Origin of the sequence: Halomonas sp. M4R1S46, from assembly GCF_025725685.1 — a bacterium.
GTDB lineage: Bacteria > Pseudomonadota > Gammaproteobacteria > Pseudomonadales > Halomonadaceae > Halomonas.
This window is the reverse complement of sequence record NZ_CP107008.1, coordinates 3,276,503-3,334,173: the sequence shown is the minus strand read 5'-3', so window position 1 is coordinate 3,334,173 and position 57,671 is coordinate 3,276,503. Positions and strand designations below refer to the sequence as shown.

Here is a 57,671-nt window from a genome sequence, read left to right as displayed (position 1 = left end):
CGTGCCGCTGCCGCTGGCCTACTCGGTGCAGGGGCACTTCATGAACCTCGATACCTGGAACAGCTTCAGCGAGGCCCAGCAACAGGCACTGACCGAGGCCTTCGCCCGCCTGGAGGACCAGATGTGGGAGCTGGCCTACGACGTCAACGACGACGCCATCGCCTGCAACACCGGCCAGGACAGCTGCTCCGGCCACGAGGCCTACGACATGGACCTGGTGGAGATCGACCCGGACTCCCGTCAACTGGTCGAGACGATCACCAGCGAGGCGGTGCTGCCGGTGTGGGCCGAGACCTGCAGCCGGCAGTATGACGCCTGTGTCGAGGACTGGAACGCCACCGTCGGCGAGGCCGCCGGCCTGACCATCCAGTAAGCGTCGTCAACCCGCGCCCCGGCCGCGGCCGGGGCGCCCGTGGAGGTGCCCGATGGTATCCCGGAGTCCCTACTGGCTCGCCCGCCGACTGGCCCACGGCGCCGCCGTCGCCGCCGGCTACGGTGCGCTGGGCCTGTCGCTGCTGATCACCTTCGAGGTGATCGCCCGCAAGCTCTTCAACTTCTCCCTGCAGGGCGTCGACGAGATCGGTGGCTACGTGCTGGCGATCGGTGTCTCGTTCAGCTTCGCCTACGCCCTGCTGCATCGCGCCCACACCCGGGTCGATGTGCTGATGTCACGCCTGCCTGGCCCCGTCCAGGCCCCCCTCAACGCTGCGGCCATGCTGCTGCTGGCCGGCTTCTCGCTGTTCATGCTGTGGCGGGCCGTCGAGACGCTGCACGAGACACTGGAGTTCGGCAGCCTCGCCAGCACCCCGCTGCAGACCCCGCTGTGGATCCCGCAGAGCCTGTGGGTCCTGGGGCTGGGGGTCTTCGCCGTGTTGACCAGCCTGCTTGCCCTGCATGCCACGGGACAGCTGGTCACCGGTCGTTTCCGTGCGCTCAACCGGGATTACGGCCCGCGCAGCGCCCGGGACGAGCTGGACGAGGCCCGGCATGACTACGCTCGGCAGGATCAGGCCGAGGACATGACCACCACGCCGCAGGGGAATCCGTCATGATCACCGCAATCGAGGTCCTGGTCGGCTTTGTCATCATGCTGGGCATGATGGCGGCCGGCATCCACGTGGCGGTGGCCATCTTCTCGGTGGCCGCCCTGGGCACCCTGATGTACCTGGGCACGCCGCTGCTGTTCTCCTTCGGCGATGCCCTCTGGGGTACCCTCAACGACTTCATCCTCACCGCCATCCCGCTGTTCATCCTGCTGGGGGAACTGCTGCTGCGCAGTGGCATCACCGAGCGGATGTACAGCGCCCTGTCGGTGTGGCTGAATCGCATGCCCGGCGGACTGCTGCACACCAACATCGGCGCCTCCTCGGTGTTCGCCGCCATGTCCGGCTCCTCGGTGGCCACCGCCGCGACCATCGGCACCGTGGCACTGCCGGCCTTCGCCGAGCGCGGCTACAGCGAGCGCCTGGCGCTGGGCACCCTGGCCGCCGGGGCGACGCTGGGCATCCTGATCCCCCCCAGCATCAACATGATCATCTACGGGGCCATCACCAACACCTCCATCGGCAAGCTGTTCATCGCCGGGATCCTCCCGGGCTTGGCCCTGGCCGGGGCCTTCATGCTGGCGATCATGGCCTTCAGCCTGCTGCGCCCGGGCGTGGCCGGCGAGGCCGAGCCGCGGGCCTCGCTGCGCGAGCGACTGGCATCGCTGGTGGACCTGCTGCCGCCGGCCTTCGTCTTCGCCATCGTCATCGGCAGCATCTACAGCGGCTGGGCGACGCCCACCGAGGCCGCCGCCCTGGGGGTGGTCGCGGCCCTGGTGCTGGCCGCGATGAATCGCAAGCTCACCCTGTCCATGCTCCACGAGTGCTTCCTGTCGATGGCCCGTACCACGGCGATGATCATGCTGATCATCGTGGCGGCCTTCTTCCTCAACTACATCGTGGGCATCCTCGGCATTCCCCACACCCTGACCCAGTGGGTCGCCGACCTGGGACTGTCGCCGCTGGGCCTGATCCTGGCCCTGGTGATCTTCTACCTGGTGCTGGGCTGCTTCCTCGAGACCCTGTCGATGATGATCGCCACCGTGCCCATCGTGGTGCCGATGGTGGTGCAGTTCGGCTTCGACCCGGTGTGGTTCGGCATCTTCCTGGTGGTCATGATGGAGATCTCGCTGATCACCCCGCCCATCGGCATGAACCTCTACGTGGTCCAGGGCGTACGCGGCCGCGGCTCCATCGGCGATGTCATGCTCGGCAGCCTGCCGTTCCTCGCCATCATGCTGCTCTTCGTGCTGCTCATCACGATCTGGCCCGGGCTGGTGCTGTGGCTCCCCAACGCCATGGGCTAGGCCATGCCTGACGCCCGTTTAGAACTCCTTTCCAACTCCCCTGACACTCCCGACGAGGCACACGACATGTCACGCTTCGATACCCTGATCACCAACGGCCTGATCATCACCGCCATCGACCGTTACACCGCCGATATCGGCCTCAAGGACGGGCGCATCGTCGCCCTGGGCCAGGACCTGGGCGAGGCCGAGGAGGTCATCGACGCCCAGGGCCTGTGGGTGATGCCCGGCGGCGTCGATGCCCACTGCCACCTGGACCAGCCGCTCGGCGACGGCGCGGTGATGGCCGACGACTTCGAGAGCGGCACCCGCTCGGCGGCCTGCGGCGGCACCACCACGGTGATTCCCTTCGCCGCCCAGCAGAAGGGCCAGGGCCTGCGCGCCGCGGTGGAGGACTACCACCGGCGCAGCGAGGGCAAGGCCTTCGTCGACTATGCCTTCCACATGATCGTCACCGATCCCACCGAGACGGTGCTCAAGGAGGAGCTGCCGGCGCTGATCGAGGAGGGCTACAGCTCCTTCAAGATCTACCTGACCTACGACGACCTCAAGCTCAATGATCGCGAGGTGCTGGAGGTGCTGGCCATGGCCCGCCGCGAGGGCGGCATGGTCATGGTGCACGCCGAGAACGCCGACTGCATCGCCTACCTCACCGAGCTGCTCGAGGAGCAGGGCAGGACCGCGCCCTACTACCACGGGGTGGCCCACTCGACGATCGCCGAGCGCGAGGCCACCCATCGGGCCATCTCGCTGGCCGAGCTGGTCGACGTGCCGCTGTTGATCGTGCACGTCTCGGGCCCCGAGGCCATCGAGCAGATCCGCTGGGCTCAGGGCCGCGGCCTGCGGGTCTACGGCGAGACCTGCCCCCAGTACCTGATGCTGACCGCCTCTGACCTGGACCGGGAGGGCTTCGAGGGCGCCAAGTGCGTGTGCAGCCCGCCGCCGCGAGACCCCGCCGCCCAGGAGGCGGTCTGGGAGGCCCTGGAGAACGGCGTCTTCCAGGTGTTCTCCTCGGATCATGCGCCCTTCCGCTACGAGGATCCCCAGGGCAAGAAGCTGCATGGCGAATCGGCGAGCTTCGCGCACATCCCCAACGGCATCCCGGGGCTGGAGACGCGCCTGCCGATCCTGTTCTCCGAGGGGGTGATCAAGGAGCGCATCGACGCCACCCGCTTCGTGTCGCTGACCGCCACCCAACCGGCCAAGATCTACGGCCTCTATCCGCGCAAGGGCACCATCGCCATCGGCAGCGACGCCGACCTCACCCTGTGGGATCCCGCCACCCGCACCACGGTGCGCAACGCCGAGCTACACCATGCCGTGGACTACACCCCCTACGAGGGGCTCGAGCTCACCGGCAAGCCGGTGCTGACCCTGTGTCGGGGCCGGGTGGTCTCCAGGGACGGCCGGCCCAGCGCCGAGCCGGGATATGGCCAGTTCCTGAAGTGCGACAAGCCCCGGCCGGCCCGGCCGCGGGGCGCGGCCAAGGGGTTCTGAGCATGACACGAGACGCGATCATCGCCGCCGGTGCCGAGCGCCTGATCCAGGCGCACCGCCAGGGTCGACCGATTCCGGTCCCCCTTGATATTCCACTGGCCGAGGAGGCCGATGCCTATGCCATCCAGGAACGGGTGTCCATGACGCTTGGCACTCCCGCCGGCTGGAAGCTCGGTGGCATCGTGCCCGGCGAGGCGCCGCGCTACTCGCGGCTGTTTGCCGAGCACAACCAGGCCTCGCCCGGCGTCTGCCGCCGCCGGGACCATCAGGTGGTGTTCCTCGAACCGGAGCTCGCCGTGGTGCTGGGTGCGGCGATCCCGGCCCGCGAGGCGCCCTACACCCGGGCCGAGATCGCCCCGCGGGTCAGCGGTCTGCATGCCGCCATCGAGGTGGTCGACAGCCGCTTTGCCGACTGGCCCGAGGTGCCCCCGCTGTGGCAGCTGGCCGATGGCCTCAGCCACGGCGGTTTCGTACTGGGCAGCGGCGTCGCGCCCGGGTCGCTGGATCGGCTGGTCGATGCCGAATACCGGCTGACCCTCGACGGCCAGGTGGCCCTGGCCGGGCGGGGCGGTCATCCCGGCGGCGACCCGGCCGCGCTGCTGGTGGAGATGGTCAACGCCCGCATCGCCCGGGACGGGGAGGGCTTCGCCGCGGGAGAGGTGATCACCACCGGCACCTTCGACGGGGTGGTGGAGATGCTCGCCGGGCAGCAGGCCCGGCTGGTCTTTGCAGGCATCGGCGAGGCGGTCCTGCACCTCGCCCCCTGAGCTTGCATGCGCTCGTTTCATGCCTGGGCCGCCGCCTACCCCATTCGGGGGATTGCATCGGCCCTTGATGATTGAATTCATGATAAATTTTTCCATTTACCCAAGCCACTGTTATGGCTTGGGTATTTTTTTGCATGCTATCGGTTGGAAATGTTTTCCAAAAAATCTTGACGGCATTCCCGGGGCGGGTCTAGTCTCTGTATACAGAAATATTTTCCAAAGAATAAAAGCCACCACTGGAGGAATCGCCATGGCTCGCATGACCGCTGCGGAAGCCGCCGTTCACGTGCTGCGCAAGGAGGGCATCGACGTCGCCTTCGGGCTGCCCGGTGCCGCCATCAACCCCTTCTACGCCGCCATGCGCAAGGTCGGCGGCGTGGATCACGTGCTGGCGCGCCACGTCGAGGGCGCCTCGCACATGGCCGAGGGCTACACCCGCACCCAGCCGGGCAACATCGGGGTGTGCATCGGCACCTCCGGCCCGGCCGGCACCGACATGATCACCGGGCTGTACTCGGCCTCCGCCGATTCCATCCCGATCCTGTGCATCACCGGCCAGGCGCCGGCCAACAAGCTGCACAAGGAGGACTTCCAGGCGGTGGACATCAAGGCCATCGCCGGGCCGGTCACCAAGTGGGCCATCACCGTGCTGGAGCCGGCCCAGGTGCCGCGCGCCTTCCAGCAGGCCTTCCAGATCATGCGCAGCTCGCGCCCGGGGCCGGTGCTGCTCGACCTGCCCATCGACGTGCAGATGACCGAGATCGAGTTCGATCCGGACACCTACGAGCCGCTGCCGGCCTACAAGCCGGCCGCCAGCCGAGCCCAGATCGAGAAGGCGCTGGGCATGCTCAACGAGGCCGACAAGCCGCTGCTGGTGGCCGGGGGCGGCATCATCAACGCCGACGCCAGCGACCTGCTCACCGAGTTCGCCGAGCTGACCGGCGTGCCGGTCATCCCGACCCTGATGGGCTGGGGCACCATCCCCGACGACCACCGTCTGATGGCGGGCATGGTCGGCCTGCAGACCTCGCATCGCTACGGCAACGCCACCCTGCTGGAGTCCGACTTCGTGATGGGGATCGGCAACCGCTGGGCCAACCGTCATACCGGGACGCTGGACACCTACACCGCAGGCCGCACGTTCGTCCACGTGGACATCGAGCCGACCCAGATCGGGCGCATCTTCGGTCCGGACTACGGCATCGTCTCCGACGCCAAGGCGGCGCTCGAGCTGTTCATCGAGGTGGCCAAGGAGTGGCAGGCCGAGGGCAAGCTCAAGGACCGCAGCGCCTGGGCCGAGGAATGCCAGGAACGCAAGCGCACCCTGCTGCGCAAGACCCACTTCGACAACGTGCCGGTCAAGCCGCAGCGCGTGTACGAGGAGATGAACAAGGCGTTCGGCAAGAACACCCGCTACATCAGCACCATCGGCCTGTCGCAGATCGCCGGCGCCCAGTTCCTGCACGTCTACAAGCCGCGCCACTGGATCAACTGCGGCCAGGCGGGCCCGCTGGGCTGGACCATCCCGGCCGCGCTGGGCGTGCGTCGCGCCGACCCGGACGCCGAGATCGTCGCCCTGTCCGGCGACTATGATTTCCAGTTCATGGTCGAGGAGCTGGCCGTGGGCGCGCAGTTCAACCTGCCCTACATCCACGTGCTGGTGAACAACTCCTACCTGGGGCTGATCCGCCAGGCCCAGCGCGGCTTCGACATGGACTACCAGGTGCAACTGTCGTTCGAGAACATCAACTGCCCGGAGATCAACGGCTACGGCGTGGATCACGTCTCCGTGGTCGAAGGGCTGGGCTGCAAGGCGATCCGCGTCACCGAGCCCGACCAGATCGCCCCGGCCTTCGAACAGGCCCGCGTGCTGATGAAGCAGCACCGCGTGCCGGTGGTGGTCGAGGTCATCCTCGAGCGGGTGACCAACATCTCCATGGGCACCGACCTGGGCGGCGTCAACGAGTTCGAGGCGCTGGCCGAGAACGTCACCGACGCCCCGACCTCCATCGCCGCCCTGCGCTGAGGACGGCGACCGCCCGACCGCCGGTGGGGACCGGCGGCCGGGCGGCCCGAGAGGTACGCTGACACACACGAGAAGACACAGGGAGATTCACATGGCCAAGTTTGCCGCCAATCTCAGCATGCTGTTCACCGAGGTCGACTTCCTCGACCGCTTCCAGGCCGCCGCCGAGGCCGGCTTCAAGGGCGTGGAGTACCTCTTCCCGTACGATTTCGAGGCAGCCGAGATCAAGCAGCGCCTCGACGACAACGGCCTGACCCAGGTGCTGTTCAACCTGCCGGCCGGCGACTGGGGTGCCGGCGAGCGCGGCATCGCCTGCCACCCGGATCGCGTCGAGGAGTTCCGCGCCGGGGTCGACCGCGCCATCGAGTACGCCGGGGTCCTGGGCAACACCCAGGTCAACTGCCTGGCCGGCATCAAGCCCTCCGGCGTGAGCGACGACCAGGCTCGCCAGACCCTGGTCGGGAACCTGCGCTTCGCCGCCGAGAAGCTCGAGGCCGCCGGCATCCTGCTGATCGCCGAGCCGATCAACACCCGCGACATCCCGGGCTTCTTCCTCAACCGCACCGAGCAGGCGCTGGCGATCTTCGACGAGGTGGGCAGCGGCAACCTGAAGCTGCAGTACGACATCTATCATATGCAGATCATGGAAGGGGATCTGGCGCCGACCATCGAGAAGCACATCGATCGCATCGCCCACGTCCAGCTGGCCGACAATCCGGGGCGCCACGAGCCGGGCACCGGCGAGATCAACTATCCCTTCCTGTTCGCCCATCTCGATCGCCTGGGTTACGACGGCTGGATCGGCTGCGAGTACAAGCCCCGGGCGGGGACCAAGGAAGGGCTGGGCTGGCTGGATGCCGTGCGTGGCTGAACATTGAAGATAGAATGGGGCACCGGGGCAGGCCCCTGGTCGGGATGAGCTTTTCCGGCGTCAAGACGCCGCGAGGGCGCTGTGAACCCCTCCCTGGGCGCTACCGACGCCATCCATGGCGTAGGACCCTCGCTTCGTCTTGCCCCCGGCGCTCATCCCTTGGAGCCCTGAGCGACGTTTTCCGCACGACGATCACGACCCAACGTCAGCAAGTAACGTGACAGGAGAATCATCATGAGCAAGATCGGTTTTATCGGACTGGGCATCATGGGCCGTCCCATGGCGGGCCACCTGCTGGACGCCGGCCACGAGCTGACCACCGTCAAGCGCGGCACCCTGGACGAGACCCTGGCCTCCAAGGGCATGCAGGAGCTCGACAATCCCAAGGCCGTCGCCGAGGCCTCCGAGGTGATCATCACCATCGTCCCGGACACCCCGGACGTCGAGGAGGTGCTGTTCGGCGAGGGCGGCGTCATCGAGGGGCTCAAGCCCGGGACCCTGGTGATCGACATGAGCTCCATCGCCCCGCTGGCGACCCAGGAGTTCGCCAAGCGCATCCAGGACGCCGGTGGCGAGTACGTCGACGCCCCGGTCTCCGGCGGCGAGGGCGGTGCCATCAATGCCGCCCTGACCATCATGGTCGGCGCCACCCCGGAAGGCTTCGATCGTGCCAAGCCGCTGCTCGAGATCATGGGCAAGACCATTACCCACATCGGCGACCAGGGTGCCGGCCAGACCTGCAAGGTGGCCAACCAGATCGTCGTCGCGCTGACCATCGAGGCCGTCTCCGAGGGCCTGCTGTTCGCCTCCAAGGCCGGCGCCGACGTGGCCAAGGTCCGCGAGTCCCTGCTCGGTGGCCTGGCCCAGTCGAAGATCCTCGACGTGCACGGCGAGCGCATGATCAACCGCACCTTCGATCCGGGCTTCAAGATTCGCCTGCACCAGAAGGACCTCAACCTGGCATTGGAGGGCGCGCGTAGCCTCAACCTCGCGCTGCCCGGCACCGCCAATGCCCAGCAGCTGTTCCAGGCCTGCGTCGCCCACGGCGGTGGTGACTGGGATCACTCCGGCATCGCCCGCGCCCTGGAGCAGCTCGCCGACCACGAGATCGGCAACCGCTGAGTCCGTTGCCGCCGGCCATCACGGATGGCCGGCGGAGGACAGGGGAGGTGACTGCTCCCTGATGGCAGGCGTCGGGTCGTCGCCTGCCTGGGTCGTCGCTTGACGGCCCCTTGCCCGGTGTCGAGTCTTCCCCTGTAGCTCCCTGGCTCGTCATCGGGCCCTTTTTCGAAGGAGACCCCCGAATGAATGCCCATTCCCCCCTGCTGTCCCGTGACCGGCCCGAGGCCGCCCGCGCCTGGCTGATGCGCCTGGGCGAGACCGCCGTCGAGGCGGTGCACCCCGACACGCTGCTGCCCGACCGGCTGCCGTCGCCGCCCGCCGGTCGCACCCTGGTGGTGGGGGCCGGCAAGGCGGCGGCCGCCATGGCGGCCGCCCTGGAGCGCGCCTGGCAGGCGCGCCATCCCGAGGCGCCGCTGTCCGGCCTGGTGGTGACCCGCTACGGCCATGGCGCCGAGTGTCGCCATATCGAGGTCCTCGAAGCCTCGCATCCCATGCCCGATGACCTGAGCGAGCAGGCCGCCCGCCGGATGCTCGAGGCCGTCGAGGGGCTCGGCGAGGATGACCTGGTGATCGCCCTGATCTCCGGCGGCGGCTCGGCGCTGATGACCCTGCCGGCGCCCGGCGTCTCGCTTTCCGAGAAGCAGGCCATCAACAAGGCACTGCTGCGCTGCGGCGCGCCGATTCGCGAGATCAACACCGTGCGCCGGCACCTGTCCGCCATCAAGGGCGGCCGGCTGGCGGCCGCCGCCCATCCGGCCCGGGTGCTGACCTGGCTGATCTCCGACGTGCCCGGCGACGAGGCCTCGTTGATCGCCTCCGGGCCGACCCTGCCGGATGCCAGCACCCCGGCCGAGGCCCTGGCGATCCTCGAACGCTACGGGATCGAGATCTCGGCGGGCGTGCGCCGCTGCCTGGAAGACCATGCCGAGGCCCCGCAGCCCGACGATCCGCCCTTCGCCCGGGACGAATGCGAGATCCTCGCCCGCGCCCGGGATGCCCTGGCGGCCGGGCAGGCCGCCGCCGAGCGCGACGGCCTCGAGGTTCGCCTGCTTGGCGACGACCTCGAGGGCGAGGCCCGCGAGCTCGGCCGCGCCCAGGGGCGCATGGCCCTGGCCGCCCAGGATGGCCTGACCCGACCGCTGGTGATCCTGTCCGGCGGCGAGACCAGCGTAACGGTCACCGGTGACGGCCGCGGCGGGCGCAACGTCGAGTTCCTGCTCGGTCTGTTCACGGCCCTCGAGGGCGCCGAGGGGATCCATGCCCTGGCCATCGACACCGATGGCATCGACGGCTCCGAGGACAACGCCGGGGCCATCTTCGGTCCGGACTGCTGGACGCGCATGCGCTCGCTCGGCCTCGAGCCCGACGACTATCTGTCTCGCAACGATGCCTATACTTTCTTCGAGGCGCTGGACGACCTGATCGTGACCGGTCCGACACGCACCAACGTCAACGACTTTCGTGCCATCCTGGTACTGCCGAGGCCCTCATGACGCTGCCCCCCCATGCTCCGATCCACGAGCCGATTCGTCGCACCAAGATCGTCGCCACCCTGGGTCCCGCCAGCGACCGGGAGGGCGTGCTCGAGCGGATGATCGCCGCCGGCGTCGACGTGGTGCGCCTCAACTTCTCCCACGGCTCGGCGGACGACCACCGCCACCGGCTCGCCGCGGTGCGCGAGATCGCCGCCCGGCTGGGCAAGAGCGTCGCCGCCCTCGGTGACCTCCAGGGACCCAAGATCCGCATCGCCCGCTTCCGCGACGGCGCCGTCGAGCTCGCCGAGGGCGCGTCCTTCGTGATCGACGTGGCCCTCGACGGCGAGGCCGGCGACGCCGGCCGGGTCGGCTGCGACTACAAGGCCCTGGCCGACGACGTCACGGCCGGCGACCGCCTGCTGCTCGACGACGGCCGCGTGGTCCTCGACGTCGCCCGGGTCGACGGCAGCGCCATCCACACCCGCGTGGTGGTGGGCGGCGCCCTGTCCAACAACAAGGGCATCAACAAGCAGGGCGGCGGCCTCTCGGCGCCGGCGCTGACCGACAAGGACAAGGCCGACCTCGAGACCGCCATCGCCATCGGCGTGGACTACCTGGCGGTGTCCTTCCCGCGCCATGCCGCCGACATGCGCGAGGCCCGCGCGCTGCTCGGCGAGGCCGGCCGCGAGATCGGCCTGGTGGCCAAGCTCGAGCGCGCCGAGGCGGTGGCCGACGACGCCACCCTCGACGGCATCATCGAGGCCAGCGAGGCGGTGATGGTGGCCCGCGGCGATCTCGGCGTGGAGATCGGCGACGCGGCGCTGATCGGCACCCAGAAGCGCATCATCAAGCACGCCCGGACCCTGAACCGCGCGGTGATCACCGCCACCCAGATGATGGAGTCGATGATCGAGGCGCCGCTGCCGACCCGGGCCGAGGTGTTCGACGTGGCCAACGCCGTGCTCGACGCCACCGACGCGGTGATGCTCTCCGCCGAGACCGCCGCCGGCGACTTCCCGGTGGAGACCGTGGAGGCCATGGACCGGGTCTGCCTGGGCGCCGAGCGCGAGCGCAGTGCCCAGGAATCCGGCCACCGCATCCACGAGGGCTTCTCGCGGATCGACGAGACCATCGCCCTGTCGGCGATGTACGCCGCCAATCACCTGGCAGGGGTGGCCGCCATCGCCTGCATGACCGCCACCGGCTACACGCCGCTGATCGCCTCGCGGATCCGCTCGGGGCTGCCGATCGTCGGGCTGGCCCACAACCCCGTCGCCCAGCGGCGCATGGCGTTGTACCGTGGCGTCATCTCGCTGCCCTTCGACACCAGCGAGATGGCCGCCGCCGAGCTCAACGACCGCGCCCTGGAGCGGCTGGTGGCCCGGGGCATCGCCGAACCGGGGGATCATGTGATCCTGACCCGCGGCGACCACATGAACGCCCATGGCGGCACCAACACCCTGAAGATCCTGGATGTGACGGCCGAGCACCAGCAACGTTGAGGCAATGGCAGTCTTGTTGTATACAAAAGGTCGCCATGGTGTGGTCAGATGGCGTGAAACATGCGATGGTTCCCTCAGGACCACGCGGAGAGACATGCCATGAACAATGCCTGGCACACGGAGATGCTGGCCGAGGGACGCGTCAGCGACCGTCGCATCGGCGACCGGGACATCGTCGACAAGGTGCGCCGAGCGGTGCTGATGCAGCGCCTGCCCCCGGGCACCAAGCTGCCCGAGGTGACCCTGGGGGAGGTCTTCGGTGTCAGCCGCTCGGTGGTGCGCAAGGCCTTGACCCGCCTGGCGTCCGAGCACGTCATCGACCAGCGCCCCAACCAGGTGGCTCGGGTCCGCGCCCCGAGCATCGAGGAGACCCGCGAGACCTTCGATGCCCGGCGCCTGGTCGAGGGCGAGGTGGTCGCCCTGCTGGCCGGCCGGCTTCCGACCGAGCCCATGGCCGCGTTGGCCGAACAGGCGCGCGGCGAGGTGGCGGCCTTCGAGCGGGGGGATGAGCCGGCGCGTATCGAACATTCCCTGACCCTGCACCACCTGCTGGCCGAGCATTCGCCCAACCGCGTGCTGGGTGCGATGCTCACCGATCTGGTGCTGCGCACGTCCATCGTCATCGCCCTCTACAAGCGCGCCGGGCTGGCTTCCTGCTACCTGGCGGGGGATCACACCCGCCTGTTGGCCCATCTGGAGGCGGGGGACGCCGAGGCGGCCCGTACCGATATCCACGACCATCTCGATGGCCTCGAGGCGCTGCTCGACCTGAGTCCCCGGGAGGCCCGCATCGACCTCAAGTCGATCCTCGGTCGCGCTCCCGAACAGGCCTGATTCGGATCACTCCGCTGGCGGGTTCCCCGGTCGGTGCCTTTACCCTCCATCGCGTCTGGATGACAATGCTGCCGAATCGTCCGGTCGGACGCCTGCCCGGCATGCCTTGGCCCCTCGTCCGTCGCGTGACCGGAGCGTCGGGTCGGGGAGGTCATCCGGCAATGGGCAGGCCGTGTCGGCCGCCTTGACAAGGCTGACCGCCTGGTCAGGATTGGGCGACACGTCATTCGAGAGGCGCGAACCATGATGCATCATCCCCGACGCTGGGCGGTCCGCCTGGCCCTGCTCCTGCTGCCATGGTTGGCACCCCCGGTGCAGGCCATGGAGGTGTCCAGCGTGGCGGCGGCCTCGTCGCTGCAATTCGTGTTCCCCGAGCTCGTCGCGGCCTACCGCGACGAGACCGGCAACGATGTCCGGGTCAACTTCGGCGCCTCGGGCAACCTGAGTCGCCAGATCCTGCAGCATGCCCCCTACGAGCTGTTCCTCTCGGCAGACGAGGCGAACGTGCGCGTGCTCGAGGAGGCGGGCCTCACCGAGGGGGCGGGCCGGGTCTATGCCGTGGGACGGCTGGTCTGGCTGCAGGCCAGGGGGCGTGGCGCGCTGCCCCCGAGCGATGAGCCGTTGGCGGCGGTGCGGCAGGCGCTCGCCGTCTTCGAGGACGGCGAGGGACGGCCGCGGCTGGCCCTGGCCAACCCCGAGCACGCGCCCTATGGCGTGGCGGCCCGCCAGGCGCTGAGCCACGCCGGCCTCTGGGCGTCGACGGCGAGGCTGCGGGTGCTGGGCGAGAACGTCTCCCAGGCGGCCCGCTTCGCCCTGGCCGACGAGGCTCGGGGCGGGCTGGTGGCCTACTCCCTGGCGCTGGCCCCGACGGTGGTCGAGCAGGCCGAACATGTGCTGATTCCCGCCGACTGGCACGCTCCGCTGGTGCAGCGCATGGCCCTGATCGACGGGGCCGGGGAGGGGGCTCGGGCCTTCCATGCCTGGCTCCAGGGGGAGCAGGCGCGGTCGATCCTCGAGCGGCGTGGCTTCCAGCCGCCCCCGCGGGATGACGCCTCCTGATGGATTGGCCGGCGCTGGGGGTATCGCTGCGCCTGGCGGCGTTGACCAGCCTGCTGTTGATCCCCCTGGGCCTGTGGCTGGGGCGCACCTTGGCGCTGGCCCGATTCCGCGCCCGTCCCCTCTGCGAGGCCCTGGTGGCGCTGCCGCTGGTGATGCCGCCCACGGTGCTGGGCTTCTACCTGATGCAGAGCTTCGGCCGCGAGGCCCCCTTCGGGGCCGTGTGGACCTCGCTCACCGGCACGACCCTCAACTTCACCTTCAGTGGCATCCTGCTCGCTTCCCTGGTGGCCAACCTGCCCTTCGCCGTGCAGCCCATCCAGCGGGCCTTCGAGGGCATTCCCGCCAACCTGCGCGAGGCCGCCTGGTGCTGCGGTCTCTCGCCCTGGCAGACCCTGTGGCGCATCGAGCTGCCGCTGGTGTGGCCGGGGCTGGTCTCGGCACTGGCGCTGACCTTCGCCCATACCCTGGGGGAGTTCGGGGTGATCCTGATGGTCGGGGGCGCCATCGACGGCGAGACCCGGACGCTCGCCATCGCCATCTACGACCGCGTCCAGGCCTTCGACGAGCAGGGGGCGGCACTGATGTCGGCCATGCTGCTGATGGTGTCCTTCGTGACCATCGGCGTGGTCTACGGGCTGAGCGGGCGCAGCAGGAGGCGGCATGGACGCTGAGACCGGCGAACTGACGGTGCGGGTCGCCCAGCCGGGACCGATCCCGCTCGACGCCGCCTTCCGTTGTGCCCCCGGCGAGTTGCTGGCCCTGGTGGGACCCTCGGGCAGCGGCAAGACGACGCTGCTGCGGGCCATCGCCGGGCTCTACCGGCCGGCCGAGGGCAATATCCGTTGTGCCGGCGAGACCTGGTTCGCCTCGGCCCGCCAGCGCTGGACGCGACCGCAGCAGCGCCGGGTGGGGATGGTGTTCCAGGACTATGCGCTCTTTCCCCATCTCGATGCCCGGGCCAACATCATGGTGGCGCTCGGGCAACTGCCCGTTGCCGAGCGTCGCCCGCTCGCGGAGGCCTGGCTGGCGCGGGTGCGCCTGGAGGGGCTGGGTGGCCGACTGCCCGGCGAGCTGTCCGGCGGCCAGCGTCAGCGTGTCGCCCTGGCCCGGGCGCTGGCCCGCCAGCCGCGGGTCCTGTTGCTCGACGAGCCCTTCTCGGCGGTGGACCAGGTCACGCGGCGGCGCCTGCAGCGAGAACTGGCGCTGCTGCGCGAGGAGATCCGCATTCCCATCGTGCTGGTCACCCACGACCTGGACGAGGCCGCCGCCCTGGCCGATCGCCTCTGTGTGCTGCACGGGGGACGCACTCTGCAGCAGGGGCCGGCCGAGACGCTGTTCCGCCGGCCCGATTCGCCGGAGGTGGCGCGCCTGCTGGACCGCCACAACGTCTTCACCGGTACCGTGATCGAGGACGAGGGGGGCCGGCGACGGCTGCAGTGGGGGCCCTGGCGGCTCGAGGTGGCCGAGGGGCTGGAGGGGCTGTCCCCGGGGCAACGCCTGGCCTGGTACCTGCCGAATTCCGATATCGTCCTGCATCGCCGTGGCCGTCCGTCCCGTGGGGAGCGGGAGAACCCGGTCACCGGCCGGGTCAGCGAGATGGCGATCCTGGGAGGCATGGCGTCCGTGGCACTGGCCTTCGAGCACTGCGACGATACCCTGCGTTTCGAGATCGCCACCCATGCCGCCCGCCGCAACGGCCTGGCCCGGGGCGAGACCGTGACCGTTTCGCTGCTGGCCGCCGGTATCCACCTGATGCCGCAGCTCGCCCCGCCCAGAGAGGAGCCCGCCCATGTCCGAGATGCCTGACTCGACCCGCCGCCGCCTGCTGCAGGCGCTGTTGGTGTTGCCTACCGCGCCGCTGTGGGGGGCGTCGGCCCTGGCCCAGGAAGCGCGCCTGCCCCGGGTGCCGGTGACCCTGCATGGGGAGGCGGGCCCGCTTCGCCTGAAGGCGGAGGTCGCGCGCAGCCTCGCCGAGCGCGGCCGAGGCCTCATGGAGCGCGAGCACCTGCCCCCCGACGCCGGCATGCTGTTCCTCTATGAGCGGACTCAACCCTCGCGCAATGGCTTCTGGATGCATCGCACGCGCATCCCGCTGGATATCGCCTTCATCGACGAGACCGGGCGGATTCTCGAGATCCACCGCATGGAGCCCTGTACGGCCGCCGCGGCCCGGGACTGTCCGGTGACCCGGCCGGCGACCGCCTATCGGGCCGCCCTGGAGGTCAATGCCGGCTACTTCGAGGAGAAGGGGGTCAAGCCGGGCGACTGTGTCAGCTGGCCCGGCGATGGCGGGGAGTGTCGCGAGGCGAGCATGGCGGCGGATGGCTGAGGGATCAGGAGGACGCCTCGGCGGGCCTCTTGCGGGCGCCCAGGCGCAGCACGATCAGGGCGATGCCGGCCACCACCAGCCCGCCGCCGATCAGCTTGTGCGGTCCCAGGCCATCCCCGAGCAGCACGACCCCGAGTCCCACCGCCAGCACCGGCACCAGCAGCACCATGGGCACCACCCGGTTGACCGGGTGGCGGCGCAGCAGGCCGTACCAGACACCGTAGGCGAGGATCGACGACATCACCGCCGTGTAGAAGACCGCGCCCCAGGCGGCCCAGCCCGCGTCGGCCAGGGCGTCGAGCTGCCCTTGCTCGAACCACCAGGAGCCCAGCGCCACCTGGGGCGTGGCGAACAGCGCCACCCAGCCCGCCAGCGCCATGGGCGGGACATTGGGGCCCTGCTTGATCAACAGTTGGGAGATGGCCCAGCCCAGGGCGCTCACCAGCAGCAGCGCGGTGGGCAGGGGCGCCGGCAGCGTCGGGCCGCCGGCCAGCACGACGATGCCGGCGAAGGACAGGATCAGGCCGGCCAGCCGACGCGGGCCCAGCCGCTCCTTGAGGAACAGCACCGCCAGCAGGGTGGCGAAGGGCGTACCCATCTGGACCAGCAGCGCCCCCGTGCCGGCCTCGGCCTGCTCCAGGCCGATGAACAGCATGGCGAAGTGCAGGGTGCCGAAGGTCAACGACAGCAGCGCGAGGAAGGGCAGCTGGTGGCGGGCCACCGGATGGAAGGGCACCAGCAGCACGGCCACCAGCATAAAGCGCAGGGTGGTCAACAGCAGTGGCGGCAGTTCCGCCACACCGAGCTTGATGACGATGATGTTCAGCGCCCAGATGGCGACGACGCCGAGGCCCAGGGCCAGGTCCCGTAATGGCACGACTCATCCTTGATCGATCGCGAGAAGAGGGCGCCAGCATAGCAAAAGAGGCCCGCCTCTGGCTGCGGGGCGGCCGCCGCGGCCAGATCACCGTCGGGCCGGCCCGCGTGGTGGGTTACCATGGGGGCTGTGGCATGAACTAAAGGAGTGGTGTGGCATGCAAAGCGTGCTTTTCGTGATCGATCAGCTGGCCAGTGGCGGGGCGCCTCGCTCCGTGCTCAAGCTGACCCGGGCCATGCTGGCCGAGGGCGTGTCGGTCACCCTGATCGCCCTGTCCGAGCGCCTGGGCCTGGACGTGCCCGAGGGCGCCGAGGTCAGGGTGGTGCCCTTCACGCCACGCGGGCGGCGCGAGAAGCTGCACCGCTACCGGCTGCACGCGCGCCGGCTGGATGCCTTCCTCGCCGAGTACGAGGCGTCCTTCGATCTGGTGGTGGCCAACCTGCACCAGGCCCATCAGGTCGTCAGCCGTTCCAGCCTGGCGGATCGGGCCTGGTTGTGCATTCGCTCCGATCCCCGCCAGGAACTGCTTTCCAACAAGCAGGGCTGGCGGCGCCGGATCAAGCGACGCAAGGTGTGCCGGCTGTACGGGGACAGGCGCCTGATCGTGCTCTCGGAAACCAACCGGCATTCCCTGGCCTCGATCGGCTGCCGCCCGCGGGAGGTCCAGGTGATACCCAATGTCATGGAACTGGATCGCCTGCAGGCCATGATGCGGCAGCCCATCGCCGAGCCGGAATGGGCGGAGCGGGACTTCTGCCTCTACGTGGGGCGGCTGGCCATGACGCAGAAACGCCTCGACCGGCTGCTGAGCGGCTACCTGGCCAGCGGTACCGCCCTGCCACTGGTGCTCATCGGCGGTGGCGACCGGGCGAGTGTCGAACGCGAGATCCGCGCCCTGGGGCTCGAGGATCGGGTCACCCTGCTGGGCGCCCGTGACAATCCCTACCCCTACATGCGCCGGGCGAGCCTGCTGATGCTGTCCTCCGACTACGAGGGCCTGCCCAACGTGCTGCTGGAGGCCCTGGCCTGCGGGACCCCCGTGGTCAGCACCGACTGTCTCTCGGGGCCGTCGGACATCCTGCAGGGCGAACTCAGGCGCGGACTGGTGCCCCTTGACGATGTCGAGGCCTTCGGCGCCGCGATGAGCGACCTGCTGGCTGATCCCCCGGCCATCCCGGCGACGATCGTCGAGCCCTATACCCCCGCGAGCATCGTGGCACGCTACCGCGCCCTGGTCGACGCCTGACGGCAGGGCCGCGGAGCCGGGGCCGGCCGTCGCAGCACGGCGGGGAGATCGACAGGGGCGGCCTCGGTCGCCCCCGTCGCATGCCGGTCAGAAGGTCCAGCGCACCATGGCCTGGGGAAAGGACTCGTCGGTGTCCTCGAGGCCGAACTTGTTCTCCCAGTGCTGGTACTCCAGGCCGACGCCGAGGTGCGGGCCGGCGTGCCAGACCAACTGGGGCTGGGTCAGCAACTGGGCCTCCAGCTCGCCTTCCTCGGTGATGTAGTCGACGAAGCCCTCGAATGAGAAGTCCGCCCCGCCGAGCTGGAAGGGCAGGTTCCAGGCCGCGGTGTACTGCGCCGAGCTGCCGTCGGCGGCCTCGCTCTCGTCGTTGCGATACATCGCGTAGACCTTGAAGAAGCGGAAGCCGGGTACCGCCAGGTCGGCGGAGAGGCCCGCCAGGTGGGTGGTCTTGCGGGTCGCCGAGTTGCGGTCCAGATCCAGCTGGCCGGTCACGTAGAGGTCGGTCACCGGACCGAAGCCGAGATCGAGGCCGGTGGCCTGGCCGATATTGCCCCGAAGGTTCCATTCGGCATGGGTGCTGCCGAAGTCCTGCTCGTCCTCGTGGCCCTGATCCAGGTTGGTGAAGTCGGCGAAGAAGAAGCTGTCGCCATAGGTCCAGCCCGTGGCATTGGCGACGGTGAGAATGGCGTGCTCCTCGGTGTCGATGGGGAAGCCGGCGCCGGCCTGGGCCTCGTAGTCCCAGCCGTAGAGCGCCTCGACCTTGGTGGTGCTGTAGAGGGCGGCACTGGCGCCCTGGGCGAGGAGCAGGGACGTGGCGGTGGTGGCGAGGAGGAGCGTGGTCTTGGTGCGCATCATGTTCTCCGGTGTTGTTGTCGTTGGAGGCGCCGATGCCCTGAGGCTCACCCGGTCGCGGCGCGGGACCGGGCGGTGGTGCAGCAGGTTTGTACACAACAGGTATTGTCGAATGTTCCCACTTGCATCGGACGTACACATTTATAGAATTTGTTGTGCGCTCTTTCAATGAGTATTTGTATACATTTTTGATGGGTTAATGGCACCAGCCGGGACGGAGCGCCGTTCCCCTTGTGGAGGCCGTTGCCTTGCATGCATATTCGAGTGTTACGAATAACCGATAACCCGAATGCCGCGTCCACGCGGCCACCAAGGACACGCCATGCCGATGATGCGCTCCCTGCCCCGACTCGCCGCCACCCTGGCCGGTGCCGCCCTCCTGACCTCGGCCCTGACGGCCCAGGCCCGCGAGCTGTCCGTTTCCACCGTGCTCCCCGATGCCTTCCCCTGGGGCCAGGCCGCCCAGAAGTGGGCCGATCTGGTGGAAGAGCGCTCCGACGGTGAGCTGACGTTGCGCGTCTACCCCAATGCCCAACTGGTCAGCGGCGACCAGACACGGGAGTTCTCGGCCATGCGTTCCGGGCTGATCGATCTCGCGGTGGGCTCGACCATCAACTGGTCGCCCCAGGTGCCGGCGTTGAACCTCTTCTCGCTGCCCTTCTTCCTGCCCGACGAGGCGGCCGTCGACGCCGTCACCGGCGGCGAGGCCGGCGAGATGATCTTCTCCGCCATCGAGGACAAGGGGGTAGTGCCGCTGGCCTGGGGCGAGAACGGCTTCCGCCAGCTGTCCAACTCCCGCGGCGCCATCGACGAGCCGGCCGACCTCGACGGGCTGAAGATCCGGGTGGTGGGCTCGCCGCTCTTCCAGGACACCTTCACCGCCCTGGGCGCCAATCCCACCCAGATGAGCTGGGCCGATGCCAAGCCGGCGTTGACCACCGGCGCCGTGGACGGCCAGGAGAACCCGCTGTCGGTGTTCGACGTGGCGCGCATCGATCAGGTGGGGCAGACCCACCTGACCCTGTGGAACTACATGAACGACCCGCTGGTGTTCGCCGCCAACCGCCAGGTGTGGGGCTCGCTCTCCGAGGCGCAGCGCGAGATGCTGCGCGAGACGGCCGTCGAGGCCGGCGCCTGGGAGATCGCCAAGACGCGTGAGGAGGAGGCCGATCGCCTGGCGGCGATCCGCGAGCGCGGCGTGACCGTCACCGAGCTGGACGAGGCCCAGCACCGGGCCTTCGTCGAGGCCACTGAGAGCGTCCACGACGACTGGGTGCCGCGCATCGGCGAGGACATCGTGGAGGCGGCCCGGCACGATATCGACGCGCCCTGAGCGAGCCCCCTCGAACGCGCCCGGCTAGCCCGGGCGCCGTCGATTTACCCTCTTCGGTCCTGTTGCCTCGTCATGAAACGTCCGGATGCACGATGCGAGCGCGTGCTCGCGACCCTGGCGATCCTGGTCATCGGCCTGATCAGCCTGGCCAACGTGGTGGTGCGCTATATCACCGACGCCTCCTTCGCCTTCACCGAGGAATTCTCGGTGTTCCTGCTGGTGTTGCTGACCTTCGCCGGCGCCTCGGTGGCCCTGCGTGGCCATCGCCATATCCGCATCGGCCTGCTGGAGCGGGCCCTGCCACCCGGGCCGCGGCGTGTGCTGATCCTCTTCCAGGGCCTGTGTGGCCTGGTCGTGCTGGGGCTGATCGCCTGGTTCGGCGCCAGGCTGGCCTGGCAGGAATACCAGTGGGAGACGCTGTCGCCGGGCCTGGGGCTGCCCCAGTGGTGGTACCTGGTGTGGCTGCCGCTGCTCGCCGGGCTGATGCTGTGGCGTCAGTGCCAGCAGACCCTCGATCGGCTGCGGGGGAGGCTCGACGATGAGTCCTGACCTGTGGATGCTGCTGTCCTTCGCCGGCCTGCTCATCGCCGGGGTGCCGGTGGCCTTCTCGCTGGGGCTTTCCGGCGCGGTGGGCATCGTCGCCGGGCTGTCGCCGGCGATGCTGGCGACGCTGGGCACCAACACCTACAACAGCGTTGCCAAGTACCCGCTGATCGCCATCCCGTTGTTCATCCTCACCGGGCTGATCTTCGAGCGCGCCGGGGTGGCGGCACGCCTGGTGCGTTTCGCCCAGGCGCTGATCGGCCCGCGCCACGGTGGCCTGGCGCTGGTGGCGGTGCTGGTGTGCATGCTCATGGGCGGCATGAGCGGCTCCGGCCCCGCCGACGCGGCAGCCGTGGCCATGGTGATGCTGCCCAGCATGACCCGGGCCGGCTACCCGCGGCCCTTCTCGGCGACCCTGATCGCGGCCTCCGCCTCCACGGCGATCCTGATCCCGCCGTCGGTGGCGCTGATCCTGTATTCCATCGTGGTGCCGGGGGTGGACCTGCGGGCACTGTTCGCCGCCGGCCTGTTCCCGGGAATGCTGGCCGGAGCGGCGCTGCTGGTACCGGCCTGGTGGCTGTCGCGACACCATCGCTGGGAGGCACCGGAGGACGTCGCCCGCCCGCCACTCGGCGCCAGCTTTCGCCAGGCCATCCCGGCGCTGTTTGCCCCGGTGCTGATCCTGGGGGGACTGCGCAGCGGGCTCTTCACGCCCACCGAGGCGGCGGTGGTGGCGGTGGCCTATGGCGTGGTCGTGGGCCTGTGGCTGACCCGCGAGCTCGGCTGGCGCGACCTCTGGCGGCTGCTCGGCGAGGCGGCGGTGATTTCCGGCGTGGTGATGCTGATCATCGCGCTGGCCGGCATCTTCGCCTGGGCCGGCACCATGCTGGGCACCTTCCGCCATCTGGCAGAGGGAGTGATCGGCCTGTCCGACGACGGCACCCTGTTGCTGCTGCTGATCATGCTGGCGGTGCTGGTGGCCGGGATGCTGCTCGATGCCATCTCCATCTACCTGATCATGATGCCGATCCTGGTGCCGGTGATGCAGCACTTCGGCTGGAATCCCGTCTGGTTCGGCATCCTGATGGCGATGAACATCGCCATCGGCCAGTTCACGCCGCCGGTGGCGGTCAATCTGATGGTCACCACCGAGGTGGCCCGGGTCCGCCTGGAGCAGACCCTGGGCTGGGCGCTGGTGTTCGTGGTCGCCATGGCCGCGGCCCTGGCCCTGGTGGTGGCCTTCCCGGCCATCGCCCTGTGGCTCCCCGGCGTGCTGGGCTACAACGTCTAGCCGTGGGGGAGGGCGTCGCGCCTTTCGAGCGCCGCCCGCACCGACGAGGTGGGCCGGCGGCTCGCTGCTAGCCGGCGCCGTGCTCCAGACTGGCCAGAGTGCGGCGGTGCAGCTCGGCGCTCTCGGCATCGAACAGCACGAAGCGTACCCGGCGCACCGAGGGGCAATCGGGCAGGGTGTCCATCACCGTGGCCAGCGCGATGCGGGCGGCCTCCGCGGCCGGGTAGCCGAAGGCGCCGGTGGACAGGGCCGGAAAGGCGAGGCTCTCGATGCCGTGCTGCTCCGCCAGTTGCAGGGCATGGCGATAGCAGGCGGCGAGCAGCTCGTCGGAGGGCTCGTCGACGCCGTAGACCGGGCCCAGGCAGTGGATCACATGGCGGTTGGGCAGGCCGAAGGCTTCGGTGAGCACGGCCTGGCCCGGGTGGAGGGGGGCCAGGGGGCGGCCGGCCTCGGCCAGCTCGGGACCGGCGGCCCGGTGCAGGGCGCCGGCCACGCCGCCGCCGGGGCGTAGCTGGGCATTGGCCGCGTTGACCACGGCGACCATGTCATCCTGGCGGGCGATATCGCCCTGGCAGCACTCGATGCGGGACGCGGACGCGTTCATCTCGCTCTCCTCGAGGATTCGCTCATGGGGCATCCATTAGTCTGGTGTCCAGGCCTGCAGGGAGGCAAGGTCGTCACGGCGATCCTGGGCCAGGGGCAGCCGCGCGCGGGCATCGATCAGGGCCGTGCGGTCCAGGTACAGCCAACGCAGCGTTTCCTCGGGGCCAAACGTCATGACCGGGTGATCCTCGTCGACCAGCGGCGGGCAGAAGAGGGAATGTCCCCACGCCTCGCCGGCCCGGTTCAGGCTCAGCCAGTAGCACTGGTTCTCCATGGCCCGGGCGATGACGAAGGCGTGCCAGCTGACGAAGGAAAAGTCCCGGGTGAAGGCCACGGGGTGCAGCATCAGTTCGACCCCGAGCTCGGCCATCCGCCGGGCGAGCTCGGGGAAGCGCAGGTCATAGCAGATCATCACCCCCAGGCGCCAGCCGGCGATCTCGGTGACCAGCAGGTGCTTGCCCGGAGCGAAGTGGGCGGCCTCCGCCGAGGCGCCGAATTGGGCACAATGCAGCTTGTCGTAGACACCGGCGAGTTCCCCGTCGGGGCCCAGCAGCAGCTGGCTGATATGGTGACGCTCACCGTCCCGACGCGCCACGCCCACGGCGATATGGCAGCCGAGCTCGCGGGCCAGCTCGGCGAAGGTCCCCGTCACCGGTCCCCGTCCGTCATCGTCGAGGTCGCGCAGGCAGGCGAAGGCGCCGTTGCCGTATTCCTGGGCGGCAAGCTCCGGCAGCACGATCAGGTCCGGCACCCGCTCCCGACAGGCGGCCCGCAGGCGGCGGCACAGGGTGCGCAGATGGCTGAGCTGATCACCGCGACAGCGGGTGCGGGGAATGGCGATCTGGCAGGCGAGCAGGTTCATGCGGCTCCTCCGGCGACACGGGGCCCGACGGGGTGTCCTTCCAGCGTATCGCGGTTTGCGCCGGCGCGGGCCCCTCGCCCCCTTGGCCGCCGACCCCGGGCGCGGCTCGCCCCGGCGCCCGGTTGCGCTGCTCATGAACGATTGGTTGCAAAATGGCGATGTTTTCGAGACATTCGTTGCAATTGTACGCCAATACTTGCAACCCCTCCTCTTGCGCTGTACCACTACCAGCCCCCTTGCCCAGGCCACGGCATGCCCCGCGTGATGGGGCACCGATGGGATGCGTCCCACGCCGGCCGTGACAGAACAATGGAGGAGATGGCATGAATCAGCGTGTGACCCTGGAACTCGGCGATCCCCGTGCCGAAGCCTTCGAGGCCCGGCAGTTCAAGGTCTATACCCATCGCCAGCTCGACAAGATCGAGGCGCTCAAGCAGCTGCCCGAGGCGCTGCGCTTCGACATGCGGGTGGTCAGCCAGGTGCTGCCGTTTCGCGTCAACGAATACGTGATCGACGAGCTGATCGACTGGGCGCGGGTGCCCGACGACCCGGTCTTCCAGCTCACCTTTCCCCAGCGCGGCATGCTCAAGCCGGCGCATTTCGACGAGGTCGCCGCGCTGATGGCCCGGGAGGCCTCGCCGGCCGAGCTCAAGCCGGTGATCGAGCGGATCCGCGAGGAGCTCAACCCCCACCCGGCCGGCCAGATGGATCTCAACCTGCCGATGCTCGACGGCGAGCCCCTGCCGGGCATGCAGCACAAGTACCGCGAGACGGTGCTGTTCTTTCCCAGCCAGGGACAGGTCTGCCACAGCTACTGCACCTTCTGCTTCCGCTGGGCGCAGTTCGTCGGCGACAAGGACCTCAAGTTCGCCTCCAGCGAAGCGACTTCGCTGCATCGCTACCTCGCCGAGCACACCGAGGTCACCGACCTCTTGATGACCGGCGGCGATCCCATGGTGATGAAGGCCAAGCACCTGCGCCAGTACCTGGAAGGCCTGATGACCCCGGCGCTGGACCATGTGCAGGACATCCGCATCGGCACCAAGAGCCTGACCTTCTGGCCCTATCGCTTCGTCACCGACCCGGACGCCGAGGACATTCTCGAGCTGTTCCGTGAGCTGACCGAGGCGGGCAAGCATGTCGCCTTCATGGCGCACTTCAACCACTGGCGCGAGATGGACACGCCGATCTGCCGCGAGGCGATCCGTCGCATCCGCGCCACCGGCGCCGAGATCCGCACCCAGGCGCCGCTGCTCAAGCACATCAACGACGATGCCGAGCAGTGGACGAGGATGTGGACCACCCAGGTGCGCCTGGGGATGATCCCCTACTACATGTTCGTGGAGCGCGATACCGGCGCCCGCCACTACTTCGAGGTGCCGCTGGTGCGCGCCTGGGAGATCTATCGCGAGGCGATGAAGCAGGTGCCGGGCCTGGCGCGGACCGCCCGCGGGCCGTCCATGTCGGCCGATCCGGGCAAGGTGGAGATCCAGGGAGTGACGGAGATCCACGGGGAGAAGGTGTTCGTGCTGCGCTTCATCCAGGGCCGCGACGCGGACTGGGTGCAGCGGCCGTTCTTCGCCAGGTACGACGAAGAGGCCACCTGGCTCCATCACCTGGAACCGGCGCTGGGCGAGGACGCGTTCTTCTTTGAAGCCGAGTTCGCCGCCATGAAGCAGGCCAAGCAGGCGCTGATCACCAAGGCCTCCTGAGGCTGCCACGATGACCAACGCGCCCGGGCCCGGCTGATATGCCGGGCCCGGGCCGTCTGGACGGCGGGGAAATTAACGAGCCCTAAACGTTGGCGGCAACTAGACTGACACGGAAAGAAAAATTCCTCATCAGACAGCTGTTTCTTCGCTAAAGTAGAAGAGTACGGTTCGGCCCCAGGCGGTCGCTGACGATGGACCGTCGACCGAACGCTATGCCCAACATGTCAAGAGGTGTGTCAATGAAACGTCATGCTTTCTCCGCCGCCGCCTTCTCCGGGGCACTGCTCGGCGCCGCGATGTTCTCCACCCCGGCCGTGGCCCAGGAACAGTTCATCACCATCGGTACCGGTGGGCAGACCGGGGTCTACTACGTGGTCGGCCAGTCGGTCTGCCGCCTGGTCAACCGCCTCGAGGATGCCGACATCAAGTGCAACGCACCGTCCACCGGCGGTTCCGTGGCCAACATCAACGGCATCAAGTCCGGCGAGCTGGACATGGGCGTGGTGCAGTCCGACGTGCAGTACCAGGCCTACAACGGCACCGGCAACTTCGAGGGTGACGCCTACGAGGAACTGCGCGCCGTCTTCCGCGTGCACGGCGAGCCGCTGACCCTGCTGGCCCGTGCCGATTCCGGTATCGAGACCCTCGACGACCTGGAGGGCAAGCGCGTCAATATCGGCAACCCCGGCTCCGGCCAGCGCAACACCATGGAAGTGGTCATGGACGCCAAGGGCTGGACCGAGGACACCTTCTCGCTGGCCTCCCAGCTGGATGCCGCCGAGCAGGCCGCGGCGCTCGCCGACAACAACGTCGATGCCATGGTCTACGTGGTGGGCCACCCCAACGGCTCCATCCAGGAGGCCACCACCACCGTCGAGGCCCGGTTGATCCCCCTGACTGGCGAGGCCATCGACGGCATCGTCGAGGAGCATTCCTACTATTCCAAGTCGGTCATCCCCGGCGGCCTCTACAAGGGCAACCCGGATGACGTCGAGACCTTCGGTGTCGCCGCGACCTTCGTCACCGATGCCGATACCGACGAGGAGGTGGTCTACCAGACCGTCAAGGCGATCTTCGACAACTTCGATCGCTTCAAGCGCCTGCACCCGGCCTTCGAGAACCTCGATCCGCAGGAGATGGTGACCACCGGGCTGTCCGCCCCGCTTCACGAGGGGGCCGCGCGCTACTATCGCGAACAGGGTTGGATCGAGTGATCGTCGACGCCTGAGATCACCGCATATTCGCTGAATGATGCGCGGCCCTCGCCGAGGGCCGCGCATTGCGTTTGCGCTGCCGGCAGCACCGCAGGCGCAACCTTGTGGCAACCGACGCAGAGCAGGGCATGCTTATGACTGAGGACAACAAGAGGGCTCCGGGATCCGAAGTCGATCTGGAGGACATGGTCGCCTCCAGCGACTCCGGGGCCCGCAAGCCGGCCGGAACGCCGGGCAAGCTGCTGGTCAGCATCGCCGCGGTGTGGTCGCTCTTCCAGCTTTGGATCGCCTCGCCGATTCCCTTCGTGCTGGGGTTCGGTGTCTTCAACGCCACCGAGGCGCGTTCCATCCACCTGGCCTTTGCGCTGTTCCTGGCCTACATGGCCTATCCGGCGCTCAAGCGCTCCCCCCGGGATCGCATCCCGATTCAGGACTGGGTACTGGCCATCGCGGCGGCCTTCTGCGGCGCCTACATGTTCATGTTCTACGAGCAGCTCGCCCAGCGGCCCGGCGCGCCGATCACCCAGGACGTGATCGTCGGCGTGATCGGCATCCTGCTGCTGCTCGAGGCCACGCGGCGTGCCCTGGGGCCGCCCCTGATGATCGTGGCGACGGTCTTCCTGGTCTATAGCCTGGCGGGCCCTTACATGCCCGGTATCCTGGCCCACGGCGGCGTCAGCCTCTACGGGCTGATCAACCACCAGTGGCTGACCACCCAGGGGGTGTTCGGCATCGCGCTGGGCGTGTCGACCAGCTTCGTGTTCCTGTTCGTGCTGTTCGGCGCCCTGCTCGACAAGGCCGGCGCCGGCAACTATTTCATCAAGGTCGCCTTCTCGCTGCTCGGCCACTACCGTGGCGGGCCGGCCAAGGCCGCCGTGGTGGCCTCCGGCATGACCGGCCTGATCTCCGGCTCCTCGATCGCCAACGTGGTCACCACCGGCACCTTCACCGTGCCGATGATGAAGCGGGTCGGCTTCTCCGCCGAGAAGGCCGGCGCCGTGGAGGTGGCGTCCTCGGTCAACGGCCAGATCATGCCGCCGGTGATGGGGGCCGCGGCCTTCCTGATGGTCGAGTACGTCGGCATTTCCTATGTGGAGGTGATCAAGCACGCCTTCCTGCCGGCGCTGATCTCCTATATCGCGCTGATCTACATCGTCCACCTGGAGGCGCTCAAGGCCAACATGCAGGGCCTGGAAAGCACCAACCCGCCCAAGCCGCTGATACGCAAGGTGATCGGCTTCCTCGCCGGCCTGCTGCTGATGATGATCACGGCCCTGGTGGTCTACTACGGGCTGGGCTGGCTCAAGCCGCTGCTGGGCGGTGCCACGCCCTGGGTGGTGGCGGTGGCCCTGGCGGCGGTCTACGTGGGGCTGCTCAAGGTGGCCGCCGGCTACCCGGAGCTCGAACTCGACGATCCCAACGAGCCGGTCTACAAGCTGCCCCAGACCAAGCCCACGGTGATGGTCGGCCTGCAGTACATCCTGCCCGTCATCGTGCTGATCTGGTGTTTGATGGTGGAGCGCCTCTCGCCGGGACTGTCGGCCTTCTGGGCCACCGTCTTCATGATCTTCATCATGGTCACCCAGCGGCCGATCACCGCCCTCTTTCGCCATCGCAGCAGCGTCGCCGAGGACATCCGCGAAGGCCTGTTCGATCTCTGGGAGGGCCTGGTGACCGGTGCCCGCAACATGATCGGCATCGGCATCGCCACGGCCACCGCCGGCATCATCGTGGGGGCGGTCTCTCAGACTGGCGTGGGCCTGGTACTCGCCGACGTGGTCGAGATCCTCTCCATGGGCAACCTGATGCTGATCCTGCTGTTCACCGCGGTGCTCAGCCTGATCCTCGGCATGGGCCTGCCCACCACGGCCAACTACATCGTGGTGTCCGCGCTGCTGGCGCCGGTGATCGTCCAGCTCGGCGAGCAGAACGGCCTGCTGGTGCCGCTGATCGCGGTCCACCTGTTCGTCTTCTACTTCGGCATCATGGCCGACGTGACACCGCCGGTGGGCCTGGCGTCCTTCGCCGCCGCCGCGGTCTCCGGCGGCGACCCCATCCGCACCGGCTTCCAGGCGTTCTACTACAGCCTGCGCACCGCGGCGCTGCCCTTCCTGTTCATCTTCAACACCGACCTGCTGCTGATCGACGTGTCCTTCCTGCAGGGGATCCTGATCTTCGTGGTGGCCACGGTGGCGATGCTCATCTTCGCCGCCGCGACCCAGGGCTTCATGATCACGCGCAGTCGCTGGTATGAGTCGATCCTGCTGCTGCTGGTGGCCTTCACCCTGTTCCGCCCCGCGTTCTGGATGGACATGATCCACGATCCCTACCAGGACATCCCGCCGGCGCAGTTCGTCGAGGCACTCGGCCAGGCCGAGCCCGACTCCACCCTGCGGTTGCAGGTCAGCGGGCTGGATGCCTACGGGGATCCCCTGACGACCTACATGATCCTGCCGGTGCCGGACGGGGCGGACGGTCAGGAGCGCCTCGAGAACCTGGGCCTCGAACTGCTCATCGAGGACGACCGGGCCGTGGTCGACATGGTCGCCTATGGTAGCCAGGCGGCGAACATGGGCTTCGACTTCGATCAGGAGATCATCCAGGTCCAGGCCCCGGTGGATCGCTGGACCAAGGAACTGATGTGGATTCCCGCCTTCCTGGTGTTCGGCCTGGTGGTGCTGCTGCAGCGCCGGCGTCGGGAGCGCAGCGCTGAGCCGGTTTCGGCCTGAAGGAGGTAATGCTCATGTACAGCAAGATACTGCTACCGGTGGATCTCAACGAGGAGGCCTCCTGGAGCAAGGCCCTGCCCACGGCGCTGACGCTGTGTCGCAGCTTCGGCGCCTCGCTGCATGTGGTGACGGTGTTGCCCGATTACCAGATGCCGCTGGTGGGGGCCTACTTCCCCGAGGATTTCGCCGCCAAGGCCCATGAGGCGGTGACGAAGGCCCAGCACGAGTTCATCCAGAAGAATGTCCCGGAGGACATCACCGTCCAGAGCGTGATCGTCGACGGTTCGCCCTGGGAGGCGATCATCAAGGCGGCCAAGAAGCTCGAGGTCGACCTGATCGTCATGGCGTCCCACAACAAGCGCAAGTTCGCCGACTACGTGCTGGGCCCCAATGCCGAGCACGTGGTGCACCACAGCAAGATATCGGTGATGATCGTGCGCTGAGCGTCTCGCGGTCCCGGCCGACGCGAACGCCCCCGCCCCGTCGGGGGCGTTCGCGTTTAGGTCCGTGCAGCGTTGAGGGGACGGCGGTGTCGACATCGGCGGAATGGCAGGGCGTCGTCTACATTAACCAGGTGTTAAGGGACGAAACGCGTATTGGGCCCGATGGCCGAATACGACCTCTGACTGACCCGGCAGCACCGGGACTCCATCGGCGGCAACTGGGGTGACTCCATGAGTGCAGCAGCCACGAAAAGCCGTGACAAGGCGCCACACAACGTCAAGATCACCATCCGCCCCGTGGGCATGGACAAGCCACGAGCCTGGCTGGCGGCCGGCTTCGAGGACTTTCGCCGCGCCACGGCGGTCAGCCTGGCCTACGGCATGTTCTGGGTCGGGTTGAGCATCGCCATCACGGCCGGTGCCTTCACCCTGGGCCTGTGGCACTGGTTGCTGCCGCTGATCGCCGGCTTCATGTTCATCGGCCCCCTGGTGGCGGTGGGCTCCTATGGCATCAGCCGGGCCCTGGAGGCCGGACGCGATCCCACCCTGGGCGATGCCTTCGGTGGCTGGAAGGGCCATGCCGGCCAGCTGGCGATGATGGGCGTGATGATGATGATCTTCTTCCTCGCCTGGATCCGCCTGGCGACCCTGCTGTTCGCCCTGTTCTTCGGGCTCGGTGCGCCCGATCCGGAGTCTCTCTACCTGACGCTGCTGACCACGCCCCAGGGACTGGGCATGTTGCTGGTGGGCACGGCCATCGGGGCGGTGCTGGCCTTCGGCGCCTTCACCATCAGCGTGGTGGCGATTCCGACCCTGATGGATCAGGACCTGACCTTCATGGAGGGGATCGAGGCGAGTATCCGGTCGGTGGCCAAGAACTTCCGCCCCATGCTGCTGTGGGCCGCCATTCTCACGGGCTGTGTGCTGGTCGGGGTGGCGACCTTCTATATTGGCCTGGCCCTGATCCTGCCGGTCCTCGGTCATGCCAGCTGGCATGCCTACGAGGACCTGGTACGCATCGAGCCGGTCGAGGAAGTCACCGGCTGAGCCGAGCGATGCCGCTGTCGAGGTTGCGGGGGCGCGCTGCGTCCCCGTTGCATTTTCGGGCCAGACCGACCTGACCTCATGACACGAATCGCGTACCCTTAGGCGCCGACACGACCGGCCACCGGGAGCCCTGCCATGCGTCCCCACATCCTCCTCAACCTCGTCGGCGGGCTGCTGCTGACCAGCCTGGCGATGCCGTCTGCTCAGGCGGCCGACGAAGCCGCCGCTCTGCCGGAGCCCGACGGCCCGGTCATGCTGACCGTGGGCGGGGATATCAGCCGTACCAATGTCGGTGACGAGGCACGCTTCGATCGGACCATGCTCGAGGCGCTGCCCGCCCGTACCATCGTCACCAGCACGCCCTGGCACCCGGAGAGCAACCGCTTCGAGGGGCCGCTGGCCGAGGCGGTTCTCCATGCGGCGGGAGCCGAGGGGCGTCGGGTGCGCGTGATTGCCCTGAACGGGTTCGAGGCGATGATCCCGGTCAGCGACTTCGAGCGCTATGACGTCATCCTGGCGATGCAGCGCAACGGCACGCCCATGCCCATCCGGGACTTCGGCCCGCTGTTCGTGCTGTATCCCTTCGACGCCCACCCCGAACTGGTGACGGAAGCCATTCGCTTCCGTTCGGTCTGGCAGGTCAACCGCATCGAGGTCTACTGACGCCGGCTCGGCCGATCATCAAGGAGGAGCTCGGTGCTGCAATACCCCCTGCGCCTGAAGTTCGGTGCCATCGCCGCCCTGCTGTTGTTCGCCGGCGCCCTGCTGGTGGTGGGGCTGGTGGCCTGGCGGCAGGACAGCCTGATCTGGCGTGTCGGGGAGGATACCGTCTGGCACGCCTACAAGCTCGATCGGGACACCGTGGAGCTGCGCAGCTTCCTGGCCCTGAGCGAGGATGACCCGGCGACGCTGGAGGAGGTCCGCCTGCGCTTCGAGCTGCTCTACAGCCGGCTGGCACTGCTGCGCGGCGGCGAGGTCGCCGAGCTGGTCGAGGCGATTCCCCGCACCGCGGACCTGATCGACCAGATCGAGACCCATCTCCAGGCGCTGGATACCAGGATCAAGCGCCTCGACAGCCTGGAGGCCGGGGCACGGCAGGCCCTGATCGAGCGACTGGGCCAGCTCAGCACTCCCTCCGAGCGGCTCATCATCAGCGTCAACGGGCACATGGCCGAGGCCTCGACCCGCGAGCGCGAGCGACTGCAGTGGCTCTATGGCCTGTTGCTGGTGCTGATCCTGGCCATGAGCGTGGCGGCGATGATGGTGGTGACCTTCCTGTTCCGGGAAGCCCGGGACAACGCCGCCGCGAGGCGCACCCTGGAGACGCTCAGCGGGGAGCTCGAGGTCGCGGCGCGGCGCGCCGAGTCGGCGAGCCAGGCCAAGTCGGAGTTCCTGGCCACCGTCAGCCACGAGATCCGCACGCCGCTCAACGGCGTGATCGGCATGAGCGATCTGCTGGTGGATCAGTCCCTGCCGGATCGGGCCCGCCACTACGCCGATACCATTCACGAGAGTGCCCAGCGCCTGCTCGAGCTGATCAACGACATCCTGGACTTCTCCAAGATCGAGGCCGGCCGTCTCGACCTGGAACACCGGCCGCTGTCGCTCCGCGAGCTGGTGAACGGCGCGGTATCGCTGTTCACGCCCCATGCCGAGGCCCGTGGCCTGTCGTTGACGGCGCAGCTGTCCCCGTCACTGCCCGAGCGCGTGGTCAGCGATCCCGGGCGCCTGCGCCAGGTGCTGCTCAACCTGCTGTCCAATGCCATCAAGTTCACCGAACATGGCGCGGTGCACGTCGAGGTCGATCGGGTGGGGCAGGAGGCGCTGTGCATTGCGGTCGTCGATACGGGCTGCGGCATTCCGGCCGAGCAGCAGGCGCTGCTCTTCGAGCCCTTCCATCAGGGCGACCCCTCGACGGCGCGGCGCTTCGGTGGCACCGGCCTGGGGCTGGCCATCAGCAAGCGGTTGGTGGAGGCGCTGGGGGGGGAAATCGGCGTCGAGAGCCGGCCGGGCGAGGGCAGCCGTTGCTGGTTCCGCCTCCCCCTGGTCGAGGCCGCACCGGCGTCGGAAGTGGCTCTCTGGGCGCATGGCGAGGGTCCCGCCCAGCCGCTGGCCGGGGCCAGGTTGCTGGTGGTCGAGGACAATCCCGTGAATCAGCAGGTGGCGCAGGCCATGCTCGCCAAGCTGGGGTGCCGGGTCAGCCTGGCGAGCTCCGGGACCGAGGCCCTGGCCGCGGCCACTCGGGAGCGTTTCGAGCTGATCTTCATGGATGTACAGATGCCCGACATGGATGGCCTCGAAGTGACGCGCCGGCTGCGTGCACGGGGCGGCTGGCTGGCGGAGGTGCCGGTGGTCGCCATGACCGCGGGCGGTCCGGGGGGCGACCAGGCCCGCTGCCTGGCCTCGGGGATGAACGGCTACCTGGTCAAGCCACTGATGCAGGATGCCCTGCTGAACGTGTTGCAGCGCCATCTTCGGCAGCGTCAGCCGAGTCAGGCACGGACTGCACTGGCGCGACGCGGGGCCATGGTCGGGGCCGACCAGCTGGTGGACCCCGAGGTCATGGCGGACCTCCACGACAGCCTGGGGCGTGCCGGGGTCGATGCCCTGGTGCAGCGCTACCGCGATCAGGCGGAGGAGCACCTCGCGGCGCTGGAGGCTGCCGTGGGCGAGGGCGATGCGGCGGGAGGCGCGCGCCTGGCCCACCAGCTCAAGGGGGAGTCCGCCAGTCTCGGTGCCGTCAAGGTCGCCGGGCTGGCGACGCGCCTCGAGCAGGCGGCCCGGGCCGGGCGGCTGGGCGGTGCCGAGGAGACCCTGGCGGCCCTGAGGACAACGCTGCAGACCACCTTGGCGGCCCTGGCGCAGGACACACCCATGACACCATGAGCAGTCTGTCGGTCCAGGGGCCGGTTCCCGTCATCGGTTGACAAGGCCGCTCAGGGGCATCGTCAACCCAGGACGGATGCCGGCCTCAGGGACAGGAGTCGCCGATCATCAGTGCAGTCTGCAGCAGCCTGGGTTCGGCGGGGTCCAGCCCGAGGACCATGCGCGCGGCGATCCGGCCCTTCTCGACGCTGTCCTGGCGCACGGTGGTCAACCGTGGGGCCCGGTACTGGCCCTCGGCGATGCCGTCGAAGCCGGTGATACGCAGGTCCTCAGGCACGCGCAGGCCACGCTGCTCGGCCAGGGTCACCGCGGTCAGGGCGATGCGATCCGACATGCACAGCAGCAGGTCGGGGCGTTCCTCGTCGGGCAGGTCGAGGATCTCCTCGATCACCGGGGCGCAGACCTCATGGGTGTTCTCCTCGATGTTCCACACGGGCACGTCCGCGGGAGTGAAACCCTGCTCCTCGAGGGCCCGATGGAAGCCGGCCAGCCGCGAGCGGGTGATGGTCTGCTCGGGGGGAAGCTGGGTATGCGCCTGGGTGACGCGGCCGTTGCAGGGCTCGGCGGTGAGCCGCAGGCTGACGATCGCCGGCCGGCGCGGCGGGGTGCGCAGGGCATATCGGGCGATCATATGGCTGGCCGGTTCGTTGTCGATATGTACCGCCGGGTAGCCCTCGGGGCTGAAGTCGACGGCCACCAGCGGGCGCTGGGCGGGCAGGTCGGCCGAAACCATCAGGCTCGGCGGCATCAGGCCGTAGGCGATGAAGCCGTCGGCGATGCTCGCCGAGCCAGGTACTTGGGAGGCATGCTGGCGGCCGGAGAGCAGCAGCAGGGTATGGCCATGGCTATCGAGCACCTCGGCGATGCCGGAGAGCAGTTCGCTGGCCACGGCGTCGTTGATGCTGTAGGTCAGGCTCTCGGCGAGCACCACGGCGATGATACGCGAGCGGCCGGTCCTCAGGCTGCGGGCCTTGGCGTCGGGGCCGCGATAGCCGAGCCGCCTGGCCTCGCTGAGGATGTGCTCGCGCAGTTTCGGTGACAGCTGGTTGGGCCGGTTGAAGGCGTTGGAGACGCTGGCCGTGGAGACACCGAGGTGCTGGGCCAGATCCTTCAGGGTGATGCGGCGTGGCGAAGACACGTGATGACTCGGCTCTCGGGGATGGGGGACGACTCTGTATCGATTTAGTTAGCCTTCTATCATAGCCGTGAATGGCCGCAGTGCCTAGCCGGCCTGGGCAAGGACCAGGGCTATCGCAGTTAGAGCGTTGCCGCTCGGGGCTGATCGGTCGACAGGTCTACGAGGGGGCGCTGTGACCCCCTCCCTGGGCGCTACCGACGCCATCCTTGGCGCAGGACCCCCTCTACGACCTGTCCCCTGCGCCCCTCGCCACTCAACTGCGATTGCCCTGGGGCAAGGACGCCTCGAGTGGTCGAGGACGCTATCCTTGCCCCCTGGACTCAGCGCAGTTCCAGCCAGGCGGCACTGCCCGGCACCAGCGTCAGGCCGCGGCCCTCCATATCGGGGGTCGGCATGCCCGGCAGTTCCAGGCTATGCCATCCCTCGATGCCGGTCGCCAGGGCATCGGGGGCGATCCCGGCCGGCGTCTCGCCCCGGCCGAGGTGGGCCAGGCACAGCAGGCGCCGCTCGCCGCGGCGGCGGATCACGCCGAAGACGTCCTCGGGCAGTTCGCTGGGGGCGATCACTTGCTGTTCGCCTTGGCGCAGGGTGTCGTTAATTGCGCGCAGCTTCAGCAGTCGGCGGACCCGATTCAGCAGGCTGTCGGGGTCGGCCTCCTGGCGTTCCACCGCCAGCGGCAGATGCCGCGCGTCGACCGGCAGCCAGGGCGTGACGTCCGCGGGACAGAAGCCGCCGTTGGTGGTCTCATTCCAGACCATCGGCGTGCGACAGCCGTCGCGGCCCTTGACCTCCGGCCACAGGTTGATGCCGAACGGGTCCTGCAGGTCCGCATAGGCCAGTTCGGCCTCGGGCAGGCCGAGCTCCTCGCCCTGGTAGAGGCACAGGCTGCCACGCAGCGAGCAGAGCACGGTCAGCGCCAGCAGGGCGCGCTCCTCGCCCCAGCTGGTGGCACTGCGCACCACATCGTGGTTGGACAGCGCCCAGCACGGCCAGGCGTCGTCACCGAACTCGGCGAAGCGAGACAGGACCCGGTACAGCGCGGCGGCTTCTCCGGTTGAGTCCAGCAGGTCGAAGGTGTAGGCCATATGCAATCGCGACTCACCTTGTGTGTAGGCGGCCATGGTCGGCAGGGGATTGCTGCCACCGATCTCGCCTACGCTGGTGGACCCCGGGTACTCGTCGAGCAGGGCACGGATGCGCTCGAGATAGGCCAGGTTCTCGGGCTGGTCGGTATTGTGGGTGAGCAGCTGGTAGCTGCGCGGGTGACCGCGCCGCCGATACCAGTCAGGCGAGGGCGGATTGTCGGCGAGCGACCGGTCGTGGAAGTAGAAGTTGGCGGTGTCGAAGCGGAAGCCGTCGACGCCGAGCTCCAGCCAGAAGCGCAGGTTGTCGAGCTGCGCCTCGCGCACCTCGGGGTGGTGGAAGTTGAGATCCGGCTGGCTGGGCAGGAAGTTATGCAGGTAGTACTGGCAGCGCCGCGAATCGAAGGTCCAGGCCGGCCCGCCGAAGGCCGCCAGCCAGTTGTTGGGGGCCGAGCCGTCGGGCCTGGGGTCGGCCCACACGTACCAGTCGGCCTTGGCATTGGACCGGCCGCGGCGGCTCTCGGCGAACCAGGGATGGCGGTCGGAGCTGTGCGACAGTACCTGGTCGATGATCACCCTGAGGCCCAGTTCGTGGGCGCGCTCGATCAGGGCACGGAAGTCGTCGAGGGTGCCGAACATGGGATCGACGTCGCGATAGTCACTGACGTCGTAACCGAAGTCGTCCATCGGCGAGGTGCAGATCGGTGACAGCCACACGGCATCGACACCCAGGCTTGCCACGTGGTCGAGCTTCTCGGTGATGCCAACCAGATCACCGATGCCGTCGCCGCTCGCGTCCATGAAGCTGCGCGGGTAGATCTGGTAGAGGGTGGCGCCACGCCACCAGTCGTGGCGGTCGTCGTGGCGCGGGGAAGACGGGGTCATGCTCGCTCCTTGACAGAGGGGCCGGGCGGCCCCCCTCGTTGAACCATCATGGTGGACAGGCGGTGGCTTACCAGCCGCGACGGCCGAGTCGCTCGAGTTCGCGGCCCAGCTGCTGGACGGCACTGGCCCCGTCGAGATCGCCGGAGAGCACCTGGTGGGTGTGGTTGAAGAAGGCGTTGGAGACCCGTGCATAGGCATCGCCGGTCACCGAGGCGGGACGCGGCACGCCATTGGTCAGGGTCTCGTAGAGATCGTTCATCGACGGATTGCTGGCCAGCACTTCCTCGTCCTGGTAGAGCGATTCGATGGTCGGGTTGCGTCCCATCTTGACGGCGTGGGCCTTCTGTTGCGGCTTGGCGGTGATGTAGGCGGCCAGGTCGGCGGCCAGCTCGGGATGTTCGGAGTAGCGCGACACGGCGACGTTCCAGCCGCCCAGGGTGGCCTTGGACTCGCCCTCCGGACCATGAGGCAGCGGCGCCATGCCGACTTTGCCGGCGACTTCGCTGCCCTCGCCGTTGGCCAGCGACCACACATAGGGCCAGTTGCGCAGGAACAGCGCGTTGCCGGACTGGAAGATTCCGCGGGTCTCTTCCTCGGTGTGGTTCAGCGCGCCTTCCGGCGAGATGGTGCCGATCCAGGAGGCGGCCAGATCCAGCGCGTCGGCGGCGCGGGGATTGTCGATGGTCACCTCGCCTTGATCATCGACGAGGGTGCCGCCGCCATGGCTGGCCACCCACTCCAGGGCGTTGCAGGTCAGCCCCTCGTAGGCGCGGCCCTGGAAGCTGAAGCCCCAGAAGTCGTCGTTGCCGGCCTCGCGCTCGGCGTCCTGGATGTCCTCGGCGATCTCGGTCAGCTGCTGCCAGGTCGCGGGCACCTCATGGCCGTATTTCTCGAGCAGGTCCTTGCGGTAGTAGAGCACGCCGGCATCGGTGTACCAGGGCATGGCCACCAGGCGACCGTCGATGGTGTTGTTGTCGACCAGCGCCGGGAAGAAGCCCTCGGTGGCGTCCTCGGGCAGGTGCTCGGCGAGGTCCACCAGGTGGTCGTCGAGCAGACCCGGCCAGACGATATCGATCAGCATCACGTCGATGTCGCTCGACTGGCTGCCCAGTAGCTGCTGGTAGAGCGATAGCTTCTCGGTGGCGTCGTTGGGCGTGGAGATGACCTTGACCGTATTGCCGGTCTTCTCGGCCCACTGCTCGGCGAGCGCCGGACAGTAGTCGGAGGAATCGCCGGCGCCGCAGGCGATCGATATCTCGGTAGCCAGTGCCTGGGGAGTGGCCAGGGCCGCGCCGCCGAGCAGCAGGGCGCCGGCGCCCCCCTTCAGCACGCGAGCGGCGGGACTAGGCGAGGGATGGACGGTACGAGGCATTCCAGGGGGCTCCAGGGTTATGGTTGTGGTCTCGGAGAGGAGGACGCCGATTGGGGTGGGATCAGTGTCCTCCCAGGTGAACAAGGCTCAGCGCAGCTCCAGCCAGGTGGCGGTGCCCGGCGCCAGGGTCAGGCCACGGCCTTCCATGCTCGGTGCCGGCATGCCCGGCAGCGCAAGGCTGTGCCAGCCCTGGATACCGCTCACCAGGGCATCGGGGGCGATCGCCGCCGGCGCCTCGCCGCGGCCCAGGTGGGCCAGGCACAGCAGACGCCGTTCGCCGAGGCTGCGGATCACGCCGAAGACGTCCTCGGGCAGCTCGCCGGGGGCGATCAATTGCTGGTCGCCCTGGCGCAGCACCTCGCTCGCCCCCCGCAGCCGGAGCAACTCGCGCACCCGGGCCAGCAGGCTGTCGGGGTCGGCCTCCTGGCGTGTCACCGCCAGCGGCAGATGCCGCGCGTCGACCGGCAGCCAGGGCGCGACGCCCTCGGGACAGAAGCCGCCGTTGGCGGTCGTGTCCCAGACCATCGGCGTGCGGCAACCGTCGCGGCCCTTGACCTCCGGCCACAGGTTGATGCCGAAGGGGTCCTGCAGGTCCTCATAGGCCAGCTCGGCCTCGGGCAGGCCCAACTCCTCCCCCTGATAGAGGCACAGGCTGCCGCGCAGCGAGCAGAGCACGGTCAGCGCCAGCAGGGCGCGCTCCTCGCCCCAGCTGGTGGCACTGCGCACCACGTCATGATTGGACAGCGCCCAGCACGGCCAGGGGTCCTCACCCAGCTCGCCAAAGCGCGCCAGCACGCCGTAGAGTTCGGTGGCATCCCCGGTGCTGTCCAGCAGGTCGAAGGTGTAGGCCATGTGCAGGCGGCTGTCGCCGGCGGTATAGGCGGCCATGGTCGGCAACTGGTCGTTGCCGGCGATCTCGCCCACCGTGGTGGCGCCGGGGTATTCGTCGAGCAGCGCGCGGATGCGCTCGAGGTAGGCGAGGTTCTCGGGCTGCTCGATGTTGTGGCGCTGGAACTGATAGCTCTGGGGATTGCCGAGCTGGACCCGTTCGCGGGGCATCGGCGGGTTGTCGGTGAGGGCCGGGTCGTGGAAGTAGTAGTTGACCACGTCGAAGCGGAAGCCGTCGACGCCGAGCTCCAGCCAGAAGCGCAGGTTGTCGAGATGGGCCTGGCGCACCTCGGGGTGGTGGAAGTTGAGGTCCGGCTGGCTGGGCAGGAAGTTGTGCAGGTAGTACTGCCGGCGCCGGGCGTCGAAGGTCCAGGCACGACCGCTGAAGGCCGCCATCCAGTTGTTGGGCGGCGTGCCGTCGGGCCTGGGATCGGCCCAGACATACCAGTCGGCCTTGGGGTTGGTGCGGTCCTGGCGGCTTTCCTGGAACCAGGCATGCCGGTCGGAGCTGTGCGACAGCACCTGGTCGATGATCACCCGCAGCCCGAGCTCATGGGCGCGGTCGACCAGCGCGCGGAAGTCGTCGAGGGTGCCGAACATGGGATCGACGTCACGATAGTCGGCGATGTCATAACCGAAATCGTCCATCGGCGAGGTGAAGAAGGGCGACAGCCAGATGGCATCGACATTGAGGCTCGCCACATGCTCGAGACGTGAGGTGATGCCGGGCAGGTCACCGATACCGTCGCCATTGGCATCCAGGAAGCTGCGCGGATAGATCTGGTAGATCGTCGCGCCCCGCCACCAGTCATGCCGGGTGTCTTGGCGCAGTTGTGACAGTGTCATTCGTGAATTCCTGTCGGTGGGTGCGAAACAGGGCCCGGCCGGATGCGCTCCGGCCGGGCGAGAGACATGGCCTTACCAGCCGCGGCGTCCGAGACGCTCGAGTTCGCGGCCCAGCTGCTGGACCGCGCTGGCGCCGTCCAGCTCGCCGGAAAGCACCTGGTGGGTGCGGTTGAAGAAGGCGTTGGAGACCCGCGCGTAGGCATCGCCGGTCACCGTGGCGGGACGCGGCACGCCATTGGTCAGGGTCTCGTAGAGCTCGCTCATGGAGGGGTTACTGGCCAGCACCTCCTCGTCCTGGTAGAGCGCCTCGATGGTGGGATTCATGCCCATCTGGATGGCATGGGCCTTCTGCTGCTCCCGGGAGGTGATGAAGGCGACCAGATCGGCGGCAAGCTCGGGATGCTCGGAATAGCGCGACACGGCGAAGTTCCAGCCGCCCAGGGTGGCCTTGGCCTCGCCTTCGGGGCCGTGGGGCAGCGGCGCCATGCCGACCTTGCCGGCCACCTCGCTGCCCTCGCCGTTGGCCAGCGACCACACATAGGGCCAGTTGCGCAGGAACAGGGCGTTGCCGGACTGGAAGATGCCGCGGGTCTCCTCCTCGGTGTGGTTCAGCGCGCCTTCCGGCGAAATGCTGCCGACCCAGGAGGCGGCCAGGTCCAGCGCGGCGGCGGCGCGGGGATTGTCGATGGTCACCTCGCCCTCGTCATCGACGAGGGTGCCGCCACCGTGGCTCGCCACCCACTCCAGGGCGTTGCAGGTCAGGCCCTCGTAGGCGCGGCCCTGGAAGCTGAAGCCCCAGAAGTCGTCGTTGCCGGCCTCGCGCTCGGCGGCCTGGATGTCTGTGGCGATGTCGGTCAGCTGCTGCCAGGTCTCGGGGACCTCATGGCCGTATTGTTCCAGCAGGTCCTTGCGGTAGTAGAGCAGGCCGGCATCGGTGAACCAGGGCATGGCCACCAGGCGGCCGTCGACGGTGTTGTTGTCGACCAGCGCCGGGAAGAAGCCCTCGGTGGCATCCTCGGGCAGGTACTCGGAAAGATCCACCAGGTGATCGTCGAGCATGCCCGGCCAGACGATATCGACCATCAGCACGTCGATGTCGCCGGAGCCGCTGCCGAGCAGCTGCTGGTAGAGCGACAGTTTCTCGGTGGCGCTATTGGGGGTGGAGACGACCTGCACGCTATGGCCGGTCTTCTCGGCCCACTCCTGGGCGGCGATCGGACAGTAGTCGGAGGCGTCGCCGGCGCCGCAGGCGATGGCGATCTCGGCCGCGAGGGCGTTCTGGGTGGCCAGTGCCGAGCCACCGAGGACCAGGGCGCCGATCAGGGCGCGGCGCTGCTGCTTGGCGTTGTCGAGGATCATGGAGTGGGCTCCTGGTGTTGTTGTGAGCGTTGTCGTTAGTGTTGTCGTTGTGAGCGTTGCCGTTGTGGGTATTGCTGTTGTGCCGCGCGGGAGGCCGGGCGCGGTGATCTCCCGCTTGTCGTGCCTGCCCGGGCCGGGCTCAGGGATGCCAGCTCGCTTGCCCCGAGGGGGCGTCCGGACAGCCGGCGATGGCGATGCCATAGGCCGGAAGTCGCAGCGTGCCGTCCCGCCAGGTGCCGTTGACCATCGCCGGCGCGTCGTCGAGGGCGTGGGCGTCCCGGGGAGCGCCCAGCTCGCGGGGCTCGCCGGCGAAGTTCAGCGCCACCAGCAGGCGTTCGCCCCGATGGGTGCGTTCGAGACACATGACGTCATCGCGCAGCGGGTGATAGCGGATCTCGCCCTTGACCAGCGCCGCATGCCGACGGCGGAAGGCCAGGAAGGCCCGATAGGCGTTGAGCAGCGAGTCCGGGTCGCCGTCCTGCCGGTCCACGGCCAGGCCCAGGTGGTCATCGGGCACCGGCAGCCAGGGCGTGGCCCGGGAGAAGCCGCCGTGGGGGGCGTCGGCCTGCCAGGGCATGGGCGTGCGGCAGCCGTCGCGGCCCTTGTAGGCCGGCCAGAAGGTGATGCCGGCGGGGTCGACAAGTTGCTCGAAAGTGAGCTCGGCCTCGCTCAGGCCCAGCTCCTCGCCCTGGTAGAGGCAGACGCTGCCGCGCTGGGTGAGCAGGAAGGCCAGGTAGAGGCGCAGCGCCGCGGCGTTGCCCTCCGCCTGCCAGCGGGTGGCCAGGCGGGTGATGTCGTGGTTGCCGAGCGCCCAGCACGGCCAGCCGTCGCCAATGCGCGTCTCCATCTCCTCCAGCGGTTCGAGCAGGTGCCGAGGGTCGGCGTTGTCGGTCAACAGATTGAAGGAGTAGGTCATGTGCAGCCGCTTGCCGCCCTGGGTGTACTCGGCCATCACCCCCAGGGAATCGTCGTCGCCGACCTCGCCGACGCTGGTGGTGCCGGGATATTCATCGAGCAGGGCGCGCAGCCGTTCGAGGAAGGCCAGGTTCTCGGGCTGGGTCTTGTCGTGGATATGCCGTTGATAGCCGTAGGGGTTGTCGGGACGCACCCCGATGAAACCCTCGACGATTTCCTCGCGGGGCGGGTTGTCCTTGAGCTCGCCGTGGGTGCAGAAGTTCACCGCATCCAGGCGGAAGCCGTCGACGCCGCGTTCCAGCCAGAAACGCACCTCGCCGAGGATGGCCTCGACCACCGCGGGGTGGCGGAAGTTGAGGTCCGGCTGCTCGACCAGGAAGTTGTGCAGGTAGTACTGGCAGCGGCGGGTGTCCCACTGCCAGGCGGAGCCGCCGAAGATCGCCTGCCAGTTGGTGGGTGGGGCGCCGTCGGGCCTGGGATCGGCCCACACGTACCAGTCGGCCTTGGGGTTGTCGCGGCTCGAGCGGCTCTCCGCGAACCAGGGGTGTTGATCGGATGAGTGCGAGAGCACCTGGTCGATGGTGACCCTGAGCCCCCGGGCATGGGCGGCCTCCACCAGGCGGTCGAAGTCCGCCAGGGTGCCGAACATCGGGTCGACGCCGCGGTAGTCGCTGACGTCGTAGCCGAAGTCCTTCATCGGCGAGGTGAAGAAGGGCGACAGCCAGATGGCGTCGACATTCAGCGAGGCGATGTAGTCGAGCCGGTCGATCACCCCCTGGAGGTCGCCGATGCCGTCGCCGTCGGTGTCCTGGAAGCTGCGCGGGTAGACCTGGTAGATCACCGCGCCGCGCCACCAGTCGTGTTGCTCGTCGTGGGGGGGGCGAGAGAACGCCATCTGGGCCTCCTGGCGACGGGAGCCGGGGCTCCCGTCGGCGGTACGGATGGTGGTGGGTAGGGTAGGGGGCTCAGGCCGCCTGGCGTCGCTTGGCGATGTTCAGGGCCCGATCCTCGACGTCGAACAGATGGACGTGCTCGAGGTCGGGGACCAGCGCCACCCGCTGGCCGATGTCCCAGCGGCTGGGGGCCTCGCTGCGATGGATCAAGAGGGTGTCGCCGGCCTTGGGCTCGAGATAGACATAGACCTCGTTGCCCAGATACTCGACGTTGACGATCTCGAAGGCGTTCTCGCCGCGGGCCTCGGCCAGGCGCAGGTGCTCGGGACGCACGCCCAGGGTCAGGGCGGCGCCGTTGCGCTCGCCGCTGGCGTCCTGGGGCAGGGCCAGCTCACCCAGGCCCGGGGCCTCGATCCGGCAGCCTTCCTCGCTCGATCCCTTTAGGGTCGCAGGCATAAAGTTCATGGTCGGCGAGCCGATGAAGCCGGCGACGAACCTGGTGGCTGGTTGCTGATAGAGTGTCTGGGGGCTGCCGACCTGCTCGATGCGGCCGTCGCGCAGCACCACGATCTTGTCGGCCAGCGTCATGGCCTCGACCTGGTCGTGGGTGACGTAGATCATGGTGGAACCCAGGCGGTGGTGCAGGCGGGCGATCTCGTTGCGCATCTGCACGCGCAACGAGGCGTCGAGGTTGGACAGCGGCTCGTCGAACAGCAGGATGCGCGGCTCGCGGGCCATGGCGCGGCCCATGGCCACGCGCTGGCGCTGGCCGCCGGAGAGCTCCTTGGGCTTGCGGTGCAGCAGGTCCTCGAGTTGCAGGATGCGCGCGGTGGCCATCACCCGGTCGTCGACGGTCTCGTTGGCCATCTTGGCCAGCTTGAGGCCGAAGGCCATGTTCTCGTAGACCGACATGTGCGGGTAGAGGGCGTAGGACTGGAACACCATGCCCACGCCACGCTCGCGGGGCGGCAGGTCGTTGACCACGCCGTCGGCGATCTTGAGATCGCCGTCGGTGATCGACTCCAGGCCGGCGATCAGGCGCAGCAGGGTGGACTTGCCGCAGCCCGAGGGCCCGACGAAGACCACGAACTCGCCATCGGCGACCTTGAGGTCGACGTCCTTGATGATATGGGTGTGGCCGAAGACCTTGTTGAGTTTTTCCAGGGTCACGCTTGCCATCTTGCGACTCCTCGCCGGCCACCGGGACCGGCATTGTTGTGATTCGGTGTTAGCGATCGAGCTTGAGGTAGGCGGCCTGGTAGGCCGGCAGGGTCAGGGTGTCGCCGTCGAGCGCCGATGCGAAGCCGTGTCCCTGGAGCGGGGTGCCGGACCGCGGTAGCGTCGTGCTCCGGGTCTCGCCGCCGAGGTTAAACACGCACAGCAATGCCTCGCCACCATTCTTGCTATCCGCCTCGCGGACGAAGCCGAGCAGGTCCTCGCCGACGTCGACCAGCGACAGCTCGCCGTCGACCAGCGCCGGGTGGGCCTGGCGGAAGGCCAGCAGGCGGCGGGTGGCGTTGAGCACCGAGTGGCGGTCGTCCTGCTGGCGGTCGACCGCCAGCGGCTGGTGGCGCTCGTCGACCGGCAGCCAGGGCTCGACTGCCTCGTTGGTGAAGCCAGCCTGGGGCGCGTCGGTCCAGGGCATCGGCGTGCGGCAGCCGTCGCGGCCCTTGAACTCCGGCCACAGCACCTTGCCGTAGGGGTCCTGGAGGCGTTCGAAGGGCACCTCGGCCTCGGGCAGGCCCAGCTCCTCGCCCTGATAGAGGCAGACGCTGCCGCGCAGCGAGAGCACCATCGCCAGGGCCACCTTGGGATAGGCCACGGGATCCTCGCCCGCGCCCCAACGGGTGGCACTTCTCACCACGTCGTGGTTGGACAGCGCCCAGCAGGGCCAGGCATCGCCGGCCAGGCGCTGGAAGCGTTCGATCACCTCGCGGATATAGGCCGGCGAGTGCGGGTCGTTGAGCAGGTCGAAGCCATAGGCCATGTGCAGCTTGTCGCCGCCGGCGGTGTATTCGGCCATGCGCGCTAGCGGCTCGTCGTCGCCGATCTCGCCCACCGTGGTGGTGCCGGGGAACTCGTCCATCAGGGCGCGCAGCTCGCGCAGGAAGTCGAGGTTCTCCGGGCGGCTCAGGTCATAGACGTGACGCTGCCAGGTGTAGGGGTTGGCGTCCGGGGCGCCGAGCGTCTTGGCCTCGCCCTTTGGTACCGGCGGGTTGTCGCGCAGCTCGGCGTCGTGGAAGTAGAAGTTGACGGTGTCCAGGCGGAAGCCGTCGACGCCGAGCTCCAGCCAGAAGCGCAAGTTGTCCAGCTGAGCCTGACGAACCTCGGGGTTGTGGAAGTTGAGGTCCGGCTGGCTGGTCAGGAAGTTGTGCAGGTAGTACTGGCGGCGCCGGGAGTCGAAGGTCCAGGCCGAACCGCCGAAGATCGACAGCCAGTTGTTGGGCGGCGTGCCGTCGGGCCTGGGGTCGGCCCACACGAACCAGTCGGCCTTGGGGTTGGAGCGGTCGGCGCGACTCTCCTGGAACCAGGGATGCTGGTCCGAGGTGTGGCTGATCACCTGGTCGATCATCACCTTGAGGCCCAGCGCGTGGGCCCGCGCCAGCAGCGCCTTGAAGTCGTCGAGGGTGCCGAACATCGGGTCGACGTCGCGGTAGTCGCTGACGTCATAGCCGAAGTCGAGCATCGGCGAGGTGAAGAACGGCGACAGCCAGATGCCGTCGACGCCCAGGCTCGCCACATAGTCGAGCTTATCGGTGATGCCCGGCAGGTCGCCGATGCCGTCGCCGTTGGCGTCCATGAAGCTGCGCGGGTAGATCTGGTAGATGACGCCACCGCGCCACCAGGTCAGGTTGTCTTGCATGGTCTTGTCCATCGATGACATGAGGCTTATCCCTTGACGGCACCGGCGGTCAGCCCGGAGACGATGCGCTTCTGGAAGATCATCACCAGGATGACCAGGGGCACGGTGACGGTGACCGAGGCGGCCATGATCGGGCCCCAGGGCAGCTCGTGCTGGCTGCCGCCGGAGATCAGGGCGATCGCCACCGGCACGGTGCGCTGGTCGTCGGTGAGGGTGAAGGTCAGGGCGAAGAGGAACTCGTTCCAGGCGGCGATGAAGGCTAGCAGCCCGGTGGTGGCCATGGCCGGCCACATCAGCGGCAGGAACACCTTGGTGATGGTCACCCAGGGGGTGGCGCCGTCCATGATCGCGGCTTCTTCCAGTTCCATGGGCAGCTGGCGCATGAAGGTGGTCAGCACCCAGACGGTGAAGGGCAGGGTGAAGATGGTGTAGCTCAGTATCAGGCCACCCGGGTTGTTGTAGAGGTTCAGCGCGCGGATGACCTCGAACAGCCCGGAGAGCACCGCCACCTGGGGGAACATCGACACGCCGAGGATCGTCAGCATCACCGTGGTGCGGCCACGGAAGCGTACCCGGCCCAGGGCGTAGGAGGCGGTGATGCCCAGCAGCAGGGCGATGAGCACCACCGACAGCGAGATGAGGATGGAGTTGAAGATGGCCCGCACGAAGCTCTTCTGGGTGAAGATCTGCACGTAGTTGCCGAAGTCCAGCGACGACAGCCAGAAATCGACCCGAAACAGCTCGCTGGAGGGCTTCAGCGAGGTGATCACGGCATAGTAGAAGGGGAAGATGGCGTAGACCATCACCACGGCGATCAGGGCATAGAGCCCGACCCGTTTGGCGAGCTTGATCAGCTGATACTGGTTCATTGGTCGACTCCCAGTTGACGGCGGCCCAGGTAGAGGTAGATCACCACGGCCAGGGCGATGATCAGGAACAACATCGTCGAGGCGGCGCTGCCATAGCCCACGTCCTGGAACTCGACCAGTTGCTGACGGGCATAGATCGACATGGTCATGGTGCTGGTGGAGTTGGAGGTCAGCACGTAGATGACGTCGAACACCCGCAGGGCATCGAGCAGGCGGAAGATCACCGCCACCAGCAGCGCCGGGGTGATCAGCGGCAGGGTGACGCGGAAGAACACCTTGACCGGATGGATGCCGTCGACCTCGGCGGCCTCGTAGCAGTCCTTGGGCAGCATCTGCAGGGCGGCCAGCACCAGCAGGGCGACGAAGGGAATTGTCTTCCACACATCGACCATGATCACCGCCCACATGGAGAGGTCGGCATCGGCGGTCCAGGCCAGGGGGGCATCGATCAGCCCCAGGCCCATGAGCATGTGGTTGATGATCCCGAACTGGTCATTGAGCATCCAGGCCCACATCTTGGCCGAGACGATGGTGGGGATGGCCCAGGGAATCAGCACCGCGGCGCGCACCAGCATGCGGCCCTTGAACTCGGCGTTGAGCAGCAGGGCGACGATGATGCCGAAGACCACCTCGAGCGACACCGATACCACGCTGAAGTAGACGGTGTTCCATACCGAGTTCCACCATACCGGGTCGGTGAGCAGGCCATACCAGGCGCCGTCGTCGTAGACCAGGTAGTTCTCGAAGCCGATGAAGGCCGCGCCGGCGGTATCCGACAGCAAGGCATCGGTGAGGCTCAGGTAGAAGGTGCGCAGCAGCGGCCAGCCGGCCACCAGGACCAGCGCGACCAGCATCGGCGCGAGAAAGGTCCAGGCGGCGCGGACCCGCTGGCGGCGGACCTTGGTGCCACGATACCCCGTCTTGGGCGAGGGCACTGCAGAGTGCACCGCCTGGGGGGTGGGATCGGTTGCGGGAGTTGACATGGAGGCCTCCTGGGTTACCAACGACGACGCTTGATGCGGGACAGCTCGCTGTCCAGCCGGGACACGGCCTCGGCACCGCTCTGGTTGCCGGACATCACGTCATGCACGGCGTTGAAGAAGCCATTGCTGACCCGGCCGTAGTGGTCGCCGGTGACGGCGGAGGGGCGGGCCACGGCATTGGTGAAGGTGTCATAGAGGGTGCCGAAGAAGGGCACCGCCTCGAGGACCTCTTCATCCTGGTAGAGCGAGGTGAGGGTGGGGTTGTAGGCGCCCTCGATGGCGCGGCGCTTCTGCTCGGCCTCGGAGGTCAGGAAGGCCACCAGGTCGGCGGCGGCTTCACGATTCTCGGTATACTTGGAGACCGCCAGGTTCCAGCCGCCCAGCGTCGCCGCACTGTCGCCGTCGGGGCCGTGGGGCAGCTTGACCACGCCGACCTTGCCGGCCACGTCGCTGTCCTCGCTCTGGGCCAGCGACCAGGCATAGGGCCAGTTGCGCATGAACACCGCATTGCCGGACTGGAAGATGCCGCGGGCTTCCTCCTCGGTGTAGTTGAGCACGCCGGCAGGCGAGATCTCGCCGGGCCAGGTGGCGGCCAGGTCGAGGGCCGCGGCGGCCTGGGGGTTGTCGATGGTGATCTCGCCCTCGGCATCGACGAGGGTGCCGCCGCCGTGGCTCGCCACCCATTCCAGGGCGTTGCAGGTCAGGCCCTCGTAGGCGCGCCCCTGGAAGACATAGCCCCACATCCTGTCGTTGCCGGCCTCGCGTTCGGCGGCCTGGATCTCCGTGGCGATGTCGGTGAGTTCGGCCCAGGTCTCGGGGGCCTCGAAACCGTGCTTCTCGAGCAGGTCCTTGCGGTAGTACAGCACACCGGCGTCGGTGAACCAGGGCATCGCCACCAGGCGATCATCGACGGTGTTGTTGGCGACGATGGTCTCGAAGTGGCCCGCGGCAGCGTCCTCGCCGAGCGTCTCGTTGAGATCGAGCAGGTGGTTGGCCAGCAGTCCCGGCCACACCACGTCGATCTGCATCACGTCGATGTCGCTGGACTGGGCGGACAGGATCTGCTGGTACAGCGACAGGCGCTCGGTGGAGGAGTTGGGGGTGGAGACGATGTCGACCTGGTGGCCGGTCTTCTCCTCCCACGCCGCCACGCCCTGCTGGCACAGGGTCAGTTCGGCGCCCACGGCGCCACAGGAGATGGTCAGTTCCGCGGCCAGGGCCGGGCCGGCGGCGCTCGCGGCTCCGGCCAGGGTGAGCGCGGAGGCGATCAGGGTCTTGTTGTGCATGGCGTTTCCTCGTCGCTTGTTGTTGTCCGGGACCGGGCGTGATCCATTGAGACACCCTTACCGTCGCTCATGGTAGGTGGGCCTGAAGGCCTCTTAAACGATTAAGATGAGCGTGCCGCCCAGTTAAGCGGCGGTGACGCCGGACTGCAACCTAGACTTTCGTCACAGAAATATCGGGGGATGAGAGCGTGATCATTACTAGCAAGCCAATTAATTGAGTAATTTTACTAATATTTGAGAGGTTCCGGCTTCCCGATTAGACATAAGTCGTAATATTACAATTTTTTTTTGTCCCCTGATGCTTAATCGATTAAGTTTCGGGGCGTGTTTCATGCCCCCGTGCCCCGGTCGACCGCTCCCGCGGCAAGGGCCCCACAGGCAGGACGGCGAGACGCCTTATCCCTGGCGCATGACACGTTGTTCGACATGACCTCCCGCGACAACAACAAAGGGCGATTATCACCATGACATTCCCCGAAATCCGCAAGCTCAAGTCTCCGCTCGCCATCGCCATCGCCGCCGCCGGCCTCGGGGCCAGCGGCCTGGCCAGTGCCCAGGGCCAGGACAGTCTCGAGGCGCGCCTCGCGGAGCTGGAACAGCGCATCGTCGCCGCCGAGCGGCGCGCCGAGGCCGCCGAGCAGCGTGCCGAGCTGGCCGAACGGCAGGCCGAGGATCGCCTGTCGGAAGACGAGATCGAGGAACGCCTGGCCAGGGTCGAGGAGAAGGCCGACAGTGACGAGGGCTTCAGTTTCGGTGCCTATGCCCGCTCGGGGCTGCTGATCGGGGACGATCACAAGAGCATTCCCGGTGGCCCGGGCGTGACGCCGGCAGGCCCCCTGGGCGGTAACGTCGGTCGCCTGGGGAACGAGCCGGATACCTACGCCGAGGCGAAGCTGAACTACCGGCAGCGCTTCGATAATGGCGCCGTCGCCGATTACCGCATGATGTTCGCCGACGGTGTGCGGACCAGCAACGACTGGACCGCCGAGGAATCGAACCTCAACGTGCGCAACGTCTATGTCGAGTTCAGCGAGCTGCCGACCTTCACCGGGGCATTCGAGGATGCCTCGATCTGGGCCGGCAAGCGTTTCGACCGCGACAACTTCGATATCCACTGGATGGACACCGACTTCGTGTTCCTGGCCGGTACCGGTGCCGGTATCTACGATGTCCAGCTGGCCGACAACTGGAAGGCCAACTTCTCGCTCTATGGACGCAGCTACAGCGATTTCCCCACCGAGGAGTCGGAGATCACCGACGACACCGACAACCTGACGCTGACTGCCAACAACTACTTCGGTAACTGGCAGTGGATGGTCAGCGGCCTGTCCGCCGCCGACAACGATGAGCGTGACATCCTGAACGGTTCCACCGCCGCCGATGATGGCTTCCACACCATGGTGGCCTACCATGGCGACAGCTTCTTCGGGCTGAGCGAGGGCAACTTCAAGGCGGCGGTGATGCACGGCCAGGGCCTGGGCGCCGAGGTCAAGGTGATCGGCGGCAACGGCCAGTTGACCGAGGATGCGACGGCGACCCGCGTCGGCCTCTATGGCACCACCTATCTGGCTCCCAAGTGGCGCATCGCCCCGGCCATCCTCGCCGAGGTCAGCGAGGACCGTTTGGCCGAGGGTGACGAGTATGCCTGGGCGACCTTCAACACCCGCCTGGCCAACGAGATCACCGACAACTTCGAGATGCAGTACGAGGCGACCTACCAGTGGATGGATCTCGACCAGGGCCCGGCCGGCAATGCGGCTGAAGGTGGCTATACCAAGCTGACCATCGCCCCGACCTTCAAGCCCGAGGTGGGCGGTTTCTGGAAGCGTCCGGAGGTTCGCCTGTTCGCCTCCTGGAGCGACTGGGACGAGGAGCTCAACGGCTTCAGCGATGACGATGCCTTCGGCAGTGAAGGCTTCGCCGGCAGCGAGTGGGCCTTCGGCGTGCAGAGCGAGATCTGGTTCTGACGACGCGGCCTCTGTGCCGGATCGCTGGCTGTTTCGATGCTTGCCCGTGGCAGAGATGCCACGGGCTTTTTGATGTGCGCCAGGCATGGCGCGCAGCGCCTGACTGGCGCTGTTCCCGAGGGTGATGCCTCGGGATGACTTGGGGGTGAAAGTCCCCTGCACGCCCGGCAAGGGGAAGTGCTAGCCGACGGCAAGGGTGTCTCCCGCGAGGGGGAATCTGAAGGCAGCTCGAGGCAAAACGCTGGCCTGACGAACAGGAAGCGGATATGAGGCGTCATGGCGGGGTGAGATGGCATCAATCATCAAAGCCCAGTACTTGCACGGAACGCCATGACGTAAATCCGACAGGCATAAGCGGGAAGGTCGCGCGTCTTACCCTGGGAGGTCTGGTGGTCTGCCACGGTGCTACCGGCGTCGAGAGGCGGCGGGATGGGCCACCAGACGTCAGCAGAGGCCATAGTAAGTGCCGGTTCACCGCGGCACCAAGGGCCGAACATGAAGAACCGCGAGTAGGCGATGACGTCTCGAGGATCGATCATGAAGACAGAAAGCGGCGCTGATACCGCCACCCACCCAGAGGGGCAGGGGCAGCACCCCGAGTCTCGGCCGGTGGGCGTCGAGACGGTCCCGGCGTCGTCATCGTGGACGAAAGCGGAGCCCGCCCCGCTCATGGAGGCCGTGGTAGAGAAGGCTAACATGGCGCGGGCTTACCGGAGGGTGGTCGCCAACAAAGGCGCGCCGGGTGCCGATGGCATGACGGTGGAGCAGTTGGCTGACCACCTGAAACAGCACTGGCCGACGCTGCGCGAGCGGCTGCTGGCCGGTGAGTACCACCCCAGCCCAGTCCGAGCCGTCGAGATCCCCAAGTCCAAGGGCGGGACACGACAGCTCGGCATCCCCACGGTCACCGACCGGCTGATCCAGCAGGCGCTGCTGCAGGTGCTGACGCCGCTCTTCGATCCGAGCTTCTCCGCATCGAGCTACGGCTACCGCCCCAAACGCAGCGCCCAGCAGGCTGTCGCGGCGATGAAGACCCATGTCACGGCCGGCCACCGCTGGGTGGTCGACCTCGACCTGGAAGCCTTCTTCGACCGAGTGAACCACGACCTGCTGATGGCGCGGGTCGCGCGCCGCGTCCGCGACAAGCGGGTGTTGCGCCTGATCCGTCGTTATCTGGAAGCCGGTCTGTTCCAGGACTGCCAGGCCGCGTCACGCCGGCAGGGAACGCCCCAGGGCGGACCGCTCAGCCCGCTGCTGGCCAACATCCTGCTGGATGACGTGGACAAGGAACTGGAGCGCCGCGGTCACCGCTTCTGCCGCTACGCCGACGATATGCAGGTGTATGTCAGGAGTCGGCGAGCGGGCGAGCGCGTCATGGCCAGCCTGAGTGATTTTCTCGAGAGCTCGCTCAGGCTGACGGTCAATCGTGACAAGAGTGCGGTGGAGCGGCCTTGGAACCGGGGGTATCTGGGCTACACGCTGACCCGGCACAAGCTGCCGAAGCTGACGCTGGCCAAGGCCAGCCTGCCACGCTTGATGCAGCGTGTCCGCGAGATCCTCAAGCGTGGCAGGGGACGCCATATTCGGCGCGTCACGAGGGAGTTGGCCCCCGTCCTGCGGGGCTGGGCCAGTTACTTCAGTCTCGTCGATGTGAAGCGCCCGCTGGAAGCGCTGGATGGGTGGATACGCCGCCGGTTACGCGACGTGGTCTGGCGGCAATGGAAACGCCCGCGGACCCGGCGCCGTAAGCTTCTGGCACTGGGTCTGGACGACTATCGGGCGTGGAAGTCAGCCGGGAATGGGCGAGGCCCCTGGTGGAATGCCGGTGCTTCGCACATGAATCAGGCCCTGCCACGGAAGTGGTTCGATCGGCTGGGCCTGATCTCGGTACTCGATACGGTAAGAGGGCTTAGCCGTTCTTCGTGAACCGCCGTGGTACGGAACCGTATGCCCGGTAGTGTGAGAGGACGGGGGAGGCGACTCCCCTTCCTACTCGATGTGCGCTCCATCTCCCTTCCGGCTGCGCCGCAAGTCGGATTGCGTCGTCCGCCGCCTTCCGGCATAGGACCAAATGTCCCCCTCTCTCCTGCCAAAGTCTTGGAGGATCGATTCGGTCCCTGTGCTTTACTGGGGGCGGTAGACGCCGACTCCCTCGATGGATTGCCCAGGAGGTAGGCCATGTGGCCCAAAGGGCGGACGCCCTGGCGTTGAAGTCACCTTCTATACCGGCCGCGGGAGTCTAGACTAAGCTTTGTCTGAAAAGTCGGCGAGCGATGGCCAGGGCTAGGCCCGCTCCCGGCGGGCCAACGCATTTCCCACATCCATGTGGGTCACAAGGCAAAAATTGGCGATAAGACGGACCGGGCTCGCGTGCGAGTTTACGCGGTGTAAATGAGTACTTTGACCGGGCTCGCGCACAAGCCGATTTTTAACGCCGGATGGGCGAGCGCAGGCAGTTTGTAGACAAAGCGTAGTACTGCGACAAGGGGACCGTGGCTGCCCGAGAGGCACCGGGCCCCATTCCATGGCACACAAGACCGTCCATGCGACCTGCAAGCACCAGCCTGGCGCTTTCAGGGTAGACGCCGCGCCAGGCTGGGTGACCGGAGCCGCCGATGACAACCGCCTTCCCTTCCACTACCTCGTCTTCCGCCGGCCCCAACGAGCTGACGCTGGCGATGCTGCGGCGGCAGAACCAGATCTTCCGCGGCAGTGGAGGCGTCAGCGTGGGCAACCGCTCACAGGGATTCCGCCCCGCCTTCTACGACATGGATACCGGCATCGTCTACCCCTCCCGGTTCGCCAGCGGCCTGGAGGCTCCCATGCACCTGCTGGATGGCCTGCCCGATGACCTGGTCGTCTCGCGCCTGGCCAATGGCCGGGTCGAGGCGGTCAAGCCCGGCATCGTGGCGGGCTTCGTTCGCCACGGTCAGTTCTTCACCCGCCAGCAGGCGGCCATGGCCACGGCGCCGCCCGAGAATCCTGCCGGTCGCTTCAGCAATCCCCGGGATCACCGCCGCCTGCTGTCGGCTTGGGAGCGCTTCGTCGAGAACCGGGAGGTGGGCGGCGACGAGATCCGTCCGGTCGTCGAGGCATCCTGGCAGCGCTGTCACGCCGGCCAGGTCGACCCGGAGCGGCGTCAGGCGCCCCTGGTGGCCGACGCGCAGGCGCTCGATCGGCATCGCGATCGCCAGGCGGCTCTCCGTGAGGCTGCGCAACCGGTCCTGGCGCGGGCCGGCGAGCTGCTGTTCGAGGAAGACAGCCTGGTGCTGCTGGCCGATCCGGAAGGACTCGTCCTGGATGTGGCCGGGGACCGTCGGACCCGTGCCCAGGCCGAGAAGGTCAACCTGATGGCGGGCGGGCTGTGGTCGGAACGCGACGTGGGCACCAACGCCATCGGCACCGCCCTGACCGCCGCCGAGCCGGTACAGCTCTATGGGGCCGAGCATTTCTGCACCGGCATCAAGCCCTATACCTGCTCGGCCGATGTGATCCGCGACCCCCATGACGGCCGGGTGCTGGGGGTGATCGATCTCTCGGGTCGGACCTGCAGCCATCGGCCCCATGCCCTCGACTTCGCGATGTCGGCCGCCCGCATGATCGAGGCCAACCTGATGGCCGATTACTTCCACTGTCGGGATCGGGTGATCGAGGCGAGCCGCGATGCCTTCCGCCGCTGGCCGGGCGAGGGCCTGCTGGCCTTCGATCGTCGCGGGCGGCTGGTCAAGGCCAGCACGCCGGCCCACGATGCCCTGCAACGCCTGGGCGCCGACCTGGCGCTGACGCCCCAGACCCGCCTGCCGTCGCTGGACCGGGAGTCGCCCGGCGAGCCCCAGGCGCCGCCGCCCTGGCTGGTGAGCCAGGAGCGTCAGGCGCTGGGGGCGCCTGACCGCGAGGTGGGCACCCTGGTGCGGTTGTCGGCCAGGTCCTGAGGGGACAGTGAGCGCCCCGGCGACTACTACTCAAGTCGCACTACCGGTGTCGCAGACGGCACCCAAGTCGCATATCCCGCCGCGGCGCTTCTCTCTAGACTGGAGAGACCGTCCCGCCGATGAGTGATCCCGCATGGAGATCGAGCCGTCAGCCTTGCCGCCTGTCGCCGACGCGCCCGCGGAGTCCCCCGTGCTGGTCGCCCAGTCGCGGGCCCGGGACCCGGACATGGCCGCCCAGGACCTGGCCCGTCGCCTGTTGCATCCCTGCCTCGGCGGGGTGCTGTTCTTCTGTTCCGCGGAGTACGATCTCGAGGCCCTGGGACGCGCCCTGGAGGAGCACTTCGGCGGCGTCTCGTTGTGCGGTTGCACCACCGCCGGGGAGATCGGCGAGGGCGGTTATGGCCGCGGCGGCATCACCGCCATCGGCTTCGATCAACGCTATTTCGCCTTCGACCATGCGCTGATCGAGGATCTCGACGGTGTCTCGCTGCTCGATGCCCAGCGCCTGAGCGACCGGCTGCTCGACCGCTGTCGTCAGGCGGCGATCGCCCCCATCAAGGCCCATACCTTCGCCCTGACCCTGCTCGATGGCCTCTCGGCCAGCGAGGAGCGGGTGCTGGCGACCCTCAATGCCGCGCTCGGCAGTATTCCCCATTTCGGCGGCAGCGCCGGCGACGACAACCGGCTCGCCGGCACCCATGTCTACGGCGAGGGGCGCTTTCTCAGCGGGGCGGCGGTGGTGGTGATGGTCAACAGCGTGCTCGACTTCGAGGTGTTCACCACCCATCACCTGCGTCCCCTGGACGACAAGCTGGTGGTGACCGCCGCCGACCGTGAGCAACGTCGCGTGATCGAGCTCAACGCCGAGCCCGCCGCCGAGGAGTACGCCCGGCTGGTGGGCTGTGCGGTGGACGAACTGGGCGAGGCGGTCTTCGCCCGCCATCCGCTGGCCGTGCGGCTGCACGACCAGAGCTATGTGCGCTCGATCCAGCGCGTCAACGACGACCTCAGCCTGAGCTTCTACTGCGCCGTGGAGAACGGCATCGTGCTCACCGCCATGGCCGCCGCGCCGCTGCTCGACGACCTGCAACGCGTGCTCGACGATATCGTCGCGCGCCTGGGGCCACCGCGGCTTGTCATCGGTTGCGACTGTTTCCTGCGTCGCCTGGAGATCGACCTGGACGGTCTGAGCGAGGCCGCCTCCCGACTGCTGAGCCGTTATCACGTGGTGGGGTTCAATACCTACGGAGAGCAATGCAATGGCCTTCACCTCAACCAGACCTTTACCGGGGTCGTCATCGGCCATGGACGCCGTCGCTCCTGAGCCCGGCGAGCGCGAGCGGGCCCTGGAGCGCGAGGTCGCCAAGCTCAAGCGCATCAATGCGGCCCTGATCGAGCGCGTCGAGGCCAGCAACCTGCCACGCAGTGCCCCCTATGCGGCCTTCGAGCATGCCGCGCTGCTCGCCGAGCAGGTCCGTGAGCGGACTCAGGAGCTCAACCAGGCCATGCACGAGCTGCGGGCCAGCAACCGCCTGCTGGTCGAGGCCCGGGAACGCGCCGAGACCGCCGGCCAGCACCTGGTCGACGCCATCGAGAGCATCACCGACGCCTTCGTGTTGTTCGATGCCGACCAGCGCATCCAGCGCTTCAACAGTCGCTTCGCCGAGTTCTGGCGCCCGACGGGAATCCGCATCGCGAGCGGCATGCACATGGAGGAGTTGCGTCGCCTGGCGTTGGCCTCGGGGCTGGTGCTCAGCGAGCAGCTCGGCCATGGCGACCGGCGCACCCTCTATCGCCTCCATGACGACCGTTGGGTCCAGGTGCACCAGCGGCCCACCCGCGGCGGGGGGCGGGTGATGCTCTACGTCGACATCACCGCGCTCAAGCGCCAGGAGCATGCCCGCCGCGAGCACGCCCTGGCCCAGAAGAGTCGCCTGCAGCAGGTCACGCTGGACAGCCTGTCCCAGGGCGTGGCGGTGATCGGTGCCGGTGGCCAGCTGGAGATGTGCAACCAGCGCTTCCGGACCCTGACCGGGCTCGCCTCCCTCGCGGTGCCCCACGACCTGGCGGCGCTGCAGGGGCGCAGCGCCTTGATCGTCGCCGGCGACGCCCGCGGCGTCACCGCCCCCTGCGAGCGCCAGCTGCCCGATGGCCGGGTGGTGGAGGTGCGGGGTCATGCCATGCCCGGCGGCGGCCAGGTGTTGACCTACACCGACGTCACCGAGCGCATCCGCCATGCCGAGGTCCTGCGTGAGCGCGAGCGGTGGATCCGTACCATCACCGACGAACTGCCGGCGATGATCGCCTACCTCGACCGCGACCTGCGCTACGTGTTCACCAATCGCGTCTACGAGGAATGGTACGGCTGGCCCCGGGACCTGCTGCTCGGCGGCGAGCTCACGGCCCTGCACGGCGTCGAGCATTGCGCGCGCCTGGCGCCCTACCTGGAGCGGGCACTGGCCGGGGAGAGCGTGTCCTTCGAGTTCCCCGAGCACGGGGCCAGCGGCCAGGAGCGGGTCCTGCTGCGGGCCTACGTGCCCCACGTCGGCGAGGACGGCGAGGTGCTCGGGCTCTTCGTGTTGATCCGCGACATCACCGAGCGGCGGCGTTCCGCCGAGGCATTGCACCAGGCCTACCAGAACCTCGAGCAGCGGGTCCGCGAGCGGACCACCGAGCTGACCCGGGTGAACACCCGGCTGCGCGGCGAGATCGCCGAACGCGCCGCCGTCGAGCAGCGCCTGCGCGAGGCCAAGGCCGAGGCCGAGGCGGCCAACCTCTCGAAGACCAAGTTCCTGGCGGCGGTCAGTCACGACCTGTTGCAGCCGCTCAATGCCGCGCGCCTGTTCACGGGGGCCCTCGGCGAGCAGGCGGTGACGGCGGACGGCCAGGAGCTGATCGAACAGATCGGTCGCTCGCTGAAGGA

Annotated in this window: 46 protein-coding genes (2 of these 46 running past the window's edge); 31 read left to right on the top strand and 15 right to left on the bottom strand. The window is 68.1% G+C overall.

Annotated elements, in window-relative coordinates; all coding sequences use genetic code 11:
* The 15 genes from OCT48_RS15460 to OCT48_RS15390 form a co-directional block, all read left to right on the top strand.
* A protein-coding gene (locus tag OCT48_RS15460) for a TRAP transporter substrate-binding protein (protein ID WP_263590022.1) crosses the window boundary here: on the top strand, nt 1–373 show its 3' end. It extends 650 nt beyond the left edge of the window; the window shows 373 of its 1,023 coding nt (coding positions 651–1,023); the start codon falls outside the window, past its left edge; the stop codon is at nt 371–373.
* A gap of 52 nt (nt 374–425) precedes the next feature.
* Nucleotides 426–1,052 carry a TRAP transporter small permease subunit gene (locus OCT48_RS15455; protein ID WP_263590021.1) on the top strand — a complete coding sequence of 209 codons (627 nt, stop codon included), beginning with the start codon at nt 426–428 and terminating at the stop codon, nt 1,050–1,052.
* Complete coding sequence (locus tag OCT48_RS15450) at nt 1,049–2,350, top strand: TRAP transporter large permease (protein ID WP_263590020.1); 1,302 nt, start codon at nt 1,049–1,051, stop codon at nt 2,348–2,350. The genes OCT48_RS15455 and OCT48_RS15450 overlap by 4 nt, the downstream gene beginning before the upstream one ends.
* A gap of 66 nt (nt 2,351–2,416) precedes the next feature.
* A complete protein-coding gene (gene hydA / locus OCT48_RS15445; protein WP_263590019.1) occupies nt 2,417–3,847 on the top strand; it encodes a dihydropyrimidinase in 1,431 nt (476 codons plus the stop codon).
* Between the two features lie 2 nt (nt 3,848–3,849).
* Nucleotides 3,850–4,614: a 2-keto-4-pentenoate hydratase gene (locus OCT48_RS15440; RefSeq protein ID WP_263590018.1), complete on the top strand. Its 765-nt coding sequence runs from the start codon at nt 3,850–3,852 to the stop codon at nt 4,612–4,614.
* A gap of 250 nt (nt 4,615–4,864) precedes the next feature.
* Nucleotides 4,865–6,640, top strand: coding sequence for a glyoxylate carboligase (gene gcl, locus OCT48_RS15435; RefSeq protein ID WP_263590017.1), 1,776 nt, complete (start codon nt 4,865–4,867; stop codon nt 6,638–6,640).
* Nucleotides 6,641–6,731: 91 nt separating this feature from the next.
* Nucleotides 6,732–7,511, top strand: a complete 780-nt coding sequence (gene hyi, locus OCT48_RS15430; protein ID WP_263590016.1) for a hydroxypyruvate isomerase — start codon at nt 6,732–6,734, stop codon at nt 7,509–7,511.
* 234 nt (nt 7,512–7,745) lie between these two features.
* Nucleotides 7,746–8,633 carry a 2-hydroxy-3-oxopropionate reductase gene (locus tag OCT48_RS15425; protein WP_263590015.1) on the top strand — a complete coding sequence of 296 codons (888 nt, stop codon included), beginning with the start codon at nt 7,746–7,748 and terminating at the stop codon, nt 8,631–8,633.
* A 182-nt stretch (nt 8,634–8,815) separates the two neighbouring features.
* The gene (locus OCT48_RS15420; RefSeq protein ID WP_263590014.1) at nt 8,816–10,126 is read left to right on the top strand and encodes a glycerate kinase; all 1,311 of its coding nucleotides are present in this window, start codon (nt 8,816–8,818) and stop codon (nt 10,124–10,126) included.
* A complete protein-coding gene (gene pyk / locus OCT48_RS15415) occupies nt 10,123–11,610 on the top strand; it encodes a pyruvate kinase (protein ID WP_263590013.1) in 1,488 nt (495 codons plus the stop codon). The genes OCT48_RS15420 and pyk overlap by 4 nt, the downstream gene beginning before the upstream one ends.
* Before the next feature lie 99 nt (nt 11,611–11,709).
* Nucleotides 11,710–12,444 (top strand): GntR family transcriptional regulator, encoded by a 735-nt coding sequence (locus OCT48_RS15410; protein ID WP_263590012.1) that lies wholly within the window; start codon nt 11,710–11,712, stop codon nt 12,442–12,444.
* A gap of 243 nt (nt 12,445–12,687) precedes the next feature.
* Nucleotides 12,688–13,503 carry a molybdate ABC transporter substrate-binding protein gene (gene modA / locus OCT48_RS15405; RefSeq protein WP_263590011.1) on the top strand — a complete coding sequence of 272 codons (816 nt, stop codon included), beginning with the start codon at nt 12,688–12,690 and terminating at the stop codon, nt 13,501–13,503.
* Nucleotides 13,503–14,174, top strand: coding sequence for a molybdate ABC transporter permease subunit (gene modB / locus OCT48_RS15400; RefSeq protein ID WP_263590010.1), 672 nt, complete (start codon nt 13,503–13,505; stop codon nt 14,172–14,174). The genes modA and modB overlap by 1 nt, the downstream gene beginning before the upstream one ends.
* Entirely contained in the window at nt 14,164–15,309 is a 1,146-nt protein-coding gene (locus OCT48_RS15395; protein WP_263590009.1) for an ABC transporter ATP-binding protein, read from the top strand. Before modB ends, OCT48_RS15395 begins: the two co-directional genes overlap by 11 nt.
* Nucleotides 15,293–15,832 (top strand): DUF192 domain-containing protein, encoded by a 540-nt coding sequence (locus tag OCT48_RS15390; RefSeq protein ID WP_263590008.1) that lies wholly within the window; start codon nt 15,293–15,295, stop codon nt 15,830–15,832. The genes OCT48_RS15395 and OCT48_RS15390 overlap by 17 nt, the downstream gene beginning before the upstream one ends.
* A gap of 4 nt (nt 15,833–15,836) precedes the next feature.
* Here the strand turns inward: OCT48_RS15390 and OCT48_RS15385 are convergent, their stop codons facing one another.
* Nucleotides 15,837–16,709 carry a DMT family transporter gene (locus OCT48_RS15385; protein WP_263590007.1) on the bottom strand — a complete coding sequence of 291 codons (873 nt, stop codon included), beginning with the start codon at nt 16,707–16,709 and terminating at the stop codon, nt 15,837–15,839.
* A 157-nt stretch (nt 16,710–16,866) separates the two neighbouring features.
* Between OCT48_RS15385 and OCT48_RS15380 the strand changes: the two genes are divergently transcribed.
* A complete protein-coding gene (locus tag OCT48_RS15380) occupies nt 16,867–17,955 on the top strand; it encodes a glycosyltransferase (RefSeq protein WP_263590006.1) in 1,089 nt (362 codons plus the stop codon).
* 87 nt (nt 17,956–18,042) lie between these two features.
* Here the strand turns inward: OCT48_RS15380 and OCT48_RS15375 are convergent, their stop codons facing one another.
* On the bottom strand, nt 18,043–18,807 hold the full coding sequence (locus OCT48_RS15375) for an outer membrane protein OmpK (RefSeq protein ID WP_263590005.1): 765 nt from the start codon (nt 18,805–18,807) through the stop codon (nt 18,043–18,045).
* A 322-nt stretch (nt 18,808–19,129) separates the two neighbouring features.
* On the opposite strand from OCT48_RS15375, the gene OCT48_RS15370 reads away from it, so the two are divergent.
* From OCT48_RS15370 to OCT48_RS15360, 3 genes are all read left to right on the top strand, one after another.
* Nucleotides 19,130–20,140, top strand: a complete 1,011-nt coding sequence (locus OCT48_RS15370) for a DctP family TRAP transporter solute-binding subunit (RefSeq protein WP_263590004.1) — start codon at nt 19,130–19,132, stop codon at nt 20,138–20,140.
* Nucleotides 20,141–20,212: 72 nt separating this feature from the next.
* Nucleotides 20,213–20,689 (top strand): TRAP transporter small permease, encoded by a 477-nt coding sequence (locus tag OCT48_RS15365; RefSeq protein WP_263590003.1) that lies wholly within the window; start codon nt 20,213–20,215, stop codon nt 20,687–20,689.
* Nucleotides 20,679–21,974 (top strand): TRAP transporter large permease, encoded by a 1,296-nt coding sequence (locus OCT48_RS15360; protein WP_263590002.1) that lies wholly within the window; start codon nt 20,679–20,681, stop codon nt 21,972–21,974. Before OCT48_RS15365 ends, OCT48_RS15360 begins: the two co-directional genes overlap by 11 nt.
* Nucleotides 21,975–22,041: 67 nt before the next feature.
* Here OCT48_RS15360 and OCT48_RS15355 read toward each other — a convergent pair whose 3' ends face one another.
* Together OCT48_RS15355 and OCT48_RS15350 are read right to left on the bottom strand one after the other, a co-directional pair.
* The gene (locus OCT48_RS15355) at nt 22,042–22,578 is read right to left on the bottom strand and encodes a macro domain-containing protein (protein ID WP_263590001.1); all 537 of its coding nucleotides are present in this window, start codon (nt 22,576–22,578) and stop codon (nt 22,042–22,044) included.
* Between the two features lie 36 nt (nt 22,579–22,614).
* Complete coding sequence (locus tag OCT48_RS15350) at nt 22,615–23,439, bottom strand: carbon-nitrogen hydrolase family protein (protein ID WP_263590000.1); 825 nt, start codon at nt 23,437–23,439, stop codon at nt 22,615–22,617.
* A 323-nt stretch (nt 23,440–23,762) separates the two neighbouring features.
* Between OCT48_RS15350 and OCT48_RS15345 the strand changes: the two genes are divergently transcribed.
* The 7 genes from OCT48_RS15345 (at nt 23,763) to OCT48_RS15315 (ending at nt 33,470) form a co-directional block, all read left to right on the top strand.
* The gene (locus tag OCT48_RS15345; protein ID WP_263589999.1) at nt 23,763–25,151 is read left to right on the top strand and encodes a KamA family radical SAM protein; all 1,389 of its coding nucleotides are present in this window, start codon (nt 23,763–23,765) and stop codon (nt 25,149–25,151) included.
* Between the two features lie 239 nt (nt 25,152–25,390).
* On the top strand, nt 25,391–26,365 hold the full coding sequence (locus OCT48_RS15340; protein ID WP_263589998.1) for a TAXI family TRAP transporter solute-binding subunit: 975 nt from the start codon (nt 25,391–25,393) through the stop codon (nt 26,363–26,365).
* Between the two features lie 134 nt (nt 26,366–26,499).
* Nucleotides 26,500–29,094 (top strand): TRAP transporter permease, encoded by a 2,595-nt coding sequence (locus OCT48_RS15335; RefSeq protein WP_263589997.1) that lies wholly within the window; start codon nt 26,500–26,502, stop codon nt 29,092–29,094.
* Between the two features lie 14 nt (nt 29,095–29,108).
* Complete coding sequence (locus OCT48_RS15330) at nt 29,109–29,537, top strand: universal stress protein (RefSeq protein ID WP_263589996.1); 429 nt, start codon at nt 29,109–29,111, stop codon at nt 29,535–29,537.
* 231 nt (nt 29,538–29,768) lie between these two features.
* Nucleotides 29,769–30,584, top strand: coding sequence for a DUF2189 domain-containing protein (locus OCT48_RS15325; protein ID WP_263589995.1), 816 nt, complete (start codon nt 29,769–29,771; stop codon nt 30,582–30,584).
* Between the two features lie 135 nt (nt 30,585–30,719).
* Nucleotides 30,720–31,247 carry an oxidoreductase gene (locus OCT48_RS15320; RefSeq protein ID WP_263589994.1) on the top strand — a complete coding sequence of 176 codons (528 nt, stop codon included), beginning with the start codon at nt 30,720–30,722 and terminating at the stop codon, nt 31,245–31,247.
* Nucleotides 31,248–31,280: 33 nt separating this feature from the next.
* Entirely contained in the window at nt 31,281–33,470 is a 2,190-nt protein-coding gene (locus OCT48_RS15315; protein ID WP_263589993.1) for an ATP-binding protein, read from the top strand.
* Nucleotides 33,471–33,555: 85 nt separating this feature from the next.
* Here OCT48_RS15315 and OCT48_RS15310 read toward each other — a convergent pair whose 3' ends face one another.
* The 11 genes from OCT48_RS15310 to OCT48_RS15260 all read right to left on the bottom strand — a co-directional run bounded on the left by OCT48_RS15310 (nt 33,556) and on the right by OCT48_RS15260 (nt 48,849).
* Nucleotides 33,556–34,608 (bottom strand): LacI family DNA-binding transcriptional regulator, encoded by a 1,053-nt coding sequence (locus tag OCT48_RS15310; RefSeq protein WP_263589992.1) that lies wholly within the window; start codon nt 34,606–34,608, stop codon nt 33,556–33,558.
* Between the two features lie 320 nt (nt 34,609–34,928).
* Nucleotides 34,929–36,575: an alpha-amylase family glycosyl hydrolase gene (locus OCT48_RS15305; protein WP_263589991.1), complete on the bottom strand. Its 1,647-nt coding sequence runs from the start codon at nt 36,573–36,575 to the stop codon at nt 34,929–34,931.
* A 67-nt stretch (nt 36,576–36,642) separates the two neighbouring features.
* Nucleotides 36,643–37,947, bottom strand: coding sequence for an ABC transporter substrate-binding protein (locus OCT48_RS15300; RefSeq protein WP_263589990.1), 1,305 nt, complete (start codon nt 37,945–37,947; stop codon nt 36,643–36,645).
* An 87-nt stretch (nt 37,948–38,034) separates the two neighbouring features.
* Nucleotides 38,035–39,681: an alpha-amylase family glycosyl hydrolase gene (locus OCT48_RS15295; protein WP_263589989.1), complete on the bottom strand. Its 1,647-nt coding sequence runs from the start codon at nt 39,679–39,681 to the stop codon at nt 38,035–38,037.
* Nucleotides 39,682–39,753: 72 nt separating this feature from the next.
* Entirely contained in the window at nt 39,754–41,040 is a 1,287-nt protein-coding gene (locus OCT48_RS15290) for an ABC transporter substrate-binding protein (protein WP_263589988.1), read from the bottom strand.
* Nucleotides 41,041–41,179: 139 nt separating this feature from the next.
* Entirely contained in the window at nt 41,180–42,850 is a 1,671-nt protein-coding gene (locus tag OCT48_RS15285) for an alpha-amylase family glycosyl hydrolase (protein ID WP_263589987.1), read from the bottom strand.
* Nucleotides 42,851–42,920: 70 nt separating this feature from the next.
* On the bottom strand, nt 42,921–44,027 hold the full coding sequence (locus OCT48_RS15280; RefSeq protein WP_263589986.1) for an ABC transporter ATP-binding protein: 1,107 nt from the start codon (nt 44,025–44,027) through the stop codon (nt 42,921–42,923).
* Nucleotides 44,028–44,076: 49 nt separating this feature from the next.
* Nucleotides 44,077–45,711: an alpha-glucosidase gene (locus tag OCT48_RS15275; protein WP_263589985.1), complete on the bottom strand. Its 1,635-nt coding sequence runs from the start codon at nt 45,709–45,711 to the stop codon at nt 44,077–44,079.
* Between the two features lie 26 nt (nt 45,712–45,737).
* A complete protein-coding gene (locus OCT48_RS15270) occupies nt 45,738–46,580 on the bottom strand; it encodes a carbohydrate ABC transporter permease (protein WP_263589984.1) in 843 nt (280 codons plus the stop codon).
* Nucleotides 46,577–47,563, bottom strand: coding sequence for a carbohydrate ABC transporter permease (locus OCT48_RS15265; protein ID WP_263589983.1), 987 nt, complete (start codon nt 47,561–47,563; stop codon nt 46,577–46,579). Before OCT48_RS15265 ends, OCT48_RS15270 begins: the two co-directional genes overlap by 4 nt.
* A 14-nt stretch (nt 47,564–47,577) precedes the next feature.
* Complete coding sequence (locus OCT48_RS15260; protein ID WP_263589982.1) at nt 47,578–48,849, bottom strand: ABC transporter substrate-binding protein; 1,272 nt, start codon at nt 48,847–48,849, stop codon at nt 47,578–47,580.
* 464 nt (nt 48,850–49,313) lie between these two features.
* Here OCT48_RS15260 and OCT48_RS15255 point away from each other — a divergent pair, with 464 nt between their 5' ends.
* The 5 genes from OCT48_RS15255 to OCT48_RS15235 form a co-directional block, all read left to right on the top strand.
* Entirely contained in the window at nt 49,314–50,816 is a 1,503-nt protein-coding gene (locus OCT48_RS15255) for a carbohydrate porin (protein WP_263589981.1), read from the top strand.
* Nucleotides 50,817–51,353: 537 nt separating this feature from the next.
* Nucleotides 51,354–52,742 (top strand): group II intron reverse transcriptase/maturase, encoded by a 1,389-nt coding sequence (gene ltrA / locus OCT48_RS15250; RefSeq protein ID WP_263589980.1) that lies wholly within the window; start codon nt 51,354–51,356, stop codon nt 52,740–52,742.
* Between the two features lie 689 nt (nt 52,743–53,431).
* Nucleotides 53,432–54,748 carry a sigma-54-dependent Fis family transcriptional regulator gene (locus OCT48_RS15245; RefSeq protein ID WP_263589979.1) on the top strand — a complete coding sequence of 439 codons (1,317 nt, stop codon included), beginning with the start codon at nt 53,432–53,434 and terminating at the stop codon, nt 54,746–54,748.
* Between the two features lie 133 nt (nt 54,749–54,881).
* Nucleotides 54,882–56,072 carry a nitric oxide-sensing protein NosP gene (gene nosP / locus OCT48_RS15240; RefSeq protein ID WP_412031016.1) on the top strand — a complete coding sequence of 397 codons (1,191 nt, stop codon included), beginning with the start codon at nt 54,882–54,884 and terminating at the stop codon, nt 56,070–56,072.
* Nucleotides 56,053–57,671, top strand: partial view of a NahK/ErcS family hybrid sensor histidine kinase/response regulator gene (locus tag OCT48_RS15235; RefSeq protein ID WP_263589978.1) — the 5' portion only. The gene runs 952 nt beyond the window's last position; the window shows 1,619 of its 2,571 coding nt (coding positions 1–1,619); the start codon lies at nt 56,053–56,055; the stop codon falls past the right edge of the window. Before nosP ends, OCT48_RS15235 begins: the two co-directional genes overlap by 20 nt.

Bases quoted from the DNA above. Each gene is read 5' to 3' on its own strand.
- hydA (WP_263590019.1), top strand. From the start codon at position 2,417: ATGTCACGCTTCGATACCCTGATCACCAACGGCCTGATCATCACCGCC.
- OCT48_RS15300 (WP_263589990.1), bottom strand. From the start codon at position 37,947: ATGCCTCGTACCGTCCATCCCTCGCCTAGTCCCGCCGCTCGCGTGCTG.
- OCT48_RS15285 (WP_263589987.1), bottom strand. From the start codon at position 42,850: ATGGCGTTCTCTCGCCCCCCCCACGACGAGCAACACGACTGGTGGCGC.
- OCT48_RS15410 (WP_263590012.1), top strand. From the start codon at position 11,710: ATGAACAATGCCTGGCACACGGAGATGCTGGCCGAGGGACGCGTCAGC.
- OCT48_RS15365 (WP_263590003.1), top strand. From the start codon at position 20,213: ATGAAACGTCCGGATGCACGATGCGAGCGCGTGCTCGCGACCCTGGCG.
- modB (WP_263590010.1), top strand. From the start codon at position 13,503: ATGGATTGGCCGGCGCTGGGGGTATCGCTGCGCCTGGCGGCGTTGACC.
- OCT48_RS15325 (WP_263589995.1), top strand. From the start codon at position 29,769: ATGAGTGCAGCAGCCACGAAAAGCCGTGACAAGGCGCCACACAACGTC.
- OCT48_RS15425 (WP_263590015.1), top strand. From the start codon at position 7,746: ATGAGCAAGATCGGTTTTATCGGACTGGGCATCATGGGCCGTCCCATG.
- OCT48_RS15255 (WP_263589981.1), top strand. From the start codon at position 49,314: ATGACATTCCCCGAAATCCGCAAGCTCAAGTCTCCGCTCGCCATCGCC.
- OCT48_RS15420 (WP_263590014.1), top strand. From the start codon at position 8,816: ATGAATGCCCATTCCCCCCTGCTGTCCCGTGACCGGCCCGAGGCCGCC.
- nosP (WP_412031016.1), top strand. From the start codon at position 54,882: ATGGAGATCGAGCCGTCAGCCTTGCCGCCTGTCGCCGACGCGCCCGCG.
- OCT48_RS15270 (WP_263589984.1), bottom strand. From the start codon at position 46,580: ATGAACCAGTATCAGCTGATCAAGCTCGCCAAACGGGTCGGGCTCTAT.
- OCT48_RS15345 (WP_263589999.1), top strand. From the start codon at position 23,763: ATGAATCAGCGTGTGACCCTGGAACTCGGCGATCCCCGTGCCGAAGCC.
- gcl (WP_263590017.1), top strand. From the start codon at position 4,865: ATGGCTCGCATGACCGCTGCGGAAGCCGCCGTTCACGTGCTGCGCAAG.
- OCT48_RS15355 (WP_263590001.1), bottom strand. From the start codon at position 22,578: ATGAACGCGTCCGCGTCCCGCATCGAGTGCTGCCAGGGCGATATCGCC.
- OCT48_RS15440 (WP_263590018.1), top strand. From the start codon at position 3,850: ATGACACGAGACGCGATCATCGCCGCCGGTGCCGAGCGCCTGATCCAG.
- OCT48_RS15350 (WP_263590000.1), bottom strand. From the start codon at position 23,439: ATGAACCTGCTCGCCTGCCAGATCGCCATTCCCCGCACCCGCTGTCGC.
- OCT48_RS15370 (WP_263590004.1), top strand. From the start codon at position 19,130: ATGCCGATGATGCGCTCCCTGCCCCGACTCGCCGCCACCCTGGCCGGT.
- OCT48_RS15395 (WP_263590009.1), top strand. From the start codon at position 14,164: ATGGACGCTGAGACCGGCGAACTGACGGTGCGGGTCGCCCAGCCGGGA.
- OCT48_RS15450 (WP_263590020.1), top strand. From the start codon at position 1,049: ATGATCACCGCAATCGAGGTCCTGGTCGGCTTTGTCATCATGCTGGGC.
- OCT48_RS15335 (WP_263589997.1), top strand. From the start codon at position 26,500: ATGACTGAGGACAACAAGAGGGCTCCGGGATCCGAAGTCGATCTGGAG.
- OCT48_RS15290 (WP_263589988.1), bottom strand. From the start codon at position 41,040: ATGATCCTCGACAACGCCAAGCAGCAGCGCCGCGCCCTGATCGGCGCC.
- OCT48_RS15265 (WP_263589983.1), bottom strand. From the start codon at position 47,563: ATGTCAACTCCCGCAACCGATCCCACCCCCCAGGCGGTGCACTCTGCA.
- OCT48_RS15320 (WP_263589994.1), top strand. From the start codon at position 30,720: ATGCGTCCCCACATCCTCCTCAACCTCGTCGGCGGGCTGCTGCTGACC.
- OCT48_RS15330 (WP_263589996.1), top strand. From the start codon at position 29,109: ATGTACAGCAAGATACTGCTACCGGTGGATCTCAACGAGGAGGCCTCC.
- OCT48_RS15455 (WP_263590021.1), top strand. From the start codon at position 426: ATGGTATCCCGGAGTCCCTACTGGCTCGCCCGCCGACTGGCCCACGGC.
- pyk (WP_263590013.1), top strand. From the start codon at position 10,123: ATGACGCTGCCCCCCCATGCTCCGATCCACGAGCCGATTCGTCGCACC.
- hyi (WP_263590016.1), top strand. From the start codon at position 6,732: ATGGCCAAGTTTGCCGCCAATCTCAGCATGCTGTTCACCGAGGTCGAC.
- OCT48_RS15340 (WP_263589998.1), top strand. From the start codon at position 25,391: ATGAAACGTCATGCTTTCTCCGCCGCCGCCTTCTCCGGGGCACTGCTC.
- OCT48_RS15305 (WP_263589991.1), bottom strand. From the start codon at position 36,575: ATGACCCCGTCTTCCCCGCGCCACGACGACCGCCACGACTGGTGGCGT.
- OCT48_RS15360 (WP_263590002.1), top strand. From the start codon at position 20,679: ATGAGTCCTGACCTGTGGATGCTGCTGTCCTTCGCCGGCCTGCTCATC.
- modA (WP_263590011.1), top strand. From the start codon at position 12,688: ATGATGCATCATCCCCGACGCTGGGCGGTCCGCCTGGCCCTGCTCCTG.
- OCT48_RS15275 (WP_263589985.1), bottom strand. From the start codon at position 45,711: ATGCAAGACAACCTGACCTGGTGGCGCGGTGGCGTCATCTACCAGATC.
- OCT48_RS15245 (WP_263589979.1), top strand. From the start codon at position 53,432: ATGACAACCGCCTTCCCTTCCACTACCTCGTCTTCCGCCGGCCCCAAC.
- ltrA (WP_263589980.1), top strand. From the start codon at position 51,354: ATGAAGACAGAAAGCGGCGCTGATACCGCCACCCACCCAGAGGGGCAG.
- OCT48_RS15295 (WP_263589989.1), bottom strand. From the start codon at position 39,681: ATGACACTGTCACAACTGCGCCAAGACACCCGGCATGACTGGTGGCGG.
- OCT48_RS15375 (WP_263590005.1), bottom strand. From the start codon at position 18,807: ATGCGCACCAAGACCACGCTCCTCCTCGCCACCACCGCCACGTCCCTG.
- OCT48_RS15280 (WP_263589986.1), bottom strand. From the start codon at position 44,027: ATGGCAAGCGTGACCCTGGAAAAACTCAACAAGGTCTTCGGCCACACC.
- OCT48_RS15390 (WP_263590008.1), top strand. From the start codon at position 15,293: ATGTCCGAGATGCCTGACTCGACCCGCCGCCGCCTGCTGCAGGCGCTG.
- OCT48_RS15380 (WP_263590006.1), top strand. From the start codon at position 16,867: ATGCAAAGCGTGCTTTTCGTGATCGATCAGCTGGCCAGTGGCGGGGCG.
- OCT48_RS15260 (WP_263589982.1), bottom strand. From the start codon at position 48,849: ATGCACAACAAGACCCTGATCGCCTCCGCGCTCACCCTGGCCGGAGCC.